The sequence below is a fragment of the Stenotrophomonas chelatiphaga genome (genome assembly GCF_032054965.1).
GTDB classification, from domain to species: Bacteria; Pseudomonadota; Gammaproteobacteria; order Xanthomonadales; family Xanthomonadaceae; genus Stenotrophomonas; species Stenotrophomonas chelatiphaga.
The window spans coordinates 747993-805663 of the sequence record NZ_DAMBRS010000001.1; the positions used below are offsets into that span (position 1 = coordinate 747993).

At 68.0% G+C, this 57671-nt stretch carries 55 protein-coding genes; all 55 read left to right on the plus strand.

Translation table 11 applies throughout. From position 1 onward, the window contains the following. Positions 1 to 118 precede the first annotated feature (118 nt). The 55 genes from flgB (at position 119) to RTX79_RS03920 (ending at position 57536) form a co-directional block, all read left to right on the plus strand. Complete coding sequence (flgB, locus tag RTX79_RS03650) at positions 119 to 514, plus strand: flagellar basal body rod protein FlgB (RefSeq protein ID WP_042615442.1); 396 nt, start codon at positions 119 to 121, stop codon at positions 512 to 514. 3 nt (positions 515 to 517) lie between these two features. Then, the gene (gene flgC, locus RTX79_RS03655) at positions 518 to 925 is read left to right on the plus strand and encodes a flagellar basal body rod protein FlgC (RefSeq protein ID WP_042615441.1); all 408 of its coding nucleotides are present in this window, start codon (positions 518 to 520) and stop codon (positions 923 to 925) included. A gap of 23 nt (positions 926 to 948) precedes the next feature. Continuing rightward, positions 949 to 1632: a flagellar hook capping FlgD N-terminal domain-containing protein gene (locus tag RTX79_RS03660; RefSeq protein WP_312681916.1), complete on the plus strand. Its 684-nt coding sequence runs from the start codon at positions 949 to 951 to the stop codon at positions 1630 to 1632. Positions 1633 to 1663: 31 nt separating this feature from the next. Next, complete coding sequence (flgE, locus tag RTX79_RS03665; protein WP_123698794.1) at positions 1664 to 2887, plus strand: flagellar hook protein FlgE; 1224 nt, start codon at positions 1664 to 1666, stop codon at positions 2885 to 2887. A 35-nt stretch (positions 2888 to 2922) separates the two neighbouring features. Next, complete coding sequence (locus RTX79_RS03670) at positions 2923 to 3672, plus strand: flagellar basal body rod protein FlgF (protein ID WP_312681919.1); 750 nt, start codon at positions 2923 to 2925, stop codon at positions 3670 to 3672. 133 nt (positions 3673 to 3805) lie between these two features. Next, the gene (flgG, locus tag RTX79_RS03675; RefSeq protein ID WP_057507707.1) at positions 3806 to 4591 is read left to right on the plus strand and encodes a flagellar basal-body rod protein FlgG; all 786 of its coding nucleotides are present in this window, start codon (positions 3806 to 3808) and stop codon (positions 4589 to 4591) included. Positions 4592 to 4604: 13 nt separating this feature from the next. After that, a complete protein-coding gene (gene flgH / locus RTX79_RS03680) occupies positions 4605 to 5297 on the plus strand; it encodes a flagellar basal body L-ring protein FlgH (RefSeq protein WP_312681921.1) in 693 nt (230 codons plus the stop codon). A gap of 11 nt (positions 5298 to 5308) precedes the next feature. Next, positions 5309 to 6427: a flagellar basal body P-ring protein FlgI gene (locus tag RTX79_RS03685; RefSeq protein ID WP_312681923.1), complete on the plus strand. Its 1119-nt coding sequence runs from the start codon at positions 5309 to 5311 to the stop codon at positions 6425 to 6427. Position 6428: 1 nt separating this feature from the next. Continuing rightward, positions 6429 to 7622 carry a flagellar assembly peptidoglycan hydrolase FlgJ gene (flgJ, locus tag RTX79_RS03690; RefSeq protein ID WP_312681925.1) on the plus strand — a complete coding sequence of 398 codons (1194 nt, stop codon included), beginning with the start codon at positions 6429 to 6431 and terminating at the stop codon, positions 7620 to 7622. Between the two features lie 8 nt (positions 7623 to 7630). Further along, on the plus strand, positions 7631 to 9511 hold the full coding sequence (gene flgK, locus RTX79_RS03695) for a flagellar hook-associated protein FlgK (RefSeq protein WP_312681927.1): 1881 nt from the start codon (positions 7631 to 7633) through the stop codon (positions 9509 to 9511). Continuing rightward, complete coding sequence (gene flgL / locus RTX79_RS03700; protein ID WP_312681929.1) at positions 9508 to 10716, plus strand: flagellar hook-associated protein FlgL; 1209 nt, start codon at positions 9508 to 9510, stop codon at positions 10714 to 10716. The genes flgK and flgL overlap by 4 nt, the downstream gene beginning before the upstream one ends. Positions 10717 to 10780: 64 nt before the next feature. Beyond that, positions 10781 to 12271, plus strand: a complete 1491-nt coding sequence (locus tag RTX79_RS03705) for a flagellin (protein WP_312681931.1) — start codon at positions 10781 to 10783, stop codon at positions 12269 to 12271. 235 nt (positions 12272 to 12506) lie between these two features. Next, positions 12507 to 14018, plus strand: coding sequence for a flagellin (locus tag RTX79_RS03710; RefSeq protein WP_312681933.1), 1512 nt, complete (start codon positions 12507 to 12509; stop codon positions 14016 to 14018). A 263-nt stretch (positions 14019 to 14281) separates the two neighbouring features. After that, a complete protein-coding gene (gene fliD / locus RTX79_RS03715; protein WP_312681935.1) occupies positions 14282 to 15628 on the plus strand; it encodes a flagellar filament capping protein FliD in 1347 nt (448 codons plus the stop codon). Positions 15629 to 15737: 109 nt separating this feature from the next. Beyond that, on the plus strand, positions 15738 to 16157 hold the full coding sequence (gene fliS / locus RTX79_RS03720) for a flagellar export chaperone FliS (RefSeq protein WP_057507699.1): 420 nt from the start codon (positions 15738 to 15740) through the stop codon (positions 16155 to 16157). Continuing rightward, positions 16154 to 16453: a hypothetical protein gene (locus RTX79_RS03725; protein ID WP_057507698.1), complete on the plus strand. Its 300-nt coding sequence runs from the start codon at positions 16154 to 16156 to the stop codon at positions 16451 to 16453. Before fliS ends, RTX79_RS03725 begins: the two co-directional genes overlap by 4 nt. Further along, positions 16450 to 17028 carry a PilZ domain-containing protein gene (locus tag RTX79_RS03730; protein ID WP_057507697.1) on the plus strand — a complete coding sequence of 193 codons (579 nt, stop codon included), beginning with the start codon at positions 16450 to 16452 and terminating at the stop codon, positions 17026 to 17028. The genes RTX79_RS03725 and RTX79_RS03730 overlap by 4 nt, the downstream gene beginning before the upstream one ends. Positions 17029 to 17128: 100 nt before the next feature. Further along, positions 17129 to 17761, plus strand: a complete 633-nt coding sequence (locus RTX79_RS03735) for a response regulator (protein WP_057507696.1) — start codon at positions 17129 to 17131, stop codon at positions 17759 to 17761. A 250-nt stretch (positions 17762 to 18011) separates the two neighbouring features. Beyond that, on the plus strand, positions 18012 to 19421 hold the full coding sequence (gene rpoN, locus RTX79_RS03740) for an RNA polymerase factor sigma-54 (RefSeq protein ID WP_312682212.1): 1410 nt from the start codon (positions 18012 to 18014) through the stop codon (positions 19419 to 19421). Between the two features lie 12 nt (positions 19422 to 19433). Continuing rightward, entirely contained in the window at positions 19434 to 19805 is a 372-nt protein-coding gene (locus tag RTX79_RS03745; RefSeq protein WP_057507695.1) for a response regulator, read from the plus strand. A gap of 1 nt (position 19806) precedes the next feature. Continuing rightward, entirely contained in the window at positions 19807 to 21288 is a 1482-nt protein-coding gene (locus RTX79_RS03750; protein WP_312681942.1) for a sigma-54 dependent transcriptional regulator, read from the plus strand. Positions 21289 to 21481: 193 nt separating this feature from the next. Next, complete coding sequence (locus RTX79_RS03755; protein WP_312681943.1) at positions 21482 to 21925, plus strand: hypothetical protein; 444 nt, start codon at positions 21482 to 21484, stop codon at positions 21923 to 21925. A gap of 143 nt (positions 21926 to 22068) precedes the next feature. Then, positions 22069 to 22437, plus strand: coding sequence for a flagellar hook-basal body complex protein FliE (fliE, locus tag RTX79_RS03760; protein WP_057507709.1), 369 nt, complete (start codon positions 22069 to 22071; stop codon positions 22435 to 22437). A gap of 12 nt (positions 22438 to 22449) precedes the next feature. Beyond that, positions 22450 to 24090 carry a flagellar basal-body MS-ring/collar protein FliF gene (gene fliF, locus RTX79_RS03765; protein ID WP_057507693.1) on the plus strand — a complete coding sequence of 547 codons (1641 nt, stop codon included), beginning with the start codon at positions 22450 to 22452 and terminating at the stop codon, positions 24088 to 24090. Further along, positions 24083 to 25084, plus strand: a complete 1002-nt coding sequence (gene fliG, locus RTX79_RS03770; protein ID WP_042615421.1) for a flagellar motor switch protein FliG — start codon at positions 24083 to 24085, stop codon at positions 25082 to 25084. The genes fliF and fliG overlap by 8 nt, the downstream gene beginning before the upstream one ends. Then, the gene (locus RTX79_RS03775) at positions 25081 to 25713 is read left to right on the plus strand and encodes a FliH/SctL family protein (protein WP_057507692.1); all 633 of its coding nucleotides are present in this window, start codon (positions 25081 to 25083) and stop codon (positions 25711 to 25713) included. Before fliG ends, RTX79_RS03775 begins: the two co-directional genes overlap by 4 nt. Further along, a complete protein-coding gene (locus RTX79_RS03780; RefSeq protein WP_312681947.1) occupies positions 25710 to 27095 on the plus strand; it encodes a FliI/YscN family ATPase in 1386 nt (461 codons plus the stop codon). Before RTX79_RS03775 ends, RTX79_RS03780 begins: the two co-directional genes overlap by 4 nt. Beyond that, positions 27092 to 27550, plus strand: a complete 459-nt coding sequence (gene fliJ / locus RTX79_RS03785) for a flagellar export protein FliJ (RefSeq protein WP_309685348.1) — start codon at positions 27092 to 27094, stop codon at positions 27548 to 27550. The genes RTX79_RS03780 and fliJ overlap by 4 nt, the downstream gene beginning before the upstream one ends. Then, complete coding sequence (locus tag RTX79_RS03790; RefSeq protein ID WP_312681954.1) at positions 27547 to 28644, plus strand: flagellar hook-length control protein FliK; 1098 nt, start codon at positions 27547 to 27549, stop codon at positions 28642 to 28644. The genes fliJ and RTX79_RS03790 overlap by 4 nt, the downstream gene beginning before the upstream one ends. A 585-nt stretch (positions 28645 to 29229) precedes the next feature. Further along, positions 29230 to 29751 carry a flagellar basal body-associated FliL family protein gene (locus RTX79_RS03795; RefSeq protein WP_309685344.1) on the plus strand — a complete coding sequence of 174 codons (522 nt, stop codon included), beginning with the start codon at positions 29230 to 29232 and terminating at the stop codon, positions 29749 to 29751. A gap of 9 nt (positions 29752 to 29760) precedes the next feature. After that, on the plus strand, positions 29761 to 30768 hold the full coding sequence (gene fliM, locus RTX79_RS03800; protein WP_312681956.1) for a flagellar motor switch protein FliM: 1008 nt from the start codon (positions 29761 to 29763) through the stop codon (positions 30766 to 30768). After that, complete coding sequence (fliN, locus tag RTX79_RS03805; RefSeq protein WP_042615526.1) at positions 30765 to 31100, plus strand: flagellar motor switch protein FliN; 336 nt, start codon at positions 30765 to 30767, stop codon at positions 31098 to 31100. The genes fliM and fliN overlap by 4 nt, the downstream gene beginning before the upstream one ends. Positions 31101 to 31102: 2 nt before the next feature. After that, entirely contained in the window at positions 31103 to 31513 is a 411-nt protein-coding gene (gene fliO / locus RTX79_RS03810) for a flagellar biosynthetic protein FliO (RefSeq protein WP_312682214.1), read from the plus strand. 28 nt (positions 31514 to 31541) lie between these two features. Further along, positions 31542 to 32312 carry a flagellar type III secretion system pore protein FliP gene (gene fliP / locus RTX79_RS03815; protein ID WP_057508270.1) on the plus strand — a complete coding sequence of 257 codons (771 nt, stop codon included), beginning with the start codon at positions 31542 to 31544 and terminating at the stop codon, positions 32310 to 32312. 57 nt (positions 32313 to 32369) lie between these two features. Further along, complete coding sequence (locus RTX79_RS03820; protein WP_042615527.1) at positions 32370 to 32639, plus strand: flagellar biosynthetic protein FliQ; 270 nt, start codon at positions 32370 to 32372, stop codon at positions 32637 to 32639. A 10-nt stretch (positions 32640 to 32649) separates the two neighbouring features. Next, positions 32650 to 33441 (plus strand): flagellar biosynthetic protein FliR, encoded by a 792-nt coding sequence (gene fliR / locus RTX79_RS03825; protein WP_057508259.1) that lies wholly within the window; start codon positions 32650 to 32652, stop codon positions 33439 to 33441. 244 nt (positions 33442 to 33685) lie between these two features. Further along, entirely contained in the window at positions 33686 to 35782 is a 2097-nt protein-coding gene (locus RTX79_RS03830; protein WP_312681959.1) for a putative bifunctional diguanylate cyclase/phosphodiesterase, read from the plus strand. Positions 35783 to 35870: 88 nt separating this feature from the next. Further along, positions 35871 to 37016: a flagellar biosynthesis protein FlhB gene (gene flhB / locus RTX79_RS03835; protein ID WP_123698781.1), complete on the plus strand. Its 1146-nt coding sequence runs from the start codon at positions 35871 to 35873 to the stop codon at positions 37014 to 37016. Continuing rightward, entirely contained in the window at positions 37013 to 39115 is a 2103-nt protein-coding gene (gene flhA, locus RTX79_RS03840; RefSeq protein ID WP_057508262.1) for a flagellar biosynthesis protein FlhA, read from the plus strand. The genes flhB and flhA overlap by 4 nt, the downstream gene beginning before the upstream one ends. A 149-nt stretch (positions 39116 to 39264) precedes the next feature. Next, positions 39265 to 41115, plus strand: a complete 1851-nt coding sequence (gene flhF, locus RTX79_RS03845; protein ID WP_312681964.1) for a flagellar biosynthesis protein FlhF — start codon at positions 39265 to 39267, stop codon at positions 41113 to 41115. Then, on the plus strand, positions 41102 to 41989 hold the full coding sequence (locus RTX79_RS03850; protein WP_057508264.1) for a MinD/ParA family ATP-binding protein: 888 nt from the start codon (positions 41102 to 41104) through the stop codon (positions 41987 to 41989). The genes flhF and RTX79_RS03850 overlap by 14 nt, the downstream gene beginning before the upstream one ends. Next, a complete protein-coding gene (locus RTX79_RS03855) occupies positions 41986 to 42729 on the plus strand; it encodes an RNA polymerase sigma factor FliA (RefSeq protein WP_312681966.1) in 744 nt (247 codons plus the stop codon). The genes RTX79_RS03850 and RTX79_RS03855 overlap by 4 nt, the downstream gene beginning before the upstream one ends. Before the next feature lie 21 nt (positions 42730 to 42750). Beyond that, positions 42751 to 43143, plus strand: coding sequence for a chemotaxis response regulator CheY (gene cheY / locus RTX79_RS03860; protein WP_057508265.1), 393 nt, complete (start codon positions 42751 to 42753; stop codon positions 43141 to 43143). Continuing rightward, the gene (locus tag RTX79_RS03865; protein ID WP_185000272.1) at positions 43143 to 43781 is read left to right on the plus strand and encodes a protein phosphatase CheZ; all 639 of its coding nucleotides are present in this window, start codon (positions 43143 to 43145) and stop codon (positions 43779 to 43781) included. The genes cheY and RTX79_RS03865 overlap by 1 nt, the downstream gene beginning before the upstream one ends. Positions 43782 to 43783: 2 nt before the next feature. Beyond that, a complete protein-coding gene (locus RTX79_RS03870) occupies positions 43784 to 45631 on the plus strand; it encodes a chemotaxis protein CheA (RefSeq protein ID WP_312681967.1) in 1848 nt (615 codons plus the stop codon). 76 nt (positions 45632 to 45707) lie between these two features. Then, positions 45708 to 46448 carry a flagellar motor protein gene (locus RTX79_RS03875; RefSeq protein ID WP_057508268.1) on the plus strand — a complete coding sequence of 247 codons (741 nt, stop codon included), beginning with the start codon at positions 45708 to 45710 and terminating at the stop codon, positions 46446 to 46448. A 1-nt stretch (position 46449) separates the two neighbouring features. Then, positions 46450 to 47445, plus strand: coding sequence for a flagellar motor protein MotD (gene motD / locus RTX79_RS03880; protein ID WP_309685319.1), 996 nt, complete (start codon positions 46450 to 46452; stop codon positions 47443 to 47445). Between the two features lie 4 nt (positions 47446 to 47449). Further along, entirely contained in the window at positions 47450 to 48232 is a 783-nt protein-coding gene (locus RTX79_RS03885) for a ParA family protein (RefSeq protein ID WP_123698776.1), read from the plus strand. Further along, positions 48229 to 49257 carry a chemotaxis protein CheW gene (locus RTX79_RS03890; protein ID WP_312681972.1) on the plus strand — a complete coding sequence of 343 codons (1029 nt, stop codon included), beginning with the start codon at positions 48229 to 48231 and terminating at the stop codon, positions 49255 to 49257. Before RTX79_RS03885 ends, RTX79_RS03890 begins: the two co-directional genes overlap by 4 nt. Positions 49258 to 49567: 310 nt before the next feature. Further along, a complete protein-coding gene (locus tag RTX79_RS03895; RefSeq protein ID WP_057687396.1) occupies positions 49568 to 49876 on the plus strand; it encodes an STAS domain-containing protein in 309 nt (102 codons plus the stop codon). Next, a complete protein-coding gene (locus RTX79_RS03900; RefSeq protein WP_042613857.1) occupies positions 49873 to 50238 on the plus strand; it encodes a response regulator in 366 nt (121 codons plus the stop codon). The genes RTX79_RS03895 and RTX79_RS03900 overlap by 4 nt, the downstream gene beginning before the upstream one ends. A 49-nt stretch (positions 50239 to 50287) precedes the next feature. Continuing rightward, entirely contained in the window at positions 50288 to 52279 is a 1992-nt protein-coding gene (locus RTX79_RS03905; RefSeq protein WP_057687395.1) for a chemotaxis protein CheA, read from the plus strand. 205 nt (positions 52280 to 52484) lie between these two features. Continuing rightward, positions 52485 to 54725 (plus strand): methyl-accepting chemotaxis protein, encoded by a 2241-nt coding sequence (locus tag RTX79_RS03910; protein WP_312681978.1) that lies wholly within the window; start codon positions 52485 to 52487, stop codon positions 54723 to 54725. A 423-nt stretch (positions 54726 to 55148) separates the two neighbouring features. Then, positions 55149 to 55313: a hypothetical protein gene (locus tag RTX79_RS03915; RefSeq protein ID WP_161809860.1), complete on the plus strand. Its 165-nt coding sequence runs from the start codon at positions 55149 to 55151 to the stop codon at positions 55311 to 55313. Between the two features lie 39 nt (positions 55314 to 55352). Then, positions 55353 to 57536, plus strand: a complete 2184-nt coding sequence (locus RTX79_RS03920; RefSeq protein ID WP_312681981.1) for a methyl-accepting chemotaxis protein — start codon at positions 55353 to 55355, stop codon at positions 57534 to 57536. Positions 57537 to 57671: the final 135 nt, after the last annotated feature.

Here is a 57671-nt window from a genome sequence, read left to right on the forward strand (position 1 = left end):
GGAGATGGTGAGCCCGGGGCCCGCGATACGCGCAGCGGATCGTGGGTGTTTGAGAACGAATGCGCGAAATTGGCACGCGCCTTGCAGCCTCCCCGGCACAGTTCCGTGGGAGCGCGCCATGTCCAACCTGATTTCCGACTACCTGGGTGTCCATGCCCAGGCCATGCCGTTGCGCGAGCAGCGCATGAAGCTGATCGCCAGCAACCTCGGCAATGCCGATACTCCCGGCTACAAGGCCCAGGACCTGGACTTCGACGCCGCCCTGCGCAGCGCCCAGGGGCAGTCCGGCAACGGCCTGATGGCCACTACCAACGAACAGCACCTGGCGATCGGCGGCGGCCTGAACCCGTTCCAGATCTCCCGTGAAGGCATCCAGCCCAACCTCGACGGCAATACCGTGGACCCGGACACCGAGCGCGCCGCCTACGGCCGTGCCGCGCTGGAATACCGCGCCTCGCTGAGCTTCGTCGAATCCAAGGTGCGCTCCATGCTCACCGCCATCACGGGGCAATAAGCCATGAGCAACCTGCCGATCTTCGACATCGCCGGCTCCGCCTTGCAGGCGCAGTCGGTGCGCATGAGCACCATCGCCTCCAACCTGTCCAACGCCGATTCGGTGGCCGGTTCGGCCGAGGCGGTCTACAAGCCGCTGGAACCGATCTTCCAGGCCGTCACCAGCCGCACCGACCCCAACATCACCACGGTCCAGGTCAAGGAAATCAGCCAGAGCAACGCGGCGCCGATCAAGCGCTACGAGCCCGGCCATCCGCTGGCCGACGGCGATGGCTACATCTACCAGGCCGACGTCGACCCGGTCGCGCAGATGGTCAACCTGATCTCCACCTCGCGCAATTACCAGGCCGGCGTGGAAATGCTGAGCACCGCCAAGGAACTGGCCCTCGCCACGCTGACGATGGGCCGCTGACGCGCGCCCGCAAGGATCTCCCCATGAGCACTGCCATCACCACCCAGTCCAGCCAGGACGTGTACGCGGCCCTCGGCCTGAACTCGCCCAACAGCACCGCCAGCAAGAAGAAAGACACCCTGGAACAGGCCGATTTCCTGCGCCTGATGACCGAACAGCTGCAGCACCAGGATCCGCTGAAGCCGATGGACAACACCCAGATGGTCGCGCAGATGGCGCAGATGTCGACCGTGCAGGGCATCACCGACCTCAACACCACGGTGAAGGGTTTCCAGACCTCGATGGCCAGCGACCAAGTGCTGCGTGGCGCCGCGCTGGTCGGCCATGACGTCCTGGTGCCGTCGGAAAAGATGGTGCTGGAGGCAGAGGGCAGCGTCGGCGGCGTGGTCGCTGCACCGAGCGCCGGCATGATCAACGTGGACATCACCGATGCCAACGGCCTGAAGGTCGCCCAGGTCACCGTGGAAGCCACTGCCGCCGGTGAAACCAGCTTCGCGTGGGACGGCAAGGACAGCAGCGGCAACCGCCTGCCGCCCGGCAACTATTCGCTGGTGGCCAACCACACCGACACCGCCGGCGCGCAGACCAAGCTGGGCACCTACGTGGAAGCCCCGGTGGAAAGCGTGACCGTCGGCTCCGATGGCCTGTACCTGAATCTCAAGGGATTGGGCGCCGCCCCGATCGACTACGTGCTCCGCATCAGCTGAGCCCCCAGACCGCTTAAACGAGGAGTCCACCATGGCTTTCAATGTCTCGCTGTCCGGCATCAACGCCGCCAACACCGACCTCAGCGTCACCGCCAACAACGTCGCCAACGTCAACACCACCGGCTTCAAGCAGTCGCGCGCCGAGTTCGCCGATCTGTTCTCGGCCACCAGCTATGGCCTGTCACGCAATGCGGTGGGCTCGGGCGCACGCGTGTCCAACGTGGCCCAGCAGTTCAGCCAGGGCAACAACAGCCAGACCGGGCGCAGCCTGGACCTGGCCGTGTCCGGCGAAGGCTTCTTCACCATGAGCATGAACGGCCAGCGCACCTATTCGCGCGCCGGCAACTTCCAGACCGATGCGCAGGGCTTCGTGGTCAATCCGGCCGGCGCGCGCCTGCAGGTGTTCACCCCGAATGCCGACGGCACCACCTTCGATTCCGGTCGGCTGACCGACCTGCAGCTGCTGACCACCGACAGCCCGCCCAAGCAGACCGGCAACGTGCAGCTGGCCTTCACCCTGCCGGCCAACAGCACCCAGCCGACCGTGACCCCGTTCGATCCGACCGACTCCAACAGCTACAGCCAGTCCAGCGGCGGGGTCACCGTGTACGACTCGCTCGGCGTCAGCCACACCCAGACCTCGTACTTCGTCAAGGGCACCGCCGCCAACGAATGGCAGGTCTACAACTATGTCGACGGCCAGGCCGCCGGTGCACCGACCACCCTGCAGTTCAATGAAAGTGGTGCGCTGGTGACCCCGGCCAACGGCAGGATCACCCTGGATGGCTTCACCCCCGGCACCGGTGCCGGCCAGCTCAACCTGACCCTGGACGTGGCCGGCTCCACCCAGTACGGCGAGAAGTTCGCGCTGCGCAACTTCCAGCAGGACGGCTATGCGTCGGGCAAGCTCAACGAGATCAGCGTCTCCGAGCAGGGCGTGGTGTTCGCGCGCTATTCCAATGGCGATGACAAGGCGCTCGGCCAGGTCGCACTGACCAACTTCAACAACGCCCAGGGGCTGCAGTCGACCGGCGACAACATGTGGGTGGAAACCTTCGCATCGGGCTCGCCGCGCACCTCCGCGCCGGACTCTTCGGACCTGGGCAAGATCCAGGCCGGTGCACTGGAATCCTCGACCGTGGACCTCACCGAGCAGCTGGTGAACATGATCGTGGCCCAGCGCAACTTCCAGGCCAATTCGCAGATGCTCAGCACCCAGGACCAGGTCACCCAGACCATCATCAACATCCGTTGATGATGGCCGGCTGACCCCAGCACGGAGCTTCCCCGATGGACAAGGCCCTCTACGTCGCGATGACCGGTGCCCGCGCCTCCCTGCAGGCGCAGGGTACGGTGTCGCACAACATCGCCAACACCGATACGCCCGGCTTCAAGGAAGCGCTGGCCAACACCGAAGCCTTCGCGATCCGCGGCGAAGGCTTCGCCTCGCGCGTGGATGCGATCCATGTCGATGCCGGCTTCAACCGCCGCGTCGGTGCGCAGCACATCACCGGCAATCCGCTGGACCTGTCCCTGCAGGCCGGCAGCTGGCTGACCGTGCAGGCACCGGGCGGTGGCGAGGGCTACACCCGCGGTGCGGCGCTGTCGCTGACCCCGAACGGCCAGCTGGTCACCGCCGGTGGCCATGCGGTGCTGGATGAAAACGAAAACCCGATCGCCATTCCGCCGCACCAGGCGATGGAGATCGGCAACGACGGCACCATCTCGATCATCCCGCTGGGCGAGGGCCCGCAGACCATGGCGGTGATCGGCCGGATCAAGGTGGTCGCCGCCGAGGATGCACGGCTGGAACGTGGGCTGGACGGCCTGTTCCGCAACACCGATCCCCAGCAGCCGTTCGTGCAGACCCAGGGCAAGGCACTGGAAAGCGGCCAGCTGGAAGGCAGCAATGTCGATGCCGCCGGTGCGCTGGTGCAGATGATCCAGCTGCAGCGCCAGTACGAAATGCAGGTCAAGGTGATCAAGCACGGTGACGAAAACGCGCGCAGCGCCAATAGTCTGCTGCGGCTGAACGGCTGAGTCCACGCCGACGACGGAATACCGGCGCGCCGCAATGGCACGCCGCTTGCAGTACCCCTGGTGAAGCACCTGCGAGCGTTCGCAGGTACCTGCCCCGCCCCGCTGGGCCGGACACCACGCAGAGGAACCGACCATGAACCAGGCACTGTGGATCGCCAAGACCGGACTGGACGCGCAGCAGACGCGCATGTCGGTGGTGTCCAACAACCTCGCCAACACCAACACGACCGGCTTCAAGCAGGACCGTGCCAGTTTCGAGGACCTGCTGTACCAGCAGGTGCGCCAGCCCGGTGGTGCCAGTTCGGCGCAGACCCAGCTGCCGACCGGCCTGCAGCTGGGTACCGGCGTGCGCGTGGTGGCAACCGCAAAGAACTTCGAACAGGGCAGCCAGCAGCAGACCGGGCGCGCCCTGGACGTGATGGTCAACGGGCGCGGCTTCTTCGAAGTGTCCATGCCCGACGGCAGCTCGGCCTACACCCGCGACGGCTCGTTCAAGGTCAACCAGGACGGTGAGCTGGTCACCAACAGCGGCTACCCGGTGCAGCCCGGCATCCAGATCCCGGAAGGCGCGCAGACCCTGACCATCGGCAGCGACGGCACGGTCAGCGTGAAGATGGCCGACGACGCGGCGACGGTGGAAATCGGCGCGCTGACCTTGACCGACTTCATCAATCCGGCCGGCCTGCAGTCGCGCGGCGAGAACCTGTACCTGGAGACCACCGCATCCGGTCCGGCACAGAACGGCAATCCCGGCCTCAACGGCCTGGGCAACGTGGTCCAGGGTGCACTGGAAGGCAGCAACGTCAACGTGGTCGAAGAGCTTGTTTCGATGATCGAAACCCAGCGCGCCTACGAAATGAACGCCAAGGCCATCTCCACCACCGACTCGATGCTCGGTTACCTCAACAACAACGTCTGATCGGACCGCCATCATGCTGCCAGCCGCTTCCCTCGCCCGCCTGACCCTCGCTGCCGCCGCCATCGCGCTGCTGGGCGGCTGCGTGATCGCCGGCGACGTGCGCCCCTACCCGGCCCTGGCGCCGGTGCAGCCGGTGATGCCGCCGCAGGCCCAGGCAACGGCCGGGGCGATCTACGCCGCCGGTCCGTCGCTGCAGCTGTATTCGGACCGCCGCGCACGCGATGTCGGCGACCTGCTGACGATCACCCTGCTGGAAAACACCCAGGCACAGATGAGCGCGAACACCGCCACCAGCAAGGAGTCGGAGCTGGCCATCGGCACGCCGACGATCTTCGGCGCACCGGTCACGCTGGGCGGCAAGGACATCCTGTCGGCCACCGCGAATGGCTCGCGTGACTTCACCGGCCGGGGCAACAGCGCACAGAGCAACCGCCTGCAGGGCAACGTGACGGTCACGGTGATGCAGCGCCTGCCCAACGGCAACCTGGTGGTGCAGGGCCAGAAGAACCTGCGGCTCAACCAGGGCGATGAACTGGTGCAGGTGCAGGGCATCGTGCGCGCGGCCGACATCGCACCGGACAACACCATCCCCTCCAGCCGCGTGGCCGATGCCCGCATCGTCTACGGCGGACGTGGCGCAGTGGCGCAGTCCAATGCCATGGGCTGGCTGAGCCGCTTCTTCAATTCCGGCCTGGCGCCGTTCTGAGCATGCCTGCCATGAACCTCCTCTCCCTTCCTGCCCGCCTGTTGATCGCTGCCCTGGCCGTTGCCAGCGCCGCGCTGCCGGCGCATGCCGAACGCATCAAGGACCTGGCCCAGGTTGGCGGCGTGCGTGGCAACGCGCTGGTCGGCTACGGCCTGGTGGTCGGCCTGGATGGCAGCGGCGACCGCACCAGCCAGGCACCGTTCACCGTGCAGAGCCTGAAAAACCTGCTCGGCGAACTGGGCGTCAATGTTCCGGCGAACGTCAATCCGCAGCTGAAGAACGTCGCGGCCGTGGCGATCCATGCCGAGCTGCCGCCGTTCGCCAAGCCGGGCCAGCCGATCGACATCACCGTCTCCTCGATCGGCAATGCGGTGTCGCTGCGCGGTGGTTCGCTGCTGATGGCCCCGCTGAAGGGTGCCGACGGCCAGGTCTACGCGATTGCCCAGGGCAACCTGATCGTCGGTGGTTTCGGGGCACAGGGCCGCGATGGCTCGCGGGTGTCGGTCAACGTGCCCAGCGTCGGCCGCATCCCCAACGGCGCCACCGTGGAGCGTGCGCTGCCGGATGTGTTCGGCGCAGCCGGCGAGATCACCCTGAACCTGCACAAGAACGACTTCACCACCGTCTCGCGGATGGTCGCCGCCCTCAACAACGCCTTCGGCGAGGGAAGCGCCCGTGCCGTCGACGGGGTCACCGTCGCGGTCAACGCGCCGAGCGATCCGGGCGCGCGCATCGGCCTGCTGGCCCGCATCGAAAGCCTGGAACTCACCCCGGGCGCGGCATCGGCCAAGGTCGTGGTCAACTCGCGCACCGGCACCGTGGTGATCGGCCAGCAGGTCCGCGTGGGCGCTGCGGCGATCTCGCATGGCTCGCTGACGGTCACCATCCAGGAAGGCACCAACGTGAGCCAGCCCAATGCGCTGGCCGGCGGCCAGACCGTGGTGACCCCGCAGTCCACCATCACCGCCACCAACGATGGCAGCCGCATGTTCAAGTTCAACGGCGGCACCTCGCTGGATGAAATCGTGCATGCGGTCAACGCCGTGGGCGCCGCCCCGGGTGACCTGATCGCCATCCTGGAAGCGCTCAAGCAGGCCGGCGCGCTGAGCGCCGAGCTCGAGGTGATCTGACATGCGCATCCAGCCATCCTTCGAACTCAATCCTTCGCAGCGCAACGATCCGGCCCAGGTCGACAAGGTCGCGCGCCAGCTTGAAGGGCAGTTCGCGCAGATGCTGGTCAAGAGCATGCGCGATGCCAGTTTCGGTGACTCGCTGTTCCCCGGCGAAAACACCATGTTCCGCGAGATGTACGACCAGAAGATCGCCGAGTCGATGACCCGCGGCAAGGGCCTGGGGCTGTCGGCGGTGATCAGCCGCCAGCTTTCCGGCGCTGCGGCGGAAGGCCCGGCACTGGACGGGCGGATCAACGCCACCGAAGCCAGCCGTGCCTACCAGCTCAATGCCCCGGCCGCGGAAGCGCCGGCGATGCCGCTGGACGATGCCGACCAGGCCGTGCGCATGCTGCAGCAGATGGCCGCAGGCACCTCCCCGCGCCTGCTGCAGCCGATGGAGCAGACGCTGGACCTGATCGCCGGGCGCGACAGCAGCAGCATGCACCAGGCACTGGGCAGCAGCGATCCGTACGCCGCACGGTCCCTGGCCGCGCCCGCTCCGGTGGTGGCCGAAGACCAGTGGGCGGCCACGTCGACCAACCGCGGCACCGGCCCATCGGCGATCGATACCCTGGCCAGCAGCTCGGCCGTTGCGCGCCTGGGTTCGCACACCCCGGAAGGCTTCGTCGCCGGCATCTGGGCGCACGCGCAGACCGCGGCCAAGGAGCTGGGCGTGGATGCCCGCGCGCTGGTCGCGCAGGCTGCGCTGGAAACCGGCTGGGGCAAGCGCCAGATCACCCATGGCGATGGCCGCACCTCGCACAACCTGTTCGGCATCAAGGCCACCGGCTGGAGCGGCGACCGCGCCACCGTGGGCACCCACGAATACGTCGACGGCGCACGCCGCAACGAAACCGCCAGCTTCCGCAGCTACAGCTCGCCGGCGGAAAGCTTCGCCGACTACGTACGCCTGCTGAAGAGCAACCCGCGCTACCAGAAGGCACTGGAAGCCGGCACCGACGTGCGCGGCTTCGCGCGCGGCCTGCAGCAGGCCGGTTATGCGACCGACCCGTCGTATGCCAACAAGATCGCCAGCATCGCTGGCGGCCCGACCATCGAACGCGCGGTAGCCGCCATCGGCGACGCCGGCGCGCAGTTGGGTCGCACCTTCGCCAGCACTGCCCAGGCAGCGCTGGGCATCGCCCGTCGCTGAGGACCCCCATGACCAGCGTGCTTTCTACCGGTACCAGTGCCCTGCTCGCCTTCCAGCGTGCACTGGCCACCACCAGCCACAACGTGGCCAACATCAATACCGTTGGCTACAGCCGGCAGCGCGTGGACTTCGCCACCGCCGATCCGCAGCAGATGGGCTATGGGACCGTTGGCAACGGCACCCGCATCGCCGACATCCGCCGGGTCGCCGACCAGCTGGCGATCTCGCGCCTGCTCGACGGCAGTGGCGAACTGGCCCGGCTGAAGCAGCTGTCGACCATGGCCGACCGCGTTGATTCGCTGTTCTCCGATGCCTCCACCAACGTCGCCGGGGTGTGGTCGAACTTCTTCGATTCGGTCAGCGGACTGTCGTCCAATGCATCGGCGACCGCCGACCGCCAGAACGTGCTGGACAGCGCCAACACGCTGGCCAACCGCTTCCGCCAGCTCAACACCAGCCTGGACAGCCTCAACAGCGAGGTCAACAACGGCATCAGCGCAGCCGCCACCGAGATCAATCGCCTGGCTGCGGAAGTGGCGCAGATCAACGCCGCCATCGGCAGCAATGCCGCCAACGCCGCACCGGACCTGCTGGACCGCCGTGACCAGCTGATTTCCAGCCTGGTGGGCTACACCGGCGGCAACGCGGTGATCCAGGACGGCGGCTTCATGAACGTCTACACCGCCGGTGGCCAGGCGCTGGTGGTCGGCAGCACCGCCAGCAGGATCACCACGGTCACCGATGCCTACCAGCCCGAACGCCTGCAGCTGGCGCTGGAAACCCAGGGCGCCAAGGTGGTGCTGGATCCGAAGGCACTGGGCGGCCAGGTGGGCGGGCTGATGGAGTTCCGCGAAACCGTGCTGACCCCGGCCCAGGCCGAACTGGGCAAGCTGGCGGTGGGTCTTGCGACCACCTTCAACGACACCCATCGCAACGGCGTGGACCTGTACGGGCAGATGGGCACCGACCTGTTCAACATCGGCAGCCCGCGCATCACCAACAACACCGCCAACACCGGCAGTGCGACCCTCCAGGCCAGCTTCGGCGACCTGTCCAAGCTGGATGCGCAGAACATCGTGCTGCGCTTCGATGGGACCCAGTGGCAGGCCAACCGCGCCGATACCGGTGCGGCCATCCCGCTGACCGGCAGCGGCAGCGCCGCCGATCCGCTGGTGATCAACGGCGTGCAGATGGTGGTCGGTGGCACCCCGGCGGCCAACGACCGCTTCCTGCTGCAGCCGACCGCCAACGTGGCCGGCAGCATGAGCGTGGCGATCACCGACCCGTCGCGGCTGGCCGCGGCGGCGCCGATCAAGGGCGCGGCGGCCACCGCCAACACCGGTACCGGCAAGCTGACCGACGTCAAGGTAGCCGACGCCGGCAATGCAGCGCTGCGCAATCCAGCCGCGATCGTGTTCACCAGTGCAGGCCAGTACACCATCGACGGTGCCGGCCCGTTCGCCTATACCGCCGGCCAGACGATCACCGCCAACGGCTGGAGCTTCGTGCTCGATGGCGCGCCCAAGCCGGGTGACACCTTCAACATCACCCCGGTAGGTGCCGGTTCGTCGGACAACAGCAATGCGCTGGCACTGGCCAAGGTGGAAGACGCCAAGACCTTCAACAGCGGCACCGTCACGCTCAACGGCGCGCTGGGTGGGCTGACCACGCAGGTCGGCGCGGCCGCACGTTCGGCGCAGTACTCGCTGGATGCGCAGCAGGTGATCACCGACCAGGCACAGGCGGCGCGGGATTCGGTATCCGGGGTCAACCTGGACGAAGAAGCGGCGGACATGCTCCGCCTGCAGCAGGCCTACCAGGCCGCCTCGCAGCTGATTTCCACCGCCGACACCATGTTCCAGACCATCCTCGGAGCCGTCTCGCGATGAATGACCGTATTTCCACCGGGATGATGTTCAGCCAGTCGGTTTCGCTGATGCTGGGCAAGCAGTCCAAGATCAACCACCTGGAACAGCAGATCGCCACCGGCAGCAAGATCGTGTCGGCCAAGGACGATCCGGTCGCCGCCGGCACCGCGGTCGGGCTGGACCGCGTGGTGGCCGGGCTGGAACAGCTTGGCAAGAACGCGAACAACGCGCAGAACCGCCTGGGCCTGCAGGAAAACGCCTTGGCCCAGGCCAATGAACTGATGACCCGCGCGGTGGAGCTGAGCATCCAGGCCAACACGCCGGTGCCGGGCAATACCGACCTCAAAGCGATCGTCAGTGAGCTGAAGACCATCCAGGACAGCCTGTTGTCGCTGGCCAACAGCAAGGACGGCAGTGGCCGTTACCTGTTCGGCGGCAGCAACGATTCGGACGCGCCGTTCCTCAAGGCCGGCGGCACGGTCAGTTATGTCGGTGACCAGACCCAGCGCCAGGTGGAAGTAGCGCCGGGCCAGCTGGTCAACGACGCCCTGCCCGGCAGCGAGATCTTCATGCGCATCCGCACCGGCGACGGCGTGGTCGACGGCAGCGCGGCGGTCGGCAACACCGGCAGCGGCCTGCTGACCTCGGTCAGCCGCGATGGCAGCGCGGACTGGGACGGCGGCGCGCTCAACGTGCGCTTCACCGCCGCCGGCGAAGGCGCCTACGAGGTGCTGGACGCCACCGGCGCGGTGGTGGCCACCGGCACCCACGCCAAGGGCGAAGACATCGTGGTCGGCGGCGTCCGTCTGCGCATTGAGGGGGCACCGGCCGCCGGTGACAGCTTCGACGTGGTGGCCTCCAGCTCGCGCGACATCTTCGCCACGATGGACAAACTGATCGGCGCACTGGAATCGGACCCGCAGACCGCGGCCGACCGCACCGGCATGCAGAACCTGCTGCAGTCGAGCATGCGTGACATCACGCGTGCTTCGGAAAACATGATCGACGCACGCGCAAAGGGCGGTGCGCAGCTGGCCGCCATCGACGACGCCGCCAGCGCACGCGACGCCACCGCCGTAACCGTAAAGACCACCCTTTCCACCCTGCGCGACCTGGACTACGCCGATGCCATCGGCCAGTACAAGCTCGAAAACGCGGCCCTGCAGGCCGCGCAGACGATATTCAGCCAGATGCAGGCGATGTCCTTGTTCAACAGTATCCGCTGACCTTCATCCGGGCGCCCGAAGCGCGCCTCTACCAACAGACCCGAGCAACCCACGGAGACGCCCCATGGCACAGATCATCAACACCAACACGATGTCGCTGAACGCCCAGCGCAACCTTTCCACCAGCGGCAACTCGCTGGCCACCTCGATCCAGCGCCTGTCATCAGGCCTGCGCATCAACAGTGCGAAGGACGACGCGGCGGGCCTGGCGATCTCCGAGCGCTTCACCACCCAGATCCGCGGCATCAACCAGGCCGCGCGCAATGCCAACGACGGCATTTCGCTGGCGCAGACCGCCGAAGGCGCGCTGGGCGAGATCGGCAACAACCTGCAGCGCATCCGCGAGCTGGCCGTGCAGGCACGCAACGCCACCAACTCCGATTCCGACCGCCAGGCGCTGAATGCCGAAGTGCAGCTGCTGAAGGCTGAAATCCAGCGCGTGGCCGAGCAGACCAACTTCAACGGCACCAACCTGCTGGACGGCAGCTTCACCAACCAGGCCTTCCAGATCGGCGCCGACCAGGGCCAGACGATCAACATCTCGCAGATCGCCAACGCCAACATCAAGGAACTGGGCAACTGGAACCAGGTGGATACCTCGGCACTGTTCACCGCCGTCGCACCGGTCGGCAGTGGTGGCGGCGCCGCGGGACCGGGCGTGGCGACGCTGAGCCTGGCTGCCGCGACCGATCCCACTGCTGGCTTCACCTTCGAAGTGGATGGCACCGAAGTGACCGTTGCGGCAGACGGTGCGCGTGATGCGGCCGGACTGGCAGCGGAAGTGGCCGCGCAGATCAACAGCGTGCGCCCGGGCCTTGCAAGTGCAGATGGCAACAATGTGGCGCTTGAAAATGCGGGCGCCGCCGCCGTGGTGGTGGATACGTTCTCCAACGGCGTCGCATCGCAGACGGTCGCGGCGCAGGGCGCCGGTGGCGCTGCAACGTTCTCTGCCGGCAGCTTCACCCTGACCGGCGCGAAGGGCACCGCGACGATCAATTTCGCCGCAGCCGGTGGTGCAGGCCAGCGTGCCAGCGATCTGGTCAAGTCGATCAACGACCAGAGCTACAACACGGGCGTCACCGCTTCGCTGGACAGCAATGGCCGCCTGCTGCTGGCATCGCAGGACGGCGATTTCACCCTCGCCGGCGGCGCGACGCTGACCGAACAGACGGGCCTGACCGCGGGTACCACGGCGGGCGCCGCCATCGGCAGTGCATGGGCCGCCGGCGGGCCGAAGTCTGGTTTTGCCGACCTGGACATCACTTCCACGCTGGGCGCGGACAACGCACTGAACGCGATGGATGCGGCGCTGACCTCGATCAACTCCTCGCGCGCGGATCTGGGCGCGGTGCAGAACCGTTTCAGCTCGACCATCGCCAACCTGACCACCTCGTCGGAGAACATGTCGGCCGCGCGCAGCCGTATCCGCGATACGGACTATGCAACGGAAACCGCCGAACTGACCCGCACGCAGATCCTGCAGCAGGCCGGCACGGCGATGCTGGCCCAGGCCAACCAAGCGCCGCAGAACGTGCTCAGCCTGCTGCAGTCGTAACGAGAGACCTGGTAGCGCAGCACCCAAAGGCTCCGCCAGGCAACTGGTGGGGCCTTTTTTCCATTCCAGAGTCGACCCCAGCGAAAAAATAATTGACTTGTGGCTAAAGGCTGGGCAGGCAGTGCCGTTATTGATTTCAGCAGCGGCAGCACACCCCTTCGGGGCGCCCATCCACTGCCCCCGTTACCGGCCAGGCTGATCTGCCGGACCCACTGCCAAAAAGGAAAACCGCACCATGGCACAAGTCATCAACACCAACACCATGTCGCTCAACGCACAGCGCAACCTGGGCACCAGCGGCAACAGCCTCGCCACCTCGATCCAGCGCCTGTCCTCGGGCCTGCGCATCAACAGCGCAAAGGACGACGCGGCCGGCCTGGCCATCTCCGAGCGCTTCACCACCCAGGTGCGCGGCATGAACCAGGCCTCGCGCAATGCCAACGACGGCATTTCGCTGGCACAGACCGCCGAAGGCGCCCTGGGCGAGATCGGCAACAACCTGCAGCGCATCCGCGAGCTGGCCGTGCAGTCCCGCAACGCCACCAACTCCGATTCCGACCGCCAGGCGCTGAACTCCGAAGTGCAGCTGCTGAAGGCTGAAATCCAGCGCGTGGCCGAGCAGACCAACTTCAACGGCACCAAGCTGCTGGACGGCAGCTTCCAGAGCCAGTCCTTCCAGATCGGCGCCAACCAGGGCCAGACCATCGACATCGCCCAGATCGCAAATGCGAACATCGCATCGCTGGGCAACTGGAACAAGGTCGACACCGCCGCCAAGATGACCGGCGCGGCTCCGGCCGGCGCAGCAGGCGCAGGCGGCGGTGCCGCTACCCCGGGTACCGCGACGCTGGACCTGTCCGGCGCCGACCTCGACGCTGAATTCACGTTCTCGGTTGACGGCACCGATGTCACCGTTGCGGCCGGCACCGGCCGCAGCGCGGCGGACTTTGCCACCGCCGTGGCAGCGGCCATCAACAGCGAAGCAGCTGGCCTGGCTACGGTCAATGGCACGGACATCGACCTGTCCAATACCACCGCTACCGCTGTCGTACTGGCCGGCGACGTTCCGGGTGGCGCCACCACCGTGGCAGCCCAGACGCCGGGCGGCGCCGCCGGCGCCAACACCTTCTCCTCGGGCAGCTTCACCCTGACCGGTTCGAAGGGTTCGGCCACCATCAACTTCGGCGAAGCCGGCAGCTCGGCACAGCGCGCTGACGAGCTGGTCAAGTCGATCAACGCCCAGAGCTACAACACCGGCGTCTCCGCTTCGCTGGATTCGGGCAAGCTGGTCCTGACCGGCGCCGATGGCAACGTCACCGTGGCTGCCGGCGGTGGCTCCGATGCCGCCGGCCTGCTGGCCCAGACCGGCCTGACCGCCGGCTCCACCGCCGCCAGCGCCGTGGGCACGGCCTGGGCCGCCGGCGCTGCCGACACCGGCTTTGACGACCTGGACATCTCCGACGTTGCCGGTGCCGACAACGCACTGAAGGCGATGGACGCTGCACTGGACTCGATCAACTCCGCCCGCGCCGACCTCGGCGCCGTGCAGAACCGCTTCACCTCGGTGGTGGCCAACCTGAGCACCTCCTCGGAGAACATGTCTGCTGCACGCAGCCGCATCCGCGATACCGACTACGCTTCGGAAACCGCAGAACTGACCCGCAACCAGATCCTGCAGCAGGCCGGTACCGCGATGCTGGCCCAGGCCAACCAGTCCAGCCAGAACGTGCTGAGCCTGCTGCGCTGATCCAGCGGCCAGGCAACAGGTAGGACCGGAAAGGGGGCGAAAGCCCCCTTTTCGTTTGTCTGGACAGTGAAGGGCGTAAGGACCACCGTCGTCACCCACCGTGCGCGGCGGTGACGGGTCGACGGCCAGCGGCCGTCACTACCGCCGCGGTGGCATGGAGCTTGCATCAAGGGGGCAGCGCAACCGCGCTCAAGCTTGCCCGACCACGGCCGATAGCAGATGCATGGCATCGGCGCGTGCCGTCCTCGTAAAAGGATCTCTCCATGTCCCTCGGCACCATTGGTTCCGGCCTCGACATTCCTACCCTGGTCTCCCAGCTGGTTGCCAGCGAGCGTGCGCCGCGCCAGAACCAGATCAATACAGCGGGAACCGCCGCCACGGCGAAAGTATCCGCACTGGGCAGCATCAAGAATGGCATGACCAGTCTGCAGACTGCGCTGGCCGCGCTGGTGAAAGGCGCCGCCGCGCCAGGCATCAAGCCCAGTACGCCAACCGAATCGAACTTCACCGCCACACTGGACACCGCTGCGACGGCCGGCAAAGCCGCGGCCGGCACGCACGAGGTGGAGGTCAAAACACTGGCGCAGAGCCAGAAGCTCAGCTCCAAGGCCTATGAAAAAGACGCCGTCATCGGCGATGGCACGCTCAGCATCGGCCATGGTGACAAGACGATCAATGTCACCATTCCGGTTGGCGCCAAGCTGTCGGAGGTCGCTGCGGCGATCAACTCCGCCGCCGGCGGCAAGGGCGTCACCGCGGCCATCGTGACCGCCGATGATGGCCAGCACCTCGTGCTGAGCGCGGTGGATTCGGGCACCAAGGGCGCGCTGACGATCACCACCAGCGGCGGTAACGGCGGCCTGTCCGAGCTGGTCCACGATCCGGCCGGCACCTCGAAACTGACCGAAATGGTCGCAGCGCAGGACGCGGTGGTGGTGGTGGATGGCTTCACCCGCACCTCCAGTTCGAACACCATCACCGACCTGGTGCCTGGCATCAGCCTGACGCTGACCAAGGCCAAGGAGGGTGAGAAGCAGACCCTGACCCTGACCCCGGACAACACGGCGCTGAAGGCAAACCTGACCGCCTTCGTCAGCGCCTACAACGCCATCCAGGGCACGCTGAAGTCCTCCAGCGCCTACAACGCGGAGACCGGCACGGCCTCCACGCTGACCGGCGATGCGATGGTGCGCGGGCTGCAGCAGCAGCTGCGCAGTTCGCTCAGCGCCAACGTCAATGACCTCAAGGCGATGGGCATGACCATCGCCGCAGACGGCACCCTGAGCCTGGACGCGGGCAAGCTCGATACCGCGATCGGCAAGGACCCGGAAGCGGTGAAGGCGCTGTTCGGCGCAGAAGGCAGCATCGGCAAGTCGATGACCGCCCTGCTGAAGAGCAACCTGGACACCACCACGGGCACGCTCGTGCAGCGCACCAACTCGATCAACAAGGAAATCAAGGCGCTTGAAAAGCAGCTGGATGACCTGGATGCGCGGATGGAAAAGGTCAGCGATCGCTACACCAAGCAGTTCACCGCCATGGAAAAAATGGTCGCCCAGATGCAGAGCGCGAGCGGCTCGCTCAGCTCGCAACTGCTCAGCAACAGCTGATCGCCTCAAGTTCGTCGGCCTCCGGGCCGATATCAAATGAAACATCTGGTGCCATCGCGCGTCGCCCGTCTCCGGGACCGCACGCACCATGGGACCCCAGGAGAAATACATGTACGGCACAAACCGGCAGTTCGCCGAGCAGTACCGCAAGGTCGGCGTCAGCACTTCGGTGGTCGACGCCGATCCGCACAAGCTGGTGGCACTGCTGCTGGCCGGTGCCTGCGAGCGCATCCGCACCGCGGAAGCCGCGCTGCAGCGCAGTGACCAGGCGCGCAAGGGCAAGGCGATCGGCGAGGCCTGTTCCATCGTCGGTCATCTTGACGGGTCACTGGACCACGAGGCCGGCGGTGAGATCGCGGCCAACCTTTCGGCGCTGTACGAGTTCGTGATCGTACGTCTGACCGAAGGCAACCTGCACAATGACCCGGCTGCGCTGAAGGATGCCCTGAACCTGATGATGGAGATCGATTCGGCCTGGAACGCCATCCCCGGCGACCAGCGCCAGATCCGCGGCGCAGGCGCACCATGAGCGCCCTGGTGCTGCAGCCTCTGCACGCCTCGCTGGAGACATTGGAAGCACACCTGCCCAGCGGCGACCATGAAGGCAGCGAACGCCTGATGGCCGAGCACCTGCAGGCCGTCGCCGCCCTTTCACTGAGCATCGAACGCCCCACCGACGAGGCGATCCGTGCCCTGCTCGCCCACCAGCAGCGGGTGATGGGCCGCATGGTGCAGCTGCGCGATGAAGCCGCTGCCCACATCAACCACGGCAAGCGCTCCCTTCGCGCCGCGCATGCCTACCTGAAGGCAGAATCGCTGGCATGAATACGCCCGCCGCGCCGCAGATCCACCACCCCGCAGAAAGCGAGCTGTTCGACGAAACGCTGAGCTGCGACGTGGACCTGCCCGCGGACTTCCTGCGCGGCAGCGGCGGCGTGCGTGCCAGCGTGGCCGAACAGCTGCTGCGCAGCATCGGCCTGGTGGAAGACGGACGCGGCGAGGACAAGGACGACCGCGGCGAAGCCAGCCCCGGCCAGCAACGCATCGAAGCCAAGCTGGACCTGGTGCTGCTGCTGGTCGGCCGGCTGGTGCGCCAGCAGGCCGATGCCCTGCCCCTGCGTCCGTTGCGCTGGTCGCGACGCGGCATCCGCCTGCAGCTGGGGCCCCGCAGTGGTGCCGTCGCAGGCAGCGCGGGCACGGTGCGCCTGCAGCCCAGCGACTGGCTCCCCGACCACATCGACCTGCCCGTGCAGGTGCTGGCCGAAGCGGCCAATGGGGCGGGCGGGCACTACCTGTGGCTGCGTTTCGACGAGCTCGGCGACGGGCTGGAAATGGCCCTGGAACGCCATCTGTTCCGCCTGCACCGCCGACAGATCGCCGACGCCCGACGTCACCGCTGAGGCGCAATACGGGATGGCCGTCGCTGTACGCGCCTGTCGCTATTGGCTGCCCGGTCGCGGTCCGCTATGGTGGTCGCTTCCCTGCCTGTAGTTGCTCACCTTGCGCGTTCTGATCGTCGACGACCACACCCTTGTCCGCGCTGGCCTTGGGCGGCTGCTGCAGGGATTCGCCGATGTCCAGCTGGTGGCCGAAGCCAGCAATGCTGAACAGGCACTCCAGCAGACGCTCGACCATGCCCCCGACGTGGTGCTGATGGACCTCTCGCTGCCTGGCCGCACCGGCCTGGAAGCGCTCAGCGATATCCGCCTGCGGGCCCCGGGTTCGCGCGTGGTGATGATGACCATGCACGATGACGTCGCCCACGTGCGCGACGCCCTGGATCGCGGCGCGGTCGGTTTCGTGGTCAAGGATGCCGCGCCTGGCGAACTGGAGCTGGCCCTGCGCGCAGCGCATGCCGGACAGGTTTTCCTGAGCCCGCAGATTTCGGCAAAGATGCTCGCCCCGATGCTGGGACGGGAGAAGCCGGTGGGCGTGGCGGCGCTGTCCCCGCGCCAGCGCGAAATCCTGCGGCGCATCGGCAGCGGACAGAGCAACAAGGAAATGGCGGCCGACCTCGGGATCAGCGTCAAGACCGTGGAAACCCATCGTGCCCGGATGATGGAATCGCTGGGCTGCCGTCGCGCCAACGACCTGGTGCTGCTGGCCGCGCGCCACCAGAACGATCTGGAATAGCGGACGACGACGCTTTTCCGACGCCGCAGCCGCCGCGCGTCGGGATTGCTGCGATGGCAGGCCCGGTCGTCACCGCGGATCAGTCACTTGCATCCGCCTCCGCGACGGAAACCCGTTGTTCTGTAGGGGTTTTCCTGACAATGGGTCAGGGCGAGCCCTAGCGCGCTCAGGAACCCCCCGATTTCCCCTACCCCAGCCAACAAGCAAGATGTGTTCCATAACGCGTCGGGGATGGCGCAGGGGAATGCAGATGAAAGCCGCACTCAATGTCCAGCTGGGCCAGAACCTCCACCTGACGCCGCAGTTGCTGCAGTCGATCCGACTGCTGCAGCTCGATGGCCTGCAGCTGGAACAGGAAATCCAGCGCGCCCTGGACAGCAACCCGCTGCTGGAAATCGAAGAAGTCCGCGACAGCGTGGCCGAAGCCGGTAGCGCCGAGGATGCGGCCACCGATGCGGCCGCCTTCGACGAGCTGCCCGAGAGCGGCATGTGGGACATCCCCGGCGCCAGCTGGCAGGACGGTGACGAGGACCGCATGGCGCGCATCGCCGCCGGGCAGTCCAGCGATCCGCAGCTGCGCATCCTGCAGGGCCTGGCGCTGGAACTGGACGAGCGCGCACTGGGCATCGCCGCCTTCTGGCTGGAACACTGCGACGACGCCGGCTACCTGCAGTACCCGCTGGCGCAGCTGCAGTTGCTGGGCAGCGCCCGGCTGGACGTGCCGGCCGCAGAACTGGAAGCCATCCGCCAGCGCCTGCTGCAGGGCGACCCGGCCGGGATGGCCGCACAGGACCTGGGTGAATGCCTGCAGGCCCAGTTGGACGCCCTGCCCGGCGCCGTGGCCGCGCGCCACCTGGCACGGCGCATCCTGGGTGGATCGCTGGAGCTGCTGGCCAGCCACGATTACCCCGCCCTGGCCGCCGCCCATGGCAGTGAAGAAGCCGACGTGCACGAAGCGGTCCGGCTGATCCTGTCCCTGCAGCCGCGGCCCGGCGACAGCCTGCTGCCCGAGCGCAACGCGGTGGTGGTGCCCGATGTCAGCGCCTGGCACGCCGACGGCCAGTGGCGCGTGGCGCTGAACAGCCGCAGCAGCCGCCGGGTGGGCATCAACCGGGACTACGAACAGGCGCTGGCCGACTGCCCCGACGCCAGCCCGGCCATGCGCGAAATGCTGGCCGAGGCGCGCTGGCTGACCCGCGGCCTGTCGATGCGCCACGACACCCTGCTGCGCACCGCGCGGGTGATCGTCGAACGCCAGGCCGCCTTCCTGACCCGCGGCGACGAGGCCATGGCCCCGCTGACCCTGAAGGAAGTGGCCGATACCATCGGCATGCACGAATCCACGGTTTCGCGCATCACCACCGGGAAGTACCTGCAGACCCCGCGTGGTACCTTCGAACTCAAGCACTTCTTCGCCGTGCGGCTGGAAGGGGCCAGCGTCTCCGGGGCGGCCGTGAAAGCCATGGTGCGCCGGCTGATCGAGTCCGAACCGGCGGGCCGGCCGCTGGCCGACGAGGCCATCGCCGGCCTGCTGGCACGGCAAGGGGTGAACATTGCGCGCCGGACCGTTGCAAAATACCGGGAACAACTGGATATCGCCCCGGCGCGCGAGCGCCGCCGGCAGGTGGTCCGGCAACCGCTGATGGCCCGGGTGGGCTGAGGACATACTGGAATGGACAAGCTCACCGTGCTGCTGGTCGACGACCACGAGGGTTTCATCAACGCCGCCATGCGCCACTTCCGCAAGGTCGACTGGCTGGCCGTGGTCGGCAGCGCCGGCAACGGACTGGAAGCCATCGAGCGTTCGGAAAGCCTGCGCCCGCAGGTGGTGCTGATGGACCTGGCGATGCCGGAAATGGGCGGCCTGCAGGCCACCCGCCTGATCAAGTCGCAGGACGATGCCCCGTACATCGTGATCGCCAGCCACTTCGACGATGCCGAACACCGCGAGCACGCGTTGCGCGCCGGCGCCGACAATTTCGTCAGCAAGCTGTCCTATATCCAGGAAGTCATGCCGATCCTGGAAGGGTTGAAGGGAAACTGAAATGAGCGAGTCACGGATCCTGCTGCTGGACAATGACGCCGTCCGCGCCGAGCACACCGTCGCCCTGCTGGAGTTCATGGATTTCAACCCGCGCTGGGTGGCCGACGCGGCGGATTTTTCCACCGGCCGCTATCGCCAGAACGACTGGATGGCGGTGATCGTCGGTGCGCTGGACGACAGCGAAGCCAGCAATGCGTTGTTCCAGTGGCTCGGCCAGAGCAGCCTGCCGCCGCCGGTGCTGCTCATCGACGGTGATGCACAGGCGTTCGCGCGCCAGCACGGCATGCATGAAGCCAATATCTGGTCGCTGGAGGCGCCCCTGCGCCACGCCCAGATGGAAGCACTGCTGCGCCGCGCCAGCCTGAAGCGGCTGGATGCCGAGCACCAGGCCGGCGCCGTGCAGGAACAGGGCCCCACCGGCAGCGGGCCGGCCGTGATCGCATTGCGGCAGATGATCGAACAGGTTTCAGCCTTCGACACCACCGTGCTGGTGCTCGGCGAATCGGGCACCGGCAAGGAAGTGGTCTCGCGCGCGATCCACCAGCGCTCACCGCGCCGCGATGGACCGTTCGTGGCGATCAACTGCGGCGCGATCCCGCCCGACCTGCTGGAAAGCGAGTTGTTCGGTCACGAAAAAGGCGCGTTCACCGGCGCCCTGAGCACGCGCAAGGGCCGTTTCGAAATGGCCGAGGGCGGCACCCTGCTGCTGGACGAGATCGGCGACATGAGCCTGCCGATGCAGGTCAAGCTGCTGCGCGTGCTGCAGGAACGCAGCTTCGAGCGCGTCGGCGGCAACGAGACGATCCGCTGCAACGTGCGCGTCATCGCCGCGACCCATCGCGACCTGGAAAGCCGGATTGCCGACGGCAAGTTCCGCGAGGACCTGTTCTATCGGCTCAACGTCTTCCCGATCGACGTACCGGCGCTGCGCGAGCGCATCGAAGACCTGCCGATGCTGGCCGAGAACATTGCCGCCCAGCTGGCGCGCACCGGCCGTGGCGAAGTCCGCTTCGCCGCCGAGGCGCTGCAGGCACTGGCCAGCTACGCCTGGCCGGGCAACGTGCGCGAACTGACCAACCTGGTCGAGCGCCTGGCCGTGCTGCATCCCGGTGGCACCGTGCGCGTGCAGGACCTGCCGGTGCGCTATCGGGCCGACCTGCCGGTGCCTGCGGTAGCGGTCGCCAGCGTGGTGGACGCCCCCGCGGCCGGCGAAGAGCGGCTGGACCTGCGCAGCTTCTCCTTCCATGCGCCCGGCCAGGGCCATGCGCCGCCGCCTACTCCTCCGGCCGGCCTGCCGGATGATGGACTGGACCTGCGCAACCACATGGCGACCATCGAACTGGCGCTGATCCACGAGGCGCTGGAACGCACCCAGGGCGTGGTCGCGCATGCAGCCCAGCTGCTCGGCCTGCGTCGCACGACGCTGGTGGAAAAGCTGCGCAAGTACGGCATCGAACGCGACCAGCCGGAACTGACCGGCTGACCGGCACGCCGGGTAACGCCGGCAGCCTGGATAGCGCCGAGCCACGCTCGGCGAGCGCAGCGGCGGAGGCGCTGGCATGACGGCCAGCGGCCGTCACTACCGATGATTGCCTACCCGCGGTTTGGGGCTTTTCTTGAAGCCACGCCTCCGCTGGTGGCGCACGCTGGAAACTCCGTCCTGCCGGAGCACCTCCATGCGCACTCCCGTCTGCCTTCTCCTGCTGGCCACCGCCCTGCTCCCCGCCGCGCACGCCGCCCCCTACACGGCCGAACCCGGCTGCAGGTTGCCCGAGCATATCGATGGCCGTCGCTTCACCAATCTCAGCGACCCCACCTGGCGCCCGGACAATCCGAACGCCGGACGCATGGTCCGCGTGGATTTCTCGGGCAGCCGCTACCTGCTCAGCGTGCTCGGCACGCGCCTGCGCTTCCACGGCAGCTACGTCTATCGGCGCATGGCCGACAACATCGCGGTCATCGACATGCATGAAGCCTTCGAAGCCGGCGACAGCCACTACCAGCTGGTGCTGAGCTGCCGCACCGACCTGCAGGGGCGCTTCGTGTTCACCCAGTTCGACGGCCCCATCGAACCGCGGCGCCGCCAGAACGGTGGCACCTGGACCCTGCAGCCACGCTGACACGGCAGCGAGGCGGAAACCCGGCGCCGGGTTTCCGTCATCGCCTGCCCGCATGGCAGCTGAACCACTCAGCGATTCCGGCACGGCACTTGCATGAGCACCGGGGCAAGCCTCCTTGTTCCCGCTCCATGGAATCGCGCCACATGACCCACTCCGTCACCTCGATCCTTTCGCAGATCCGCAGCTTCCAGACCCAGGCCTCGCAGCCTCTGGCCAGCCCGCTGGGGGAGATGCCGCGCACCAATGCGATCCCGACCGGAGCCCCGGGCAGCATCGGCGCGCCCGCGCCTGCCAGTTTCAGCGACACCCTGCGCGGCGCCCTGTCCGGGGTGAACGAGGCACAGGCCAAGTCCGGCGCGCTGGCCCGCGACTTCGAACTGGGCGTGCCGGGTGCAGACCTGGCCAAGGTCATGGTCGCTTCGCAGCAGTCCCAGATCGCCTTCCGCGCCACCGTGGAAGTCCGCAACCGTCTCGTCCAGGCTTACCAGGACGTGATGAACATGCCGCTGTAAGGATCACCTGCGATGGCCTTGACCCTTTCCAAGGAAGCACTGAACGGCGAAAAGGCCGGGCAGTGGTTTGATCGCCTGCAGAGCCTGCAGATCGCCCGCCGCCTGGGCCTGATGGCGATGATCGCCGTGGCCGTCGCCGCCGGCCTGGCCGTGTTCTTCTGGTCGCAGAAGCCAGGCATGGTGCCGCTGTACACCGGCCTGGACCAGAAGGCGACCGCCGAAGCGACCGACCTGCTGCGCGCCGCGCAGATCCCGTTCGAACTGGACGCGGCAACCGGTGGCATCACCGTGCCGGAGAAGAACCTGCACGATGCCCGCCTGAAGCTGGCCAGTTCCGGCCTGACCGACAGCGGTCGGCTGGGCTTTGAGCTGATGGAGCGCGATCCCGGCTTCGGCGTGAGCCAGTTCGTGGAAAGCGCGCGCTACCAGCATTCGCTGGAGACCGAACTGTCGCGCACCATCAACACCCTGCGCCCGGTGCGTGATTCCCGCGTCCACCTGGCCATTCCCAAGCCCAGCGCGTTCACCCGCCAGCGCGACGTAGCCAGCGCCTCGGTGGTGCTGGAACTGCGCGGCGGCCAGCAGCTGGAACGCGGCCAGGTCGATGCGATCGTGCACATGGTCGCCGCCAGCATCCCCGACCTGACCCCCGAACGTGTCACCGTGGTCGACCAGAGCGGCCGCATGCTCAGCGTGTCCGATCCGAACAGCGAAGCGGCGCTCAATGCCGCCCAGTTCGAACAGGTGCGGCGCCAGGAAACCTCGTTCAACCAGCGCATCCGCGAGCTGCTGGAGCCGATGACCGGCCCCGGCCGGGTCAAGCCGGAAGTGACCGTGGCGATGGACTTCTCCACCACCGAAGAGGCGCGCGAGCTGTACAACGGCGAGCCGGCCAAGGTCCGCAGCGAACAGACCAGCGAGAATTCCACCAGCACCACCGGCCCGCAGGGTGTGCCGGGTGCGGCCAGCAATGCCCCGCCCGGCCAGCCGGCGCCGGCGGCCACGGCGGCCGCGCCGACGGAAACCTCGCGCAATGCCACGCGCAACTACGAACTGGACCGCACCCTGCAGCACACCCGGCAACCGGGTGGCCGCATCGAGCGCGTTTCGGTGGCGGTGCTGCTGGACAACGTGCCGCGCCCCGGCGCCAACGGCAAGATGACCGAACAGGCCCTGTCGGCGGCCGAGCTGACCCGCATCGAAGGCCTGGTCAAGCAGGCGGTCGGCTTCAACGCCGAGCGCGGCGACACCGTGTCGGTGATGAATGCCCCGTTCGTGCGCGAAGTGACCCCGGTGGAAGGCCCGAACTGGTGGGAACTGCCGTGGGTGCAGGATGGCCTGCGCCTGCTGCTGGGCGCCATCGTTGTGCTGGCGCTGCTGTTCGGCGTACTGCGTCCGGCGCTGCGCGCGATCAGCGGCAATGGCCCGAAGCCGGCGCAGCTCGGCCAGGATCCGCTGACCGCCGATGTGCAGCTGGTGGACGATGACATGGACCTGCCGGCCCTGGAGCGTGACCGCGCCAGCCTGGGGGGCGTACCGCTGGCGCTGCCGGTGGACTCTTACGAAGAACGACTGCGGATGGCACGCGAATCAGTGAAGACCGACTCCAAGCGCGTGGCCCAGGTGGTCAAGGGCTGGGTGGCCCATGAGTGAGGCCCAGCTCAACGGCGTGCAGCGCGCCGCGATCCTGCTGCTGTCGCTTGGCGAACAGGAAGCCGCCGACGTGCTGCGCCACATGGAACCCAAGGAGGTGCAGAAGATCGGCATCGCCATGGCGACCATGAGCAACGTCACCCGCGAGCAGGTCGAAGGGGTGATGGACAGCTTCAACAACGAACTGATGTCCAAGACCTCGCTGGGCGTGGGATCGGACGACTACATCCGCAACATGCTGGTGCAGGCGCTGGGCAGCGAGAAGGCCAACAGCCTGATCGACCGCATCCTGCTCGGCCGCAACACCACCGGACTGGACGCGCTGAAGTGGATGGATCCGCGCGCAGTGGCCGACCTGGTGCGCAACGAGCACCCGCAGATCATCGCCATCGTGATGGCCCACCTGGAGACCGACCAGGCCGCCGATGCACTGAAGCTGCTGCCCGAACGCACCCGCGTGGACGTGCTGCTGCGCATCGCGACCCTGGACGGCATTCCGCCGAACGCGCTGAACGAGCTGAACGAAATCATGGAACGCCAGTTCGCCGGCAACCAGAACCTGAAGTCGTCCAACATCGGTGGCGTGCAGGTGGCGGCCAACATCCTCAACTTCATGGACAGCGGCCAGGACCAGGTGATCCTGGGCGAGATCGCCCGCGTGGATGCTTCGCTGAGCGGCCGCATCCAGGAAATGATGTTCGTGTTCGACGACCTGGTGGACCTGGACGATCGCGAAATGCAGCTGGTACTGCGCGAGGTAAGCGGCGAACGACTGGGCCTGGCCCTGCGTGGCGCCGACATCCGGGTGCGCGACAAGATCACCCGCAACATGTCCCAGCGCGCCGCCGAAATCCTGCTGGAAGACATGGAAGCACGCGGTCCGGTGCGCCTGTCCGACGTGGAGGGCGCGCAGCGCGAGATCCTGGCCATCGTCAAGCGCATGGCCGATGAGGGCACGGTCACCCTGGGCGGCAGCGCGGAGGCGATGCTGTGAACACCACCGCCATCCGCTGGAATGCGCCCGACCTGCTGGCCGCCACGCAGTTGCTGCTCGACGAGCAGGCCCTGCATGACGAGCCGGAGATCGAACCCGAACCGATCCTGCAGCCGCCCACGCTGGAAGAGATCCAGGCCATCCAGGACGCCGCCGAGAAAGAAGGGTTCGCCCACGGCCATGCCGAAGGCTACGCTCAGGGACAGGCGGAAGTGCGCCGCGTGGTCGCGCAGATGGAAGGCATCCTGGACAACTTCAGCCGGCCGCTGGTGCGGCTGGAAAACGAGGCCGTCGCGGCCCTGGGCGAACTGGCCGTGCGCATCGCCGGCACCCTGGTCGGCCGCGCTTACCAGACCGATCCGGAACTGCTGGCGCAGCTGGTCGCCGAAGGCGTGGATGCGGTCGGCACCAGCAGCCGCGATGTCGAAGTGCGCCTGCACCCGGATGACATCGCGGCATTGTCGCCGCTGCTCACCCTGTCGCCGCAGCAGCGCCTGGTCCCCGATGCCGCGCTGAGCCGCGGCGACCTGCGCGTGCATGCCGAAAGCGTGCGCATCGACGGCACCCTGGAAGCCCGCCTGCGCGGCGCGCTGGACAAGGTCATGCGCCAGGTCGGGAGCGCGTCATGAGCACGCTCGACCTGCCGCTGCCGCCGGAATGGACCGGCGCCCGCAACCTGCGCCTGGGCGCGCGCCTGGACGCCCTGAATTTCGACACCCTGCATGGGCGCGGGCTGATCCGCGAAGGCGTGCTGCGCCGCGCCGTCGGCCTGACCCTCGAGGCGGTCGGCTGCGAGGCCCCGCTCGGCGCCAGCTGCAAGGTGGAAGTGGATGGCGGCTGGGTGGATTCGGAAGTGGTCGGCTTCGCCGGCGAACGTACCTACCTGATGCCCAGCGCCGAACTGCACGGCCTGCTGCCCAACGCCCGCGTGGTGCCCTCGCTGCGGCGTGGCGGCGGCGTGGACGTGGGTGAAGGCCTGCTCGGCCGCGTCATCGACAGCGACGGGGTGCCGCTGGACGGCAAGGGCCCGATCCGCGCCGAGGGCTCGGTCGGCATGGCCGGCGTCTCGATGAATCCGCTTTCGCGCGAACCCATCACCCAGCCGCTGGACGTAGGCGTGCGCGCAATCAACGCCCTGCTGCCGATCGGACGCGGCCAGCGCGTCGGCCTGTTCGCCGGTTCCGGCGTCGGCAAGTCCACCCTGCTCGGCATGATGACCCGCTTCACCTCGGCTGACGTGATCGTGGTCGGGCTGATCGGCGAGCGTGGCCGCGAAGTCCGCGACTTCGTCGAATCCACGCTGGGCGAAGAGGGCCTGCGCCGCGCCGTCGTGGTGGCCGCGCCGGCCGACCGCCCGCCGCTGGCGCGTCTGCACGGCGCCTACCGCGCAACGGCCATTGCCGAGTGGTACCGCGACCAAGGCCTGAACGTGCTGCTGCTGATGGATTCGCTGACCCGTTTCGCGCAGGCGCAGCGTGAGATCGGCCTGTCGGTCGGCGAACCGCCCACCACCCGCGGCTACCCGCCGTCGGTGTTCGCCAAGCTGCCTGCGCTGGTGGAGCGCGCCGGCAATGGCGCCAAGGGCCGTGGCTCGATCACCGCGTTCTACACCGTGCTGACCGAAGGCGATGATCCGCAGGATCCGATCGCCGATGCGGCGCGCGCCATCCTGGACGGCCACATCCTGCTGTCGCGCCGGGTCGCCGACAGCGGCCTGTATCCGGCCATCGACGTGGAAGCGTCGGTCAGCCGCGTGGTCACCGAGATCGCCGACGAGCCGTGGCGCCTGCGCATCCGCAAGCTGAAGCGGCTGGTATCGGCGTATTCGTCCAACCGCGACCTGATCGCCATCGGCGCCTACCAGCGTGGCAACGACGCGGCCACCGACGAGGCGCTGGAGCGCTGGCCCGAGATCGTCGAATTCCTCGGCCAGGACGTGGCCAAGGCCGCCGACCTGCCCCACAGCCAGGCCGCGTTGAAGCGCCTGGTGGAACCGGAGACTCCCGCATGATGCAGTCCAAGCGCATCGACCCGCTGCTCAAGCGCGCGCAGGAAAAGGAAGACACCGTCGCGCGCGACCTGGCCGAGCGCCAGCGCACGCTCGACACCCATCTGTCGCGGCTGGACGAACTGCGCCGCTATGCCGAGGAGTACGCCAACGCACAGATGGCCGCCACCAGCCCGGCGCAGCTGCTGAACCGGCGTGCCTTCCTGGACCGGCTGGACAGCGCGGTCAGCCAGCAGAGCCAGACCGTGGACAGCAACCGCGAAAAGGTGGAAGCCGAGCGCGCACGCCTGCTGCTGGCCAGCCGTGACAAGCAGGTACTCGAACAGCTTGCCGCCAGTTATCGCGCCCAGGAACAGCAGGTGGTGGAAAAGCGCACCCAGCGCGAAATGGATGATCTTGGCGCGCGCCGGGTCCGCCTGCTGCAGGCGGGCGATGGTGACTCCGGCGGCCAGTCATGATGGCCGCATCCCTCAGCGCCGCAGTCACCCCGGGTGCCGGCAATGGCGCACCCGCGCGCGCGTCGGCCGCTGGCAGCGATGCGCCCGGAAACGGATTCGAGCGCCTGCTGAAGGGCGGCGACGGCGGGACGTCCTCCGCCACCCCGGCGGCGCAGGCGACCGATACCGCGCCCGCGCGGAAGGACGCGCAGGCGCCCGGTGCTGACCCGGACGCGGAAGCGACTGCGGCCGACGCCGCCAGCGGGACCCCGGCTGCCAGTCCGGCCACCGCGGCGGACCAGCCGGACACCGAGACAACCGACGACGTGGCCGCCGCGTGGCCGCCGCCGGGACTGGCCGGCCTGCTGCTGTCCGTCGCCCCCGCAGCGCCGGACGCAGCACCCGCGGCGGCCACCCCGGTCGCAAACGGCGCCCCCGAATCGGCCCCCGCCACGGCCCTGCCTGCCCTGGCGAACGCCGCCGCAGGCGCCGCCCCGGGCGGCATCGCACTGGCCGCGGACGCCACCGCGGTCGACGCATTGCCCGCCGACGTCGAAGCCGCGCTCGCCACGCTTGGCGCCGAACCTGGCGACAGCAACGACGAGGCCACCCCGGCGCCACTGCTGCACGCCCCCGGTGCGCTGCAGGCCACCCGTTCGGCGGCCGACATCACCCTGGCGCGCGCGGTCGACCCGACCCCCACCCCCGTATTCGGGCAGGAAGGCTTCGACGAAGCCATCAGCGCACGCGTCGGCTGGCTGGCCGAACAGAAGATCGGCCACGCCCACATCCGCATCAGCCCGGACGACATGGGCACGATCGACGTGCGCCTGCAGATGGACGGCGACAAGGTCCACGCCAGCTTCAGCAGCCCGCACGTCGATGTCCGCCACGCGTTGGAAAGCACCCTGCCGCGGCTGCGTGAACTGCTCGGCGAGCAGGGCTTCCAGCTCGCCCATGCCGATGTCGGCCAGCAACAGCAGGGCGAATCCGGCCAGACACCACGTGGCAGCAGCTTCCCGGCCAACGGCGATGGCGATCCCGGCACAGCCGAAGTGACGCTCTCCAGCGCCCAGTTGATCCGCCAGCGAGGGCTGCTGGACGTCCACGCGTGACGGTTTGCCGCCGCCAATAAACCGTCGGAGGTGGCCGCGAACGGCTGAGCCCCTCGTGGTTGGTCGCCAAAAGCCTTTCCTGGTTTGGGCCGGGCGGTGGGACTGGTCGGGGGACGGCAAAAACTGCATCCATGCGGGCCTCGTTTCGTGCCATCCATGGCACTCAACGCCCCCGCCCAGCCCCACCGCCCGGCCCTGTCACTTTTTGCGTGCGCCCACCACGTAAAAGAAAAAGGAGAAGCAAGAGCAAGAGCGCCGGACGGGCTTGGAGAGGGGGGAGGGAGCCCCTGAGTCAGGGGCGGCCGCGAAGCGGCGGGGTATGGGTGCTGGTGAGACGGGGCCCGCGGTTTGCGGAGCAAAGCGTGGGAGCGGCAGCGCGAATGCGATGGCGTGATCCCGCGCCAAGGATGGCGCGAAACGAGGCCCGCAGGAGCGGCTCTTGCCGTCCCCCACCAACCCCTCCCGCCCGGCCAAACCCAGCAAACCAGCACACAGCGCCCCACCACGAGGGGCCCAGCCGCTCGCCGCCACCCGCGCGGCACGCCACTTGCATGTGCCCGGAGGCAACCTCCAGGAGCTCCACACGTGGCCGCAGCCGCAGACAAAACCAAGAAATCCGCCGACAAGGACAAGGCCGCCCCCTCGCGCCGTCCCGTGCTCGTCATCGCCCTGATCGCGGTCGTCGCCGCCGCAGCCGCCGGCGGCGCCGTGTGGTACTTCACCCAGGCCCCGCATGCCGCCGATGGCAGCCCCGCCACCTCGGCCAAGCCGAAGGCCCCCCCGGCACCGGCGCAATACTTCGGCCTGGAACCGCCGTTCGTGGTCAACCTCAACGGCCCGGTCGACGGCCCGCGCTACCTGCAGGTGGAAGTGCAGCTGATGACCCGCGACAGCTCCGCGCTGGAAGCGATCAAGACCCACTCGCCCGCCCTGCGTGCCCGGCTGCTGATGCTGTTCTCGCAGGTCACCCCCGACCAGATCGCCGACCGCGCCGGCAAGGAAAAGCTGCAGGCCGCCTCGCTCGCCGAAGTCCAGAAGGTGCTGCTGGCCGAGACCGGCAAGAAGTGCGCCGACGACCTGCTGTTCACCAGTTTCGTGACCCAGTAAGGGCGCCTGATGAACGACTTGCTGTCACAGGATGAAATCGACGCCCTGCTGCATGGCGTGGACAGCGGCGCGGTGGAAACCGACGACGACGGCGCGGTTCCGGGCGAAGCCCGCAACTACGACTTCGCCAGCCAGGACCGCATCATCCGCGGTCGCATGCCGACCCTGGAAATGGTCCACGAGCGCTTCGCCCGCCTGTGGCGGATCGGCCTGTTCAACCTGATCCGGCGCTCGGCCGAGCTGTCGGTGCGCGGCATCGAACTGGTCAAGTTCAACGACTACATGCACACGCTGTACGTGCCGACCAACCTCAACCTGATCCGCTTCAAGCCGCTGCGCGGCACCGGGCTGATCGTGTTCGAACCCACCCTGGTGTTCGCCATCGTCGACAACTTCTTCGGCGGCGACGGGCGCTACCCGACCCGCATCGAAGGCCGCGAGTTCACCGCCACCGAAATGCGCGTGATCCACCTGCTGCTGAAGCAGACCTTCGCCGACCTGCGCGAAGCGTGGGCGCCGGTGATGGACGTGGAATTCGAATACATCAACTCGGAAATCAACCCGCATTTCGCCAACATCGTCACCCCGCGCGAGTACGTGGTGGTGTGCCGGCTGCACGTGGAGCTCGATGGCGGTGGCGGCGACATCCACGTCACCCTGCCCTATTCGATGCTCGAGCCGATCCGCGAACTGCTCGATGCCGGCATCCAGAGTGACCGCAACGACCGTGACGAAAGCTGGGGCCAGACCCTGCGCGAACAGCTCAACGTGGCCGAAGTCACCCTGTCCAGCGTACTGGCCACCAAGCGCATGAGCCTGCGCGAGCTGACCCGCATGAAGGTCGGCGACATCCTGCCGATCGAGCTGCCGCAGCACGTGCCGATCTGCGTGGAGGACATCCCGGTGTTCACCGGCACCTTCGGCGTGGCCAACGGCATGAACGCCGTGAAGATCACCGCTACCCATCCGCCGGGCACGCGTCCACGCGTCCCGGTCATCCAGGAAGAACCGAAATGAATGAAACCGAGCGCCAAGAAGCCATCGCCGCCCAGTTCGAAGCCCTGCAGGCCGAAGAGGCGACCGGTGCCGACCTCAACCTGGACGTGATCCTGGACGTGCCGGTGACCCTGTCGCTGGAAGTCGGCCGCGCCCGCCTGCCGATCCGCAACCTGCTGCAGCTCAACCAGGGTTCGGTGGTGGAACTGGAACGCGGCGCGGGCGAATCGCTGGACGTGTTCGTCAACGGCACGCTGATCGCGCATGGCGAAGTGGTGGTGATCAACGACCGCTTCGGCGTGCGCTTGACCGACGTGGTCAGCCCGAGCGAACGGATCCGGAGACTGCGTTGAGCCTGTCCCTGCTCGTTGCCACCAGCCAGGCGGCCAGCAAGGCCGCCGCGCCGGTGGTCGGCCAGCACGCACCGTCCACCCCGGGCCTGTTCGGCGCGGTGCTGGCGCTGCTGCTGGTGCTGGCGCTGGTGGTCGGCCTGGGCTGGTTGCTCAAGCGCATGCCCGGCAGCAGCTTCCGCCAGGCCGAAGGGCTGAAGCTGGTCGCCAGCATCGCCGTCGGCGCCAAGGAGCGCGTGGTGGTGCTGGAGGTCAACGGCGAGCAGATCCTGCTCGGCGTCACCGCCGGTGGCATCAGCAAGCTGCAGACCCTGGCCGAACCGCTGCCACCGCCGACGCCGATGCGCGTGCCGGACCTGAAGAACCTGCCCAATTTCGCCCAGCTGCTGCAGCAGCGGCTGCGCAAGGATTCCTGAGATGCGCCTGATGTCGAAGACGCCCGCCATGCCGACGCTGGCCACTGCCCGCTGGCTGCCCTGGCTGACCCTGCTGTTGATGCTGCTGCCGGCCTTGGCATTCGCCGCGCCGGGCGCACCGGGCACCCCGTTGCCGGACGTCAACGTCGGCCGCATCGGCGGGCAACCGGTCAGCCTGCCGCTGCAGACCCTGCTGCTGATGACCGCGATCACCCTGATCCCGTCGATGCTGCTGGTGCTGACTGCCTTCACCCGCATCATCGTGGTGCTGGCCCTGCTGCGGCAGGCGCTGGGCACCGGCCAGACCCCGTCCAACCAGGTGTTGCTGGGGCTGGCGCTGTTCCTGACCGCGATGATCATGCTGCCGACCTGGGACAAGGCCTGGAGCGCCGGCATGGCGCCCTACCTGGATGGCCAGATCGATTTCCAGACCGCCTGGACGCTGACCACCCAGCCACTGCGCGGGTTCATGCTGGCGCAGATCCGCGAAACCGACCTGATGACCTTCGCCGGCATCGCCGGTCATGGCACCTACGCCAGCCCGGATGCGGTGCCGTTCCCGGTGCTGGTTGCCTCCTTCGTCACCAGTGAGCTGAAGACCGCCTTCGAAATCGGCTTCCTGATCTTCATCCCGTTCGTGATCATCGACCTGGTGGTGGCCAGCGTGCTGATGTCGATGGGCATGATGATGCTGTCGCCGATGCTGGTGTCGGCACCGTTCAAGATCCTGCTGTTCGTGCTGGTGGATGGCTGGGTACTCACGGTCGGCACGCTGGCCGCCAGCTTCAATCCCGCCTGATGCGCGAGCCCTCGAGCACGCTCGGGGCAACCTGAAACGTTACCTGACGGAACCCCGATGTCTCCCGAACTTGCCTTGACCGAACTGCGTGGCGGACTGATCGCCACCTTGTGGGTGGCCGGCCCGCTGCTGTTGACCGTGCTGGTGGTCGGCGTGGTGGTGGGCGTGGTGCAGGCCGCCACCCAGCTCAACGAACCCACCATCGCCTTCGTGGCCAAGGCGGCCGCGCTGACCGCCGTGCTGTTCGCGCTGGGCAGCCTGCTGCTGGGGCACATGGTGGAGTTCACCATCCTGCTGTTCCAGCGCATTCCGCACCTGATCGGCTAGGTCGGCGGCGATGGATCCGGCTACCCAGATGGCAGCGGACGGCCTGCAGGCGTTCGGGATGATCGGCGACACGCTGTGGACCCTGCTGCGGCTGGGCGCGATGATCATGGCGATGCCGTTGATCGGCACGCGGGCGGTGCCGTCACGGATCAAGCTGCTGCTGTCGGCCACGCTGGCCATCGCCCTGGCCCCGATCCTGCCGCCGGTTCCCAGCTGGGTCGGCTTCGATGCGGCCACCGTGCTGACCATCTTTCGAGAACTGGTCATCGGCATCACCATCGGCTTCATGCTCAGGCTGGTGTTCGAAGCCGGGGCCCTGGCCGGCGAGCTCATCGCACAAGGCACCGGCCTGTCTTTCGCACAGATGGCCGACCCGATGCGCGGCGGCAGTTCAGGGGTCATCGGGCAGTGGTTCTACCTGATGTTCGGCCTGTTGTTCTTCACCGCCAATGGCCACCTGGCGCTGATCTCGCTGCTGGTGGACAGCTACCGCGCCCTGCCGATCGGCACCACCCTGCCCGACCCGGCCGCGCTGGTCGGCATCGCGCCGACATTCCTGCTGACCGTGCTGCGCGGTGGCGTCGGCCTGGCCCTGCCGCTGATCGTCGCGATGCTGGCAGTGAACCTGGCCTTCGGTGCACTGGCCCGTGCCGCGCCCGCGCTCAATCCGATCCAGCTGGGCCTGCCGGTTTCCCTGTTGCTCGGCCTGGCACTGCTTGCGGTACTGGCTGGCGAAATGGGCCCCCCGGTGCAGCGCCTGTTCGACGCCGCGTTCGAGGCCGCAGGCGCCGTGGTGCGCTGAGGCGGAAACGAGACGCAGCGCGTGACGTATCGGAAGACACCCTGCGCAGGCGGAGATCATTCCGACACCGGATGCGCTGGACGGTACATGTGCGGCCACGTCAGGACACGCTAGATTCTGCAGCAGGAGCTTCAAGTCGGGATGCCAGGGGTGGGATACGGGCGCGCACGCTGCATCGGACGCCGTCTGCGCAACCTCCAGGCACCCCATCGTCCGGACAGGCGTGAGAACGCGGAGGTCGGCAATGCTGACGGGTAGCTATGATGGGTTTCTGGTCGCCGCCTCGTTCCTGGTCGCGGCGCTGGCATCGTTCACTGCGTTGATGATGGCCGCGCGTGCCGCGCGCGCGGTCGGCAATGCAGCCGCCTGGACGTGGCGTATCGGTGGCGGCTCTGCGATGGGGCTGGGTATCTGGTCCATGCACTTCATCGGCATGCTGGCGTTTTCCCTGCCGATCCCGCTGGGCTACGAACTGCTGCTGACGCTGGCCTCGCTTACGGTCGCGGTGGGCTCTTCGGTGTTCGCCCTCTGGCTGGTCTCGCTGCCGACCCTGCCGCACGCTCGACTTGTCGGCGGAGCGCTGCTGATGGGCAGCGGCATCGCCTCGATGCACTACATCGGCATGGCGGCGCTGAACATGCAGCCTGACATCGACTGGCACCACGGCTGGGTCACACTCTCGCTGCTTATCGCATTCGCCGCCTGCTGGTGCGCCCTGTTCATCGCGTTCCGGCTGCGCAGCCACTCCGGGCGTACCGTGCTGGGGCTGGGCGCGGCCTGCCTGCTGGGCGCGGGCATCGGCGGCGTGCACTACGCCGGCATGGCGGCGGCGCGCTTTCCTGCAGGCAGCGTCTGCGGCGCGCTCGGCGCCAATCACCTGCCCGCCAGTTCATTGGCCGTACTGGTGGGTGCGGTCACCGTGCAGATCCTCGGCCTGGCGCTGGGATTGGCCTGGATGGAGCAGCGCCTGGAGACCCACCGCCTGCGCATGCGCAACGATGACCTCAGCAACAGCCTGGACGATGCCCAGGCCGAGCTCACGCGGGCGGCGCTGCACGATCCGCTGACCCACCTCCCCAACCGTCGGCTGCTGCAGAAACGCATCGAACAGGCGCTGCTGCTGACCGGGCAGACCGCGCGCCGCTTCGCGCTGATGTTCGTCGACCTGGACGGCTTCAAACAGGTCAACGACGTCTACGGGCACCACACCGGTGATGCCCTGCTGGTGGCGGTCAGCGAACGCTTCCGCGCGCTGCTGGGCCCGGACGACCTGCTGGCCCGGCTGGGCGGGGACGAGTTCGTGCTGGTAGTACGCGTCGACGATGTGGCCAGCATCACCGCGCTGGCCCAGCGCATGCAGGCAGCCACCGGCTTCATCCTGGTGGAGGGCCATCCGCTGGATGTGACGGCAAGCATCGGCATCGCCCTGTGCCCGGACCATGCGAGCTCCGAACGGCAGCTGATGGCCTGCGCCGACGCCGCCATGTACCAGGCCAAGGCCGCCGGCCGCAACCGGCATGTGATCTATGAAGAAGGCATGGGTGGCGGCGGTGGCCACCAGCTCGCCCTGCTTGCCGAACTGCGCGAGGCGATCCGTCTTGGGCAATGGGTGCTGCATTACCAGCCGAAGGTGGATGTGGCCCGGCAGCGGGTCAGCGGCGCCGAAGCGCTGGTGCGCTGGAACCACCCGCAACGCGGGCTGGTGCCGCCTGACCAGTTCATCCCGTTGGCCGAGCGTTCCGGCCTGATCGGCGAACTGGGCCGCTGGGCGCTGGACGAGGCCTGCCGCCAGCTGCAGGCGTGGCACCGGCAGGGACATACGGACTGGTCGATGTCGGTCAACCTGTCCGCGCTGCAGTTCAGTGCGCCCCGGCTGGAACATGAGGTGACCCATGCCCTGGCCCGGCATGGCCTGCCTGCCCATAAGCTGGTCCTTGAAATCACCGAAAGCGCACTGATGCAGGACACGGCCGCCACCGCCGCGCTGCTCAAGGCCCTGTCGACGCTGGGCGTCGGCATTTCCATCGATGACTTCGGCACCGGTTACTCCAGCCTGGTCTACCTGAAGCGCCTGCCGGCGACCGAGCTGAAGATCGACCATGCCTTCATCCGCGACCTGCCCGGCTCCCGCGATGACAGGCTGATCATCGCCTCCATCGTGGCGCTTGGCCAAGCGATGGGCATGCACATCGTCGCCGAGGGCGTGGAAACGCCCGCCCAGCGCGACTGCCTGCAGGAGCTGGGGGTGGATTACCTGCAGGGGTACCTGCTGGGTCGGCCGGTGGATGCAGCACGTTTCGAGCAGCTGCATGCCTGGCCAGAAGCCAGGATCGCCGGCTGAGCCCGACCGGCAGAGTGCACACTGCGCGGGGCGCGGAGCGCGGCACGGATCTTGCACGCAGGCGGTGATCCTCTGAGACCTGCGCGCGATGTCCGAGAACGAAGACGGCGGCGAAAAGACCGAACAACCAACAGAAAAACGCCTGCGCGAAGCCCGCGAACAAGGCAACACGCCGCGCTCGCGCGAGCTGGCGACCGCTGCGGTGTTCGGCGGCGGCGTGCTGGCGGTGATGGCCACCGGCGGCAGCCTGGCCGCTGGCGCCGTCGACTGGATGAAGCAGGCCCTGAAGCCGGACCTGGCCCTGCGCCAGCACCCCATGGAGCTGTTCGGCCATGTCGGCGACCTGTTCCTGCGACTGCTGCTGGTGACCGCGCCCCTGCTGATCGTCTGCCTGCTGGCCAGCTTCCTGGCGCCGGTGGTGATGGGCGGCCTGCGCTGGTCGGCCAAGGCGATGATGCCGGACTTCACCCGGATGAACCCGGCCTCCGGCCTGAAGCGCCTGTACGGTCCGGAGGCCATCGCCGAGTTCACCAAGTCGCTGCTGCGCGTGGCCTTCGTCGGCGTCGGCGCCGGCATCGTGATGTGGGGCGGCATGGACCTGCTGCGCGGCCTGCTGCACCTGCCCCTGGAAAGCGCGATCGTGCGCGGCCTGGGCTTCACCCTGAAGCTGCTGCTGGGCACGGCGGTGGCGATGCTGCTGCTGGCCGCCATCGATGCGCCGTACCAGCGCTGGAACTGGATGCGCAAGCTGAAGATGACCCGCGAAGAGCTGCGCCGGGAAATGAAGGAGAGCGAAGGCAGCCCGGAAGTAAAGGGGCGCATCCGCCAGATGCAGCACCAGATGGCCAACCGCCGGATGATGGAAGCGGTGCCGACCGCCGACGTGGTGCTGGTCAACCCGACCCACTACGCGGTGGCGCTGAAGTACGAAGGCGGCAAGATGGGCGCACCCACCGTGGTGGCCCTGGGCGTGGATGAGACCGCCCTGCACATCCGCAAGATCGCCGAAGGCAACAAGGTCGCCATCGTCTCCGCGCCGCCGTTGGCACGCGCCTTGTATAGGGAAGGGGAACTCGGAAAGGAAATCCCCGTGAGACTGTATTCGGCCGTTGCCCAGGTGCTGTCCTATGTCTACCAGCTGCGCAGCTGGCGCGGCGGCCCGATGCCGGCCCAGCCCTACGTGGACGTGGCCGAACACCCGCCTGGCGCGCCGGCTGATGGAGCCCGTCGATGAGCGCGCAGGCCGGAGGGCTCAACACCCGCAGCCTGCTGGCGATGATCCGCCAGGGTCTTGGCGCGCCGCTGATCGTCATGGCCCTGCTGGCGATGGTGGTGGTCCCGCTGGCCGCGCCGGTGCTGGATGCCCTGTTCACCTTCAACATCGCGATTTCGATGATGGTGCTGCTGGCGGTGGTGTACGTGAAGCGGCCGCTGGATTTCACCATCTTCCCGATCGTGCTGCTGGTCACCACGATGCTGCGGCTGGCGCTGAACGTGGCCTCCACCCGGGTGATCCTGCTCAACGGCCAGAACGGCCACGAAGCCGCCGGCAAGGTGATCGCCGCGTTCGGTGAGTTCGTCATCGGCGGCAACTACGCGGTGGGCATCGTGGTGTTCGCGATCCTGACCATCATCAACTTCGTGGTGATCACCAAAGGTGCAGGGCGCGTTTCAGAAGTGACCGCCCGCTTCATCCTGGACGCCATGCCCGGCAAGCAGATGGCCATCGACGCCGACTTGAATGCCGGATTGTTGACGCGCGAAGAGGCCAAGCTGCGCCGCGAGGAAGTCCGCGAGGAAGCAGACTTCTACGGTGCGATGGACGGTGCCAGCAAGTTCATCCGCGGCGATGCGATCGCCGGCATCCTGATCCTCTTCATCAACATGATCGGCGGCCTGGCCGTCGGCATGCTCCAGCACAACATGGCCTTCGGCGATGCCGCGGCGACCTACACCCTGCTGTCCATCGGTGACGGCCTGGTGGCGCAGCTGCCGGCCCTGCTGGTGTCCAGCGCGGTGGCGATGCTGGTCACCCGCGCCTCGCGTTCGCAGGACATGAGCCAGGCGATGATGGGCCAGGTGTTCGGCCAGTACCGTGCGCTGGCGATCACCGCCGGCATCATCGGCGTGGTCGGCCTGGTGCCGGGCATGCCCAACGTCGCCTTCCTGACGCTGGCGGCGGTACTCGGCTTCCTGGCCTGGAAGATCTGGAAGAAGAGCCAGCTGGTGCAGGCGCAGGCCACCGACGCGCCAGCGGCTCCGGCGATGGATGCGCTGGGCCGCCCCGCAGCGCCTGCACCGACCGCCGAACTGACCTGGGATGAGCTGCGCCCGGTCGATCCGCTGGGGCTGGAGGTTGGCTACCGGTTGATCCCGCTGGTGGACGCAGCGCAGGGCGGCGAACTGATGGCGCGCATCAAGGGCGTGCGCCGCAAGCTGACCCAGGACATCGGCTTCCTGATTCCCTCGGTGCATATCCGCGACAACCTGGAACTGCCCGCCACCGCTTACCGGCTGCTGATCCACGGCGTGCCGGTGGCCACCGCCGAAATCCATCCGGACCGCGAGCTTGCGCTCGATCCGGGCAGCGCGCTGGGCCAGCTGGACGGCATCGCCGGCAAGGATCCCGCCTTCGGGCTGGATGCCACCTGGATCCAGCCGCACCAGCGCGCCCACGCCGAGACCATGGGCTACACCGTGGTCGACCCGGCCACCGTGGTCGCCACCCATCTGTCGCACCTGATCCGCGAACACGCCCCGGAACTGCTCGGCCATGAAGAGGTGCAGCAGCTGCTGGCCAACCTGGCCAAGAGCGCGCCGAAGCTGGTCGAAGACCTGACCCCGAAGGCGCTGCCGCTGTCGGTGGTGGTGCGCGTGCTGCAGAACCTGCTGGTCGAACGCATCCCGGTGCGCCAGCTGCGCAAGATCGCCGAGGCGCTGGTGGAGACCGCGCCGTCCAGCCAGGATCCGGCCACGTTGACCGCGGCGGTACGCAACACGCTGGGCCGTTTCATCGTGCAGGAGATCGCCGGCATGTCCGCCGAGCTGCCGGTGTTCACCCTCAACCCGCAATTGGAACGCGTCTTGCAGGAGTCCACGCAGGGCAACGGCGCTGCGCTGGAACCCGGACTCGCCGAACGGCTGCACCAGAGCCTTGCCGACTGTGTCAGCAAGCAGGAAGCCCGCAACGAGCCCGCCGTGGTGCTGGTACCCGGCCCGGTCCGTGCCGCACTGGCGCGACTGGTCCGCCACAGCGTTCCTTCGCTGTCGGTGCTGGCCTACAGCGAAGTCCCGGAGGACAAGCGCTTGAAGCTGGTAGGCACCATCAGCTGATGCGCGCTTCCACCCGGTGGCGGAAAGCCGACAGCAGCGCCATTGCAACGTCTTGATCCACCCATTACCGAAGGGGACCCCGCACCGTGCTGACCACCGACCACCCGCGATCCCCTGCCCCTGAAACGAATCCGTCCCGGTACCCCAGCATGAAAATCAAACGATTCGTCGCCGCCGACATGCGCTCGGCCATGAACCTGGTACGCAAGGAACACGGCCCCGATGCGGTGATCCTGTCCAACCGGCGGATCGAGGAAGGCGTGGAAATCGTGGCGGCCGCGCACTATGACGAAAGCGTGGTGCAGCGCGCCCTGGAAACCGCACGCAAGGACAGCGCCCCGGCCGCGGCCCCGGCGCCGCGTCCGCGCACTGCCGCCGATGCGATGATCGCGGCGATGACCCGCCGCCGCACGCCGGAACAGGACGTCGAGCCGGTGGCCGCGACCACTTCGGCGGTCGCCGCGCTGGCACGTGCGGCCGTCGGTGCCACCGGCCGCACGCTCAACAGCGCCGACGAAGGCGTGCCGCGCCGTGGCAGCGAAGGCTTCGCCGCCACCCTGGCGCGGGCCGCCGGTGGCCTCGCCCGGTTCCCCTCGCCGCCCGCCGTCAACGAACCGGCGCTGCCGGAGCAGATCTTCGCGCCCTTCGTGCAGCCGCCGGCCGATGCGCCGCGGATGGCGGCCAGCCGCCCGGCGCCGGCGCTGCCGCGCGCCTGGGTGGAAGACGAAACCTTCGATGTGGCACCGCCGGCCGTGGCCGTCGAGCCGCGCGTTCCCGCACCGGTCCTGCGCGCGCCCGCGGTGCTGCCGCCGCCGCTGCCGATGGCGTTTGCCGCACAGGTGCCGGAGCTGGACGAGGTCGCTGCCGTGGCGGACATCTCCGCTGCCGCCAGCGCCGAGCCGTGCCCGGCCGAATCCGCACCTCCACGGCCCGCTTCGCTCGCCGACCATGGGTCGGCGCTGCCCCTGGCCGCTTCGCTCGCCGAGCCCAGCGCGGCGGCATCCGCACCGGCTCCCGCGATCCAGCTGGCCGAGATCGTGCCGCCGCCGGCGCCGGTGGTTGCGCCCCCTACCCTCACCGTCATCGCCCGCGACGATGAAGAGATGCGCCACCTGCGCAATGAAGTGGCCGGCATGCGCCAGGTCATCGAACGCGAGATGCACCGCTTCACCGACGAGCGCCTGCGCGGCAACCCGGTGCGTGCCACCGCGCTGGACCTGATGGACGAATACGGCTTCGACGCCGGCATCGCCCGCGACGTGGTGCTGCAGATTCCGCTGGACACCGAAGCCCACCGTGGCCGCGGCCTGATGCTGGGCCTGCTGTCGCGCAAGCTGCCGATCTCCCCGGTCGACCCGCTGGAGGCCGGCGGCGTGATCGCGCTGGTCGGCCCCACCGGTGCCGGCAAGACCACCACCATCGCCAAGCTGGCGTCGCGCTTCGCCGAAGCCCACGCCCCGCGCGATGTCGCCCTGGTCACCACCGATACCGCGCGCATCGGCGCCCGCGAGCAGCTGTACGGCTTCGGCCGCCAGCTCGGCATCGCCGTGCATGAAGCCAACAGCGGAACCGACCTGGACCAGCTGCTGGAGCGCCTGAAGGATTACAAGCTGGTGCTGATCGACACCGCCGGCGTCGGCCCGCGCGACCGCACCCTGGCCTCGCAGCTGCAGTGGCTGCGTGCCGCACGCCAGGTCAGCACCCTGCTGGTGCTGCCGGCCAACACCAGCTTCGGCGACATGGACGAAGTGGTGCGCCGCTTCAGCGCCGCCAACCTGCAGGGCGTGGTGCTGAGCAAGCTGGACGAAACCGGCCGCTTCGGCACTGCCTTGTCGGTGGCCGTCGACCACCGCCTGCCGATCACCTGGGTGACCGACGGCCAGGACGTTCCCGAAGACCTGCACCGGGCCAGTGCAGCCAATCTCGTACTTCGCCTTGAAGATTTGCGCCGCGCGGCCGATATGCCCTGCAACCCGGAGTTGAACCATGCCGTCGCGTGAGTACGCCAAGCTGACCACCGCCTTCCCGTTGTCGGCCACCCGCAGCCAGCCGCTGGGCCCGGTCCGCACCATCGCCGTCACCGGCGGCAAGGGCGGCGTGGGCAAGACGAACGTTTCGGCCAACATGGCCGTGGCGCTCGCTGGCATGGGCAAACGCACGCTGCTGCTGGACGCCGACCTCGGCCTGGCCAACATCGACGTGATCCTGGGCCTGAAGCCGGAGTTCACCCTGGCCGACCTGATCGCCGGCCGCTGCACGCTGGAAGAGGTCATCATCGAAGGCCCGAACGGGGTGCTGGTGGTGCCTGCCGCGTCCGGTCGCCGGCACATGGCCGAACTGGCCCCGGCCGAACATGTCGGCCTGGTCAATGTGTTCTCCGAACTGGAGCGCGACCTGGATGTCATGGTGGTCGATACCGCCGCCGGCATCACCGATGGCGTCCTCACCTTCTGCCAGGCCGCCCAGGACACCGTGGTGGTGGTGTGTGACGAGCCGGCGTCGATCACCGATGCCTACGCCCTGATCAAGGTGCTGTCGCGCGAACGCGGCGTGGACCGGATCCAGGTGGTGGCCAACATGGTGCGCGACCCGAACGAAGGCCGCGTGCTGTATGAAAAGCTGAGCCGGGTCTGCGAAAAGTTCCTCGCCGACGTGTCGCTGAACTACCTCGGCTGCGTGCCGCAGGACGACTGGCTGCGCCTTTCCGTGCAGCGCCAGCAGCCGGTGGTGAAGGCCTACCCGTCCAGCCCGTCGGCCTTGGCGATCAACGAAATCGCCCGCCGCACCGCCCGCTGGCAGGCCCCGACCGAGCCACGCGGCGGCGTCGAGTTCTTCCTCGAACGCATCCTCAAGCAGCGCGGGGTGGTCGCATGAAAGGCGCAGCGCAGTACCGCGAAGTACAGCGCACCGCGGCAACCGAATGCATCAACCAGCATTCGGACCTGGTGCGCCGCATCGCCCATCACCTGGCCGCCCGGCTGCCCGCCAGCGTGGAGGTCGACGACCTGATCCAGGCCGGCATGATGGGGCTGATCGAGGCCTCGCGCAGCTACGACGCCGACCAGGGCGCGTCGTTCGAAACCTACGCCTCGATCCGCATCCGTGGCTCGATGATCGACGAGATCCGCCGTGGCGACTGGGTGCCGCGCTCGGTGCATCGCCGTGCCCGCGACGCCGCCGCGACCATCCGCCGGCTGGAACAGGCCAGTGGCCGCGCCGCATCGGCCACCGAAGTCGCCGCGGCGATGGACATCCCGCTGCCGGAGTACCTGCGGCTGATGGAAGATGCCTCGCGCGGCCAGGTGCTGAGCCTTGAATCGCGCATCGAAGACCAGGGCGAGCTGGACACCATCGCCCAGGGCGGCCCGACCCCGCAGCAGGTGCTCGAACGCAGCCAGTTCGGCAGCGAACTGGGCAAGGCCATCGGCCACCTGCCCGAGCGCGAGCAGCTGGTGCTGTCGCTGTATTACGAACAGGAACTCAACCTTAAAGAGATCGGCGCAGTGCTCGGCGTGAGCGAGTCGCGGGTCTGCCAGATCCATGGCCAGGCGGTATTGCGCCTGCGTGGCCGCCTGAAAACCTTCGAGGCCGTTGACGCGGGCCTGGAAGCGTAAGTACCCAAGAGGAATCAAGCTTTGAACAAGAACATGCGCATCCTGATCGTCGACGACTTTTCGACCATGCGTCGCATCGTCAAGAACCTGCTCGGCGACCTCGGCTTCACCAACACCGCCGAAGCCGAAGATGGGCATGCCGCGCTGGCCATGCTGCAGAGCCAGCCCTTCGATTTCGTGGTCACCGACTGGAACATGCCGGTGATGACCGGCATCGAGCTGCTGAAGGCGATCCGCGCCGATGCACGGCTGAAGACCCTGCCGGTGCTGATGGTCACCGCCGAAGCCAAGCGCGAGCAGATCATCGAAGCGGCCCAGGCCGGGGTGAACGGCTACATCATCAAGCCGTTCACCGCACTGACCCTGCAGGAGAAGCTCGGCAAGATCTTCGAACGCCTGGCGGCGAGCGCCTGATGGCCGTTGTCATGGACGCACCGATGGACAAGGCCTGGCTGGTACAGCGGCTGCAGGAAGCGCTTGCCGCGCTGGAAGCCGGCGACGAGGGCGGCTGGCGCGTGCAGATCGACGCCCTGGCCGCGGCACGCACCCAGCCGATGATGGCAGGCCTGTCACGGCTGGCGCGCGAGCTCGGCCAGGCACTGGGCGAGCTGCCCACCGTCAGCACCGATGCCGGTGAGCTGGACGATGCCTGCGCGCGCCTGGACCACGTGGTGACGATGACCGAACAGGCCACCCACCGCACCCTGGACCTGACCGAGGAATGCCGCGCCCTGACCGCCCGCCTCGATGATGAGGCCCTGCCGTTGCTGGAGCAGCAGCAGGCGCTCGAGCGCATCCGCCACAACCTGACCGAGATCGCCCTGACCCAGAGCTACCAGGACCTGACCGGGCAGATCATCCGCCGCGTGGTCGGCATCGTGCGCCGCGTGCACGAAGGCTTCGGTGCACTGGGCCTGCCGCCGGAACTGCAGGCGCAGCGCCAGCAGGGCCGCCATGAGCCGGCGCTGGCCGGGCCGGCGGTACACGGCGTGGACCGCCATGCGGTGTCCCAGCACGACGCCGACGACCTGCTGTCCGACCTGGGGCTCTGACGATGAGTGGAATCGCCGACGACATCGCTGCCGACTTCATCATCGAGGCGCAGGAAATCCTTGATCGTCTCGGCGAGCAGCTGGTCACCCTGGAACAGGACCCGCAGGACAGCGCGCAGCTCAATGCGGTGTTCCGCGGTTACCACACGCTGAAAGGCGGCGCCGGTTTCCTCGGCATCACCGCCATGGTCGAACTGTGCCACGCCGCCGAAGAGACCCTCGGGCTGGTGCGTGCCGGCCAGGCCACGCTGCAGCCGCATCACTTCGATGCCGGCCAGCAGTCGCTGGACTACCTGCAGGCGATGCTCGATTCGGTGTCGGCCGGCGAAGAACCCGGGCATGCCCCGCCGGACCTGATCGCCCAGTTCGACGTCGGCGCGGCCCCGGCCAGCACCGCCGCGGCGTCGAGCGATCCATCGCTGATCAGCGATGACGAATTCGAAGCCCTGCTTGACCAGCTGCATGGGGGCGGCGCCCCCACCGCGGTGGCTGCCAAGGCCGCCGATGCGATGATCAGCGAAGACGAATTCGAAGCGTTGCTCGACCAGCTGCACGGCGGTGCCATACCCGGCGCCCAGGCCGTTGCCCCGGTGGCCGCTGCGCCTGCGCCGGTACCGGCCAAGGCCGCCCCGGCCGCCGCGCGTGCACCTGCGGCCACGGCGGCCGCCGCACCCAGGCCCGCCAAGCCGCTGGCCGAAGCCGAACAGACCGTGCGCGTGGATACCAAGCGCCTGGACGCCATCGTCAACCTGATCGGCGAACTGGTGCTCTCGCGCAACCGGCTCAAGACCCTGCGTGCGCGCCTGCGCGATGAAGAGCTCGACCGCGCCGTTTCCACCCTGGACATCGCCACCGCACGGCTGCAGTCGGCGGTGATGCGGACCCGCATGCAGCCGGTCGGCAAGGTGTTCTCGCGCTTCCCCAAGGTCGCCCGCGACGTGGCCCGCTCGCTGAGCAAGGAAGTCGAGCTGGAACTGGTCGGCGCGGAAACCGAGCTGGACCGCAACCTGGTCGAAGCACTGGCCGACCCGCTGGTGCACCTGGTCCGCAATGCCATCGACCACGGCGTGGAAATGCCCGACCTGCGTGAAGCACAGGGCAAGCCGCGCAGTGGCCACGTCCGCCTTTCGGCACAGCAGGAAGGCGACTATGTCAGCATCGAAGTGCAGGACGATGGCGCCGGCATCGATCCGGAACGGCTGCGCGCCAAGGCGCGCGAAAAAGGCCTGATCGATCCGGAAGCCGCCGCCCGCCTGAGCAGCGAGGAATGCCTGCACCTGGTGTTCCTGCCCGGTTTCTCCACCAAGGCCCAGGTCACCGACATCTCCGGTCGCGGGGTCGGCATGGACGTGGTGCAGTCGCGCATCCGCGAACTCAGCGGACAGATCCAGATCCAGTCCGAACTGGGCCGCGGCAGCCGCTTCATGATCCGCGTCCCGCTCACCCTGGCGATCCTGCCCACCCTGCTGGTGCAGGCCGGCGAGGACGTCTACGCGCTGCCGCTGGCGCGCGTGCTGGAAGTGCTGCACGCGCCGGCCACCTCGCTGGGCTGGTTCGATGGCCGCGCGGTGCTCGACCGTCGCTCGCATACGCTTGCGCTGGTGGACCTGCGCCAGTGGCTGGACGTGGAGCCGATGCAGTCCAACCTGCTGACCATCGTGGTGCTGCAGGCCGGTGAAGCGCGCTTCGGACTGGTCGTGGACCAAGTGCGCGGCCGCGAAGAAGTGGTCATCAAGCCGCTGCCCAAGGCACTGCGCGGACTGCGCGGTTACGCCGGCGCCACCCTGATCGGCGACGGCCGGATGGCGCTGATCCTCGATGTCGACGGGCTTCGCAGCCCGCACGACTGAATTGAAACTGTGACGTCGGTCGGCCCGCTGCCGGCCGCCAGCTCAAGTCACGCCGCACCGGGCCGATAACCGATCCATGGACAGACTCAGCCTCATAGGACTCTTCCTCGCCTTGGCGTCACTGGTAGGGGGCAGCATCCTCAAGGGCGCTGGCCTGGCGTCGCTGTGGTCGCCGGCCGCGTTCGTGATCGTGATCGTGGGCACCCTTGCTTCGATCCTGCTGCACACCGCTCCGGCGGTGTTCAAGCATGCCTTCACCATCGTGCGCTGGGTGATCCGCCCGCCCCAGAGCGATCGCCGCCAGCTGATCACCCAGATCGTGGAATGGAGCAACATCGCCCGTCGCCAGGGCCTGCTGGGCCTGGAAGCACAGGTGGAAGCGCAGTCCGACCCGTTCCTGCGCAAGGGCCTGCAACTGCTGGTCGACGGCGTAGAGCCGGAAACCATCCGGCACATGCTGGAGATCGAACTGAGCAGTCAGGAACACAAGGACCTGGCCGCCTCCAAGGTGTTCGAGGCGATGGGCATCTATGCACCGACCCTGGGCATCATCGGCGCGGTGCTGGGCCTGATCGCCGTGATGAAGAACCTGGCCGATCCGAGCAAGCTCGGCCATGGCATCGCCGCGGCCTTCACCGCCACCATCTACGGCATCGCCTCGGCCAACCTGCTGTTCCTGCCGGTGTCGGCCAAGCTCAAGAGCGTGATCGCGCACAACACCCGGGACCGCGAGATGGCCATCGAAGGCCTGATCTCGATCGCGCTGGGCGAGAACCCGCGCAACATCGAATCCAACCTGAGCGGGTTCCTGCACTGACATGGCCCGCCGCAAGCACCACGAAGAGCATGCCAACCATGAGGCCTGGGCGATTCCGTACGCCGACCTGATGACGCTGCTGCTTGCCTTCTTCGTGGTGATGTATGCGATCTCTTCAGTCAACGAAGGCAAGTACCGCGTGGTCGCCGCCGCGCTCAGCACCGCCTTCGGTTCGGCCCCGCGCACCCTCAATCCGGTGCAGGTCGGCAGCAACCAGGTCAAGGGCGGCGGCTGGGATGCGCCGTCGGTGATCAACGCCGGCAGCCGCGTGGGACCCTCCGCGCCGGCCCCGGCCAACGATCCGTCGCTGCTCCCGGCAATGGCATCGCAGATGCGCTCACCGGTCTCTTTCCGTGACCAGGACCAGCTCAAGCAGGCCGAGCGCCAGCTCAACGCGATCGCCGACCGGCTGACCGCCACGCTGGCGCCGCTGATCGACCGCGGCATGATCACCGTGCGCCGCACCGAGCTGTGGATCGAAGTGGAGATCAACAGCGACATCCTGTTCCCGACCGGCGCCTCGGTGCTGGACGTGCAGGCGCGCGACACCCTGTCCACCCTCGCCGGCGTGCTGCGCGATGTACCCAACAGCGTGCGCGTGGAAGGCCACACCGACAACGTGCCGATCGCCACCGCGCAGTTTCCTTCCAACTGGGAACTGTCGGCCGCGCGTGCCGCCAGCGTGGTCCACCTGTTCGCCGACCAGGGCCTGCAGCCGGCGCGCCTGGCGATGGTCGGCTACGGCGAATTCCGCCCGCGCGAGGACAACGCCAGCGCCGTCGGCCGCAACCGCAACCGGCGCGTGATGGTGATCATCCTGGCCGACACCACGCACGGCGTGGACCCGATCAGCGAGCGGCTCAATGCCTCCACCGGCAGCGCTGCGCCCGCGCCGATCACCCCGATTTCCTTACCCCCCACCCCGCAGGCGCCGCGTGCGCCTGCAGCGGCCGGCAGCCCGATCGGCGCCGCCGTCACCCCCGCCATGAAGGAGTAGACCGATGCGCATCTGGGCAATCGCCAACCAGAAGGGCGGCGTCGGCAAGACGACCACCACCCTGGCGCTGGGCCGGCAACTGGCCGCGTCGGGTCACCGTGTGCTGCTGATCGATCTCGACCCGCATGCATCACTGACCCGCTCGTTCGGGATCCCGCTGGATCCGCCGCCGGCCGGCGTGCTGGAACTGTTCGCCGCACCGCCGGCCGAACTGGCCACGCTGTGCCATGCCAGCCGCATCCCGGGTTTGGACCACGTCTGCGCGCAGTCGGCGCTGGCCACGCTGGAACGGCGCAGCGCCAACCAGCCCGGGCTGGGCCTGTCGCTGCAGAACGCGCTGGCACGCCACGCCGGGCGTCACGATTACATCCTGCTCGACTGCGCGCCCACGCTCGGCCTGTTGATGATCAACGCGCTGGCCGCGGCCGATCGCCTGATCATCCCCACCCAGGCCGAACCGCTGGCCCTGCACGGGCTGGATGGCATGGTCCGCACCGGTGAGATGGTTGAACGTTCGCGTCGTCGCCCGCTGCCGATGTCGATCCTGCCGACCCTGTTCGACCGCCGCACCCGCGCCGGCAACGAAAGCCTGCGGCAGATGCAGGACAGCCATGGCACGCGTGTCTGGGAAGACGCGATCCCGGTGGATACGCGGATGAGCAACGCCGCCACGCTGATGGCGCCGGTGGAGGGGGACGATTATCCGGGCCGCGGCCTGGCCGCTTACCGCCGTGCACTGGACTGGATCCTGGCCGACGATGCGCGTGCACTGGAGCAGGCCGCATGAACAACGAAACCGTGCTGGACGATTACCTGGAACAGCTGCTGGGCGAGGCCACCACGGCGGTCGCCGAACCGCAGGCCACCACGGCCGTGGCAGCCGCTCCCGACGCCGCCGCCGAGCCCACCGCCGAACGCGAACCGACCTGGGACGACCTGCCGGACGAGGTGGTCTACGAGACCGGGCCGGCCAGCAGCGAAGACCCCGCGCTGATGGACGAAGCCAGCCTGCAGGCCGCCTTCGACGCCGCCGCCGAAGCGCCGCCGACTGCCGTGCAGACGGCGCCGGAACCGGAACCAGAACCCACCTGGGACGACCTGCCGGACGAAGTCATCTATGAGACCGGTGAAGCGATCAGCGCAGTGCTGACCAACGCGGACAGTCCTTCGCTGGAAGCGGCCTTCGCCGCCGCCGCCGATCCCATCGCCGCGCTCGTCGCACCGCCGCCGGCCATGCCCCCCGCGGTGCCGGCCCTGCCGCCACGTACCGTGGCGCGCGCGGTGCCGGCACTGGCGCAAGCCAACGCCAACCCGCCCAGCACCTGGCAGGAACTGCAGGAACAGGCCCGGCAGAGCGGCTACGCGTCATCCCCGCAACGACGCGCCACCGAGCGCAGCTCGCGCTGGCTGCGGCTGCGCTGCGGCAGCCAGGCCTATGCACTGGAACTGCTGAAAGTGCAGGAAGTGGTGCTGCCGGTGCCGCTGCTGCCCCTGCGCGGCACCGCCCCGGCGATGCTCGGCATCATGAACCTGCGTGGCCAGGTGGTACCTGTAATGGACCTGGGCATCCATCTCGGCGGAGCCCCCGCCGGCGAAGACGCCCTGACCCGCATCGTGGTGCTGGAAGAAAACGGCGAGATCATGGGCCTGCGCGTGACCGCAGTGGAAGATGTCACCAACCTCAGCGACTCGCAGATAGAGCCCCCCGACACCGCCCGCATCTGCCGCATCAGCAACGACATCTTCCGCGGCGTAGCCCGCCTCCACCAGCAACCGATGATCCTCCTCGACGCCACCCAGCTGCTGAACTGACACACCAGCCCAGGCTGGAGGCAAGCGCTGCGCCCTTGCCCTTGCCCTTGCCCTTGCCTTGCCCTCCCCCACCCCGCGGCCCAAGCGCAGACTGTCAGTGAGGGGGCGGGCAGGGTCAGGCAGGACTGTGTGAGGCAGGAGCCGAACACAAGCCCCCATGGATGGGTTCACGGCGGGTCCTGCCTGACCCTGCCCGCCCCCTCGCCCCAGGCTCCTGCTTCACCCTGAGGCCGCGAAAACAACAACCCACCCCTAAAGCTTCCCCGGATATTGCCGCTATGAAGTCTGGAACCGTTTGTCCGGAGCAACAATGAGCACTGTGGACCTGGGTGAAGATCTCGGCATCGAGAGCAGCACCGAGCTGAAGAACCGCCTGGCCCCGTTGCTGGCCGCGGCCGACCCGCTGACCCTCGACGCCAGCCGGGTGGGCCGTATCCACACCGCCGCCATGCAGGTCCTGTGCGCGTTCGTGCAGGGCCGGCGCGGTGCCGGACTGCACACGGAATTCAGCGGCAGCACCGCAACCTTCACCGACGCCGCGCGATTGCTCGGCGTCACCCAGGCCCTCGGCCTGGCTGTATCCCATGACAACCTGAAATCTGTGGAGAACGCGGCATGAGCGCACGTATCTTGGTGGTGGACGACTCGGCGTCGATGCGCCAGATGGTTTCCTTCGCCCTCACCTCGGCCGGGTTTTCCGTCGAAGAAGCCGAGGACGGCGCCGTCGCGCTGGGCCGGGCCAAGGGCCAACGCTTCAACGCGGTGGTCACCGACGTCAACATGCCCAACATGGACGGCATCTCGCTGATCCGCGAACTGCGCCAGCTGGCCGAATACAAGTTCACCCCGATGCTGATGCTGACCACCGAATCGGCCGCGGACAAGAAGTCCGAAGGCAAGGCCGCCGGTGCCACCGGCTGGCTGGTCAAGCCGTTCAACCCCGAACAGCTGATCGCCACCGTGCAGAAGGTCCTGGGCTGATCGCCCACGCCATCCCGTCCCCCGCGCCCGCCCTTGGAACACACCTGACATGAGCATGGACCTGCAACGTTTCCACGCCACCTTCTTCGAGGAAAGCCGCGAAGGGCTGGACGCCATGGAAGCCGGACTGCTGACCCTGGAATCCGGCCAGCACGATGCAGAGATCATCAACTCGGTGTTCCGTGCAGCGCATTCGATCAAGGGCGGCGCCGGCACCTTCGGCTTCGATGCGATCGCCGCGCTGACCCATGTGCTGGAAACGCTGCTGGACGAGCTGCGCGCCGGCAAGCGCGCGCTGGAAGCCAATGCGGTGGATGCGATGCTGGCCTCGGTGGACGTGCTGCGCGCCCTGCTGCGCGAAGCCGAACACGGCGTGCAGGCCGACCCGGCCGCGGTCGCGGCGATGAAGGCGCGACTGGAATCGATCCTGTCCGGGCAGGCCCCGGCAGCAGCGAGCGCGGCGGCCCCGGTCGTCGCCGAAGCGGAGCCGGAAGCCTGGCAGATCGGCTTCACTCCGGCGCCGTCGATGTTCATGAGCGGCAATGATCCGCTGCGCATCATCCGCGAACTGGAACACCTTGGCCCGCTGCAGGTGCAGGCACGCCTCGAGCGCCTGCCCGGTTTCGAGCAGCTGGATCCGTTCGAGGCCCACCTCGCGTGGGATCTGGGCCTGATCGGCAAGATCAAGCGCAGCCAGATCGAAGATACCTTCGCCTGGGTGGTCGACGACTGCGAGCTGGACATCCGTCCGGTCGCACCGCCCAGCCTGGCCACCAGCGCACCGGCTGTCGAAGTCGAGCTCGCCCCGGCGGCGGCTGCAGCGCCTGCCACCGCTGCGCCGGCCACGGCCGCCGCGACACCGGCGCAGGAAGCCGAATCCTCCATCCGCGTCAGCGTGGACAAGGTCGATGCGCTGATCAACCTGGTCGGCGAACTGGTCATCACCCAGGCGATGCTGAAGCAGGTGTCCAACCATATCGATCCGGCCCATGCCGAGCGCCTGTTCGCCGGCCTGGACCTGCTGGAGCGCAACACGCGTGACCTGCAGGAAGCGGTGATCGGCGTGCGCATGCTGCCGGTGGATGCGGTGTTCCGCCGCTTCCCGCGCCTGGTCCGCGACCTGTCCACCCGCCTCGGCAAGCAGGTACGGCTGAAGACCATCGGCGAAGGTACCGAACTGGACAAGGGGCTGATCGAGAAGATCGCCGATCCGCTGGTCCACCTCGTGCGCAACTCCATCGACCACGGGCTGGAAATGCCGGAGTTCCGCCGCAACGCGGGCAAGGACGAAACCGGCACCATCACCTTGGCCGCATCCCACCAGGGCGGTCACATCGTCATCGAAGTGAGCGACGACGGCCACGGCCTGAACCGCGACCGGATCCTGGCCAAGGCTGCCGAACGCGGCCTGGCCGTGCCGGAAAACCCGACCGATGCGCAGGTCTGGGACCTGATCTTCCAGCCGGGCTTCTCCACCGCCGATGCCGTGACCGACCTGTCCGGCCGCGGCGTGGGCATGGACGTGGTCCGCCGCAACATCCAGGCACTGGGCGGCGAAGTGCAGATCGAAAGCCGCGCCGGCATGGGCACGCGCACGCTGATCCGCCTGCCGCTCACGCTTGCGATCCTGGACGGCATGACCGTATCGGTGGCCGGCGAAACCCTGATCCTGCCCCTCGCTTACGTGCTGGAAGCCCTGCAGCCGCAGGCCAGCGACATCCGCACCATGGCCGGCGAAGGGCGCGTGCTGCGGGTGCGCGGCGAATACCTGCCGATCCTTTCGCTGAGCGAGTACTACGGCTACGGCCAGCGCCACAGCGACGAATCGCTGGTGGTGGTGGTGGAAGGCGATGGCCAGAAGATCGCGCTGGAAGTGGACGAACTGGTCGGCCAGCAGCAGGTCGTGGTGAAGAACATCGAGAACAACTACCGCCGCATCGGCGGGGTATCCGGCGCCACCATCCTTGGCGATGGCCGGGTGGCACTGATCGTCGACATCGGCGGGCTGGTGCGCTCGCTGCGGGTCCCGCAGGCCGCCTGATCCACGAACAACGGTAACGCCGAGCCAGGCTCGGCGCACTGTTGGAAAATTCTCCGCCGAGCACGGCTCGGCGCTACAGATCCGCGCCGCCTCGCCGCTATCTGTAAAGACGGCGTGATGACCCCCACACCGCCGTGTCCCGCTTCCTTTCCAACATCGCCCAGCGGCGTGGCCGCTGCGCCCTGCCCTGCCCTGGAGCACCCGCATGAAGTGGTTCGCCGATCTCGCCATCGCCCGCAAGCTGGCGGTGGGATTCACCTTGACCACCTTGATGACCCTCGTGCTGGGCGGCTTCGCCCTGCTGCGCCTGTCCGAGGCCAACCAGCAGCTGCGTGGCATGGCCAGCAATGCCATCCCGTCGGTGCAGCACCTTGGTGAAGTCCGCTCCCAGCTGGGCGAGTTCCGCACCTATGAAATGGCCCAGCTGACCATGCTGGACCAGCCGGAAAAAGTAGCCGACTACAACAAGCGCATGGACGCCACCGCCAAGGTGGTGCATGAGGAACTGGAGGCCTACGCCGCGCTGCCCGCCGACCCGAAAGAGCGCGAGCTGTATCAGAAGGTCAAGGCCGACGTGGCCGCCTACTTCGCTGCCAACGTCCAGCTGCGCGCTGCCGGCGCCAGCGGCGATGCGGTGCTGGCCCAGCAGGTGTCCGACGAGCAGTCGCGTCCGCTTCGCCGCAAGCTGTTCGATGACCTGAAGGCGCTCAGCGCCTACAGCGGCACGCTGATGGACCAGGGCATCGCCGATGCCAATGCCACCCACCACACCAGCCTGATCGCCATCATCGCCGCGATGCTGCTGCTGTCGCTGGTGGCGGCCACGCTGGCGGTGATCATCTCGCGCGCGATCACCGTACCGCTGGGCAAGGCCGTGCAGGCCATCCAGGCGGTGGCACGCGGCGACCTCAGCGTCACCACCCAGGCCAGCAGTGCCGATGAAGCCGGCCGCATGCTGGCCGCCACCGCGGCGATGACCGCCACCCTGCGCCGCTTCTCCGGGCAGACCCAGCAGATGGTGGACATGCACGCCGGCCCGGACATCAGCCACCGCATCCCGGAAGACTTCCCGGGCGTGTATGGCGAGCTGGCGCACGGCATCAACACGGTCATCTTCGAACACCTCGACGCACTGCGCGATGCGGTGGATGTGCTGAACCAGTACGCCATCGGCAACCTGGAACCGGACGCGCGCCGCCTGCCGGCCAGCCGCGCCTTCCTGCACGAATCGATGGACGCGGCCAAGGGCAGCCTGCTGGCGATCAACACGCAGATCCAGCAACTGGCGTCGGCCGCGGCGGTGGGTGATTTCAGCCAGCGCGGTGATGCCGAACGCTTCCAGCATGACTTCAAGGTCATGATCGAACAGCTCAACACCATGATGCACGTGGCCGACGGCAACCTGTCCCAGCTGTCGCAGCTGCTGCGCTCCATTGCGGCCGGCGACCTGACCGCACGCATGGACGGTGAGTTCCACGGCGTGTTCGCCTTGATGCGCGACGATGCCAACACCACCGTTGGCCAGCTGACCGGCATCGTGTCCAGCATCCAGGTGTCGGCACAGAGCATCCGTGGCGCCGCCAGCGAGATCGCCGCCGGCAACAATGATCTTTCGCGCCGTACCGAACAGCAGGCGGCCAATCTGGAAGAGACCGCGGCCTCGATGGAGGAACTGACCTCCACCGTGCGCCAGAACGCCGAGCACGCCCGCCAGGCCAACCAGCTGGCGATCGGCGCAGCCGGTGTCGCCAGCCAGGGCGGTGCGGTGGTCAGCGAGGTGGTCACCACCATGTCGGCGATCGAAGCGTCGTCGAAGAAGATCGCCGAGATCATCTCGGTCATCGACGGCATCGCCTTCCAGACCAACATCCTGGCGCTGAATGCTGCCGTGGAAGCAGCACGCGCCGGCGACCAGGGACGTGGCTTCGCAGTGGTTGCCAGCGAAGTGCGCACCCTGGCGCAGCGTTCGGCGGCAGCGGCCAAGGAGATCAAGGGCCTGATCGACGAATCGGTCGGCAAGGTCGCCGATGGCTCCGCACTGGTCCACCAGGCCGGCGCCACCATGGGCGAGATCGTCGCCTCGGTGCAGCGCGTGACCGACATCATGGCCGAGATTTCCGCGGCCTCGCAGGAACAGTCGGCCGGCATCGAACAGGTCAACCAGACCGTGGTGCAGATGGACGAGACCACCCAGCAGAACGCGGCGCTGGTGGAAGAAGCCACCGCCGCGGCACGTTCGATGGAAGAGCAGGCCATGCAGCTGACCGATGCGGTGGCCCAGTTCCGGCTGGCCGACAGCGCGCCGGCCAAGGGCGCTGCGCCCGGCGTACGTCCCAACGTGGCCGCACCGGCGAAGCCGCCCGCAGCCCCCCCGCGCCCGGCCACCCGCCGCGCGACAGTGCGGCAGCCCGTCATCGCCGGCGACGGCGACTGGCAGGAGTTCTAAGCGCCACAGCAGTTGACGAGCTGGCGGGGCGAGGCGGCTTGGCGGGGGACGGCAAAAGCCGCATCCTGCGGGCCTCGTTTCGCGCCATCCATGGCGCCTGGGGCCCCAGCCCTTGCCCCTGCCTTTGTTTTTTATTTTTCATTCCGCGGCCCGGCAGCCACCGGAACCTGTCAGAGGGCCGGGCGGGGGGGCTGGGCGGGGGCGTTGAGCGCCATGGATGGCGCGAAACGAGGCCCGCAGGATGCGGCTTCTGCCGTCCCCCGATCAGCCCCACCGCCCGGCCCAGCCCGCAGCTACACACCTACGCAGCCACCCAGCCCGATTTCGGGACAATCCGTGCGCGCCGTCACACTCCCATCACGCACAGGTCAAGTTCGTCCCGTCACGGCCGTTACTGGACTCACCACACCGCCCGGTCTGCCGATGGACGCTTCCGCTGACGTCGCCGTGCCCCGACAGCGCTTCCCCCGCGCGCTGGTCGGCCTGCTGTTGCTCGGCCTTTGGATGGGCTGGGCAGCACCGGCGCTGTGGTACCAGCACGCCGATTCTCCCATTCCCCTGTGCGTCGCCCCCACCGACCGCCGTTGAATCACCAAGCCGCTGTTCATGCCAGAAGGAGCATTGCGCATGTCCACCACGCCACGTACCGCTGATTCGTTCGCAGGTCACGAAAAACTTCCCTTCCTGCAGGTCCTGACCGCAGAAGCCGATCGCCTGTTCCTCGGCGTCAGCGCCCTGCTGGCGCTGGTGTCGATGGGGCTGGCGCTGCGCGCCGGTGCCTGGACCCCGTTCCTGGCCATCAGCCTGCCCACCCTGCTGGTGGTCGCCGCGCAGGTACGCCTGCTGCCGGGCACGCGCTTGTCGCGCTGCACCGTCGCGCTGGCCTGGATGGTGCAGGCCGCCACCTTGATCCACCAGACCAGCGGCCTGCTGGAAACCCACTTCACCGTGATCGTGCTGATCGCCCTGCTGCTGTACTACCGCGACTGGCTGCCGCTGGTGGTGGCTGCCGCGGCCATCGCCGTGCACCACGTGCTGTTCTTCTACCTGCAACACCGCGGCCTGCCCTACCCGGTGTTCAGTGCCGGCAGCGGCATCGGCATCCTCGCCCTGCATGCCAGCTACGTCGTGGTGGAAACCGCGCTGCTGTCGGTCATGGCGATCCAGATGCGCCGCCAGCTGCTGCTGCTCGGCCACGACCCGCGGCAACTGGCCGCACTGGCGCGCGGCGTGGCCGCCGACCAGCCGTTGCCCGCCGGCATCCATGCCGAACAGTTCCCGGCCGAATCCCTGGCGCGCACCCTGGTGCAGACCAGTACCCAGCTGTTGCAGCGGCGCCAGCGCGAACAGGCCGCGCTGGCCGACACCCTGCGCATCCGCACCGCATTGGATGACGTCACCACCAACGTGATGATCGCCGACCGCGAGCGCAACATCGTGTTCGTCAACCGTCCGCTGCAGCAGATGCTCTCCGTGGCCGAATCGGACCTGCGCCGGGACCTGCCGCAGTTCGATGCCAGCCAGCTGATCGGCCAGAACATCGACATCTTCCACCGCAACCCGGCCCACCAGGCCAAGCTGCTGGATACGCTGTCCACCACCTACCGCGCACAGATCCGCGTCGGTGGCCGGCTGCTGCGCCTGATCGTCAACCCCATCGTCAGCGACCAGGGCGAGCGCCAGGGCTTCGTGGTGGAATGGGCTGACCGCACGCTTGAAGCCCAGGTCGAAGCCGAGCTTGAACGCATCGTGCAGGCGGCCGCCAACGGTGACTTCAGCGGCCGCGTGGCCTGCGAAGGCAAGGAGGGCTTCTTCCTGCAGCTGGCCCAGCAGCTCAACGCTCTGATGGATGCCAACGCCACCAGCATCGAACAGATTTCCGCACTGCTGTCGGCGCTGTCGCAGGGCGATCTCACCGCACGCATGGAAGGCGATTTCCACGGTGTGTTCGGCCGCATCCGCGACGATGCCAACGCCACCATCGCCCAGCTGACCAGCATCGTCGGCAGCATCCAGGACGCGTCCACCCATATCAATGGCACCGCTGCCGGCCTGGCCCAGGGCAACGGGCACCTTGCCAGCCGGACCGAACAGCAGGCGGCGAGCCTGGAAGAAACCGCCGCCACGATGGAAGAGCTGACCGCCACCGTGCGGCAGAACGCCGAACACGCACGCACCGCCAACCGCGTGGCCAGCGGCGCGGCCGACGTGGCGGCCTCCGGCGGCGAGGTGGTGGGCAACGTAGTCACCACCATGAGCGACATCGAACACGCCTCGCGTCGCATCGCTGAAATCATTTCGGTGATCGACGGCATTTCCTTCCAGACCAACATCCTGGCCTTGAACGCCGCCGTGGAAGCCGCCCGTGCCGGTGAACAGGGCCGTGGCTTCGCGGTGGTCGCCTCCGAAGTGCGCGTACTGGCCCAGCGTTCGGCCGAAGCGGCCAAGCAGATCAAGGGCCTTATCGAAGACTCGGTGGACAAGGTGGCGCACGGTTCGACGCTGGTGCAGCGCGCCGGCTCGACCATGCGCGACATCGTGCAGTCGGTGCAGCAGGTGAACCAGATCATGGCCGAGATCGCCGCGGCATCGCAGGAACAGAGTGCCGGCATCGAACAGGTCAGCCAGAGCATCACCCAGATGGACGCCAACACCCGCCAGAACGCCGCCCTGGTCGAAGCATCGACCGCGGCCACCCATGCCATGGGATCGCAGGCAGCGGGGCTTGCCGAGGCCGTGGCGCGCTTCCGGCTGCACGACGATGGCAGCGAAACCGCCGTGATGCGGCGGCTGCGCGAGCTGGCGGGCTGACCCCAGCCGGTAGTGACGGCCGCTGGCCGTCACCGCCTGGTTGCGCGCACGGCGCGGCGCCACCGATGCAGCCATCCAAGGCGCCCCGCAGCGGGACGCTGCAATGGGGTTCAGGAAAACAGGATCTTGCCGATA

Coding starts and splice junctions, on each gene's coding strand:
- fliG (WP_042615421.1), top strand. CDS start 24,083: ATGAGTGAGGCCCAGCTCAACGGCGTGCAGCGCGCCGCGATCCTGCTG.
- RTX79_RS03890 (WP_312681972.1), top strand. CDS start 48,229: ATGAACAACGAAACCGTGCTGGACGATTACCTGGAACAGCTGCTGGGC.
- motD (WP_309685319.1), top strand. CDS start 46,450: ATGGCCCGCCGCAAGCACCACGAAGAGCATGCCAACCATGAGGCCTGG.
- RTX79_RS03915 (WP_161809860.1), top strand. CDS start 55,149: ATGGACGCTTCCGCTGACGTCGCCGTGCCCCGACAGCGCTTCCCCCGC.
- RTX79_RS03905 (WP_057687395.1), top strand. CDS start 50,288: ATGAGCATGGACCTGCAACGTTTCCACGCCACCTTCTTCGAGGAAAGC.
- fliE (WP_057507709.1), top strand. CDS start 22,069: ATGACCCACTCCGTCACCTCGATCCTTTCGCAGATCCGCAGCTTCCAG.
- RTX79_RS03870 (WP_312681967.1), top strand. CDS start 43,784: ATGAGTGGAATCGCCGACGACATCGCTGCCGACTTCATCATCGAGGCG.
- flgG (WP_057507707.1), top strand. CDS start 3,806: ATGAACCAGGCACTGTGGATCGCCAAGACCGGACTGGACGCGCAGCAG.
- flgB (WP_042615442.1), top strand. CDS start 119: ATGTCCAACCTGATTTCCGACTACCTGGGTGTCCATGCCCAGGCCATG.
- RTX79_RS03920 (WP_312681981.1), top strand. CDS start 55,353: ATGTCCACCACGCCACGTACCGCTGATTCGTTCGCAGGTCACGAAAAA.
- flgL (WP_312681929.1), top strand. CDS start 9,508: ATGAATGACCGTATTTCCACCGGGATGATGTTCAGCCAGTCGGTTTCG.
- flgC (WP_042615441.1), top strand. CDS start 518: ATGAGCAACCTGCCGATCTTCGACATCGCCGGCTCCGCCTTGCAGGCG.
- flgJ (WP_312681925.1), top strand. CDS start 6,429: ATGCGCATCCAGCCATCCTTCGAACTCAATCCTTCGCAGCGCAACGAT.
- flhF (WP_312681964.1), top strand. CDS start 39,265: ATGAAAATCAAACGATTCGTCGCCGCCGACATGCGCTCGGCCATGAAC.
- fliD (WP_312681935.1), top strand. CDS start 14,282: ATGTCCCTCGGCACCATTGGTTCCGGCCTCGACATTCCTACCCTGGTC.
- fliF (WP_057507693.1), top strand. CDS start 22,450: ATGGCCTTGACCCTTTCCAAGGAAGCACTGAACGGCGAAAAGGCCGGG.
- RTX79_RS03875 (WP_057508268.1), top strand. CDS start 45,708: ATGGACAGACTCAGCCTCATAGGACTCTTCCTCGCCTTGGCGTCACTG.
- flgK (WP_312681927.1), top strand. CDS start 7,631: ATGACCAGCGTGCTTTCTACCGGTACCAGTGCCCTGCTCGCCTTCCAG.
- RTX79_RS03755 (WP_312681943.1), top strand. CDS start 21,482: ATGCGCACTCCCGTCTGCCTTCTCCTGCTGGCCACCGCCCTGCTCCCC.
- RTX79_RS03670 (WP_312681919.1), top strand. CDS start 2,923: ATGGACAAGGCCCTCTACGTCGCGATGACCGGTGCCCGCGCCTCCCTG.
- RTX79_RS03730 (WP_057507697.1), top strand. CDS start 16,450: ATGAATACGCCCGCCGCGCCGCAGATCCACCACCCCGCAGAAAGCGAG.
- flhB (WP_123698781.1), top strand. CDS start 35,871: ATGTCCGAGAACGAAGACGGCGGCGAAAAGACCGAACAACCAACAGAA.
- fliS (WP_057507699.1), top strand. CDS start 15,738: ATGTACGGCACAAACCGGCAGTTCGCCGAGCAGTACCGCAAGGTCGGC.
- RTX79_RS03895 (WP_057687396.1), top strand. CDS start 49,568: ATGAGCACTGTGGACCTGGGTGAAGATCTCGGCATCGAGAGCAGCACC.
- fliM (WP_312681956.1), top strand. CDS start 29,761: ATGAACGACTTGCTGTCACAGGATGAAATCGACGCCCTGCTGCATGGC.
- RTX79_RS03745 (WP_057507695.1), top strand. CDS start 19,434: ATGGACAAGCTCACCGTGCTGCTGGTCGACGACCACGAGGGTTTCATC.
- RTX79_RS03660 (WP_312681916.1), top strand. CDS start 949: ATGAGCACTGCCATCACCACCCAGTCCAGCCAGGACGTGTACGCGGCC.
- RTX79_RS03750 (WP_312681942.1), top strand. CDS start 19,807: ATGAGCGAGTCACGGATCCTGCTGCTGGACAATGACGCCGTCCGCGCC.
- RTX79_RS03865 (WP_185000272.1), top strand. CDS start 43,143: ATGGCCGTTGTCATGGACGCACCGATGGACAAGGCCTGGCTGGTACAG.
- RTX79_RS03780 (WP_312681947.1), top strand. CDS start 25,710: ATGAGCACGCTCGACCTGCCGCTGCCGCCGGAATGGACCGGCGCCCGC.
- RTX79_RS03900 (WP_042613857.1), top strand. CDS start 49,873: ATGAGCGCACGTATCTTGGTGGTGGACGACTCGGCGTCGATGCGCCAG.
- fliR (WP_057508259.1), top strand. CDS start 32,650: ATGGATCCGGCTACCCAGATGGCAGCGGACGGCCTGCAGGCGTTCGGG.
- RTX79_RS03790 (WP_312681954.1), top strand. CDS start 27,547: ATGATGGCCGCATCCCTCAGCGCCGCAGTCACCCCGGGTGCCGGCAAT.
- RTX79_RS03705 (WP_312681931.1), top strand. CDS start 10,781: ATGGCACAGATCATCAACACCAACACGATGTCGCTGAACGCCCAGCGC.
- RTX79_RS03885 (WP_123698776.1), top strand. CDS start 47,450: ATGCGCATCTGGGCAATCGCCAACCAGAAGGGCGGCGTCGGCAAGACG.
- RTX79_RS03710 (WP_312681933.1), top strand. CDS start 12,507: ATGGCACAAGTCATCAACACCAACACCATGTCGCTCAACGCACAGCGC.
- RTX79_RS03685 (WP_312681923.1), top strand. CDS start 5,309: ATGAACCTCCTCTCCCTTCCTGCCCGCCTGTTGATCGCTGCCCTGGCC.
- RTX79_RS03725 (WP_057507698.1), top strand. CDS start 16,154: ATGAGCGCCCTGGTGCTGCAGCCTCTGCACGCCTCGCTGGAGACATTG.
- RTX79_RS03850 (WP_057508264.1), top strand. CDS start 41,102: ATGCCGTCGCGTGAGTACGCCAAGCTGACCACCGCCTTCCCGTTGTCG.
- fliP (WP_057508270.1), top strand. CDS start 31,542: ATGCCGACGCTGGCCACTGCCCGCTGGCTGCCCTGGCTGACCCTGCTG.
- RTX79_RS03830 (WP_312681959.1), top strand. CDS start 33,686: ATGCTGACGGGTAGCTATGATGGGTTTCTGGTCGCCGCCTCGTTCCTG.
- flgH (WP_312681921.1), top strand. CDS start 4,605: ATGCTGCCAGCCGCTTCCCTCGCCCGCCTGACCCTCGCTGCCGCCGCC.
- fliN (WP_042615526.1), top strand. CDS start 30,765: ATGAATGAAACCGAGCGCCAAGAAGCCATCGCCGCCCAGTTCGAAGCC.
- flgE (WP_123698794.1), top strand. CDS start 1,664: ATGGCTTTCAATGTCTCGCTGTCCGGCATCAACGCCGCCAACACCGAC.
- RTX79_RS03820 (WP_042615527.1), top strand. CDS start 32,370: ATGTCTCCCGAACTTGCCTTGACCGAACTGCGTGGCGGACTGATCGCC.
- RTX79_RS03910 (WP_312681978.1), top strand. CDS start 52,485: ATGAAGTGGTTCGCCGATCTCGCCATCGCCCGCAAGCTGGCGGTGGGA.
- fliJ (WP_309685348.1), top strand. CDS start 27,092: ATGATGCAGTCCAAGCGCATCGACCCGCTGCTCAAGCGCGCGCAGGAA.
- rpoN (WP_312682212.1), top strand. CDS start 18,012: ATGAAAGCCGCACTCAATGTCCAGCTGGGCCAGAACCTCCACCTGACG.
- RTX79_RS03855 (WP_312681966.1), top strand. CDS start 41,986: ATGAAAGGCGCAGCGCAGTACCGCGAAGTACAGCGCACCGCGGCAACC.
- flhA (WP_057508262.1), top strand. CDS start 37,013: ATGAGCGCGCAGGCCGGAGGGCTCAACACCCGCAGCCTGCTGGCGATG.